Source organism: Serratia sp. Je.1.23.a, assembly GCF_051129805.1.
Classification (GTDB): domain Bacteria; phylum Pseudomonadota; class Gammaproteobacteria; order Enterobacterales; family Enterobacteriaceae; genus Serratia; species Serratia liquefaciens.
This window is the reverse complement of sequence record NZ_JBCPSR010000008.1, coordinates 109678-167228: the sequence shown is the minus strand read 5'-3', so window position 1 is coordinate 167228 and position 57551 is coordinate 109678. Positions and strand designations below refer to the sequence as shown.

Here is a 57551-nt window from a genome sequence, read left to right as displayed (position 1 = left end):
GCCTGGCGCTTGGACCTATTGATATCATTGAGGATCTGGGCGGCGGCGGGGCGCGGTGCATGCTGGCGGAAATTTTCCTGCAGCGTAAATTCGCACCGGCCTGACTGCGCTGGCCACTCAGTTCAATCCCAATTGATTCAGCAGCATCTTGTTCAATTCGATGCTTTTGTGGACGTTCAGCTTGCGCATCGCCGAGCGCTTATGGGCACTGATGGTCTTCTGGCTGCGCTGCAGCATACCGGCGATGGTACAGGCGGACATGCCGGAGCTCATCAGCTTCAGCACCTTCTTTTCGCAGCTGCTCAGGGCGGCAATACGGCACTGTCGGCATTTCCAGATGCCGCTGGCGTGCAGGGCGACCCAGGGCTGCTGGCAAAAGCGCTCCAGCGCCAGCTGCAGTTTTGCGCGAACGACGGCATCATCATCGCGCCGATTAATGCTAAACAGCGCCGGATGCTTGTGCTCGTAGTGAGCATCGCGGTCGTTGAGGATCAGCACTGTCATTTGCCGATGGCGCGGCGTCTGATAAGGGCTCTGGTAGCAGCGGGCACAGCCGCAGCTGTCTTCCATTGTGCGGAAGACGATTTCTATCGGCTCCATATTTAGCAAATCGGCCGAGGTGCCGCGGCTGCTTGCATTCAGGTTATGGAGGTAATCCTCTACCAGCAGGCGCAGTCCGAGCTGATAAAAGTTATCGCTGCCCAACAGGGTGAACCGGATATTAAGCATAGTTACTCCTCAAAGCGCGCATCGTGCGGAAACAGTCGCTTGGCCTGGCGTTGCAGCTCGGCGGCTCGCTGGGGCTGTTGCAGTAGCCGGCTGACCGCCATCAAATTGATGTAAATATTGGCGTCTGGCCGCACGCGGATTTCGTTTTCAGCCCATTGCTGGTAGCTCAGCAACGTAGCGATATCGCGGGTTTGCGGGTATTGCAGCAGCTGTCGCAACTGCATGTCATAGTCGTAACGGACCTGCCAGGGCGTCGGTGTGATGACCTGGTTCATAGGGCCGAATTGCCGCAGGCCGCTTTTTTCTACAGCGGTAATGATCAGCGCGCTGTGCAGGCCGTTAAGCAGATACGGCACCATCAATGCAGCGATGCCCGCAGTGGTCAGCCGCAGCGGGAGCTGCGAATGGGAGGGCAGCCGCAAACGGCGTCGGAGGTCGCTAACGCGCAGAATCACCAGCAGCAGCACCGCGTGGGCGGCGGAGAGATAAAGCGGGTATTCCACCATCATGTGCAGCAGGATCGGCAACGCCGCCAGCCAGGGCGCGGGCCGTAATGCAAGGGCGCGGGTGCGCTGCAGCAAATGCCAGAGTCCCCAGACGATCAGGGCGATACCGCTCAGGCTCAGCAGACCGCCTTCGACGCCCCACAGCAATATCTCGTTGTGCGGGTGGCTGATGGCAACGCTTTCCATACCGCTGCTGTGAGTGGTGTAAAAATGATGCAGAAAATCGTGCTGAAAATGGCCGTAACCCCAACCTAACCAGGGACGCTCGGCGATCATGTCTAGCGCCTCTTGCCAGTAGGTAAGTCGGTAAAAAATCGGTTCCGGCAGCATAAGCGCCCGCGTAGCGCCATTTAGCATCACCAGCAACAGCCCGGCGCTTACCCCGGCCATCAACAACAGCAGGGCGATGCCGGCGCGGCGGCGGTTAAGGCGGTACAGCATCCACAGTTGGAGCGGAGACAGCAGCAGGGCCGCCAGCAGTCCGACGCGGGAGGCGATAACGATCAACAACAGCGGTGCCAGCAGCAGCATGGCGGCGGCCAGCCATTGCAAACTGCGCGACAAAGGGCGACGGGCGCTCAGCAGATACAGCGCCAACGCCAGGCCGGTGGCCATAAAGCTGGCCATCAGGTTCCACTGCTGGAAGATGCCGTAAGGGCGGTTTTTCAAGGTGTTATAGCCCATCCAGTTGCCCGGCTGCAGCAAACTGTATTGCACCAGGCCCAGCAAGGCTTCGATAACCGTCGCTGCCAGCAGCAGCATCAATAGCCTGCGCCGCCACCGGCGATCGAGCGGGATTTGCAGCAGCGCAAAGTAGGCCAGAACGCCCAGCACCAATCCCATCAGGCGCGGCAAGGCTTCGCTTAACCAGGGCTGTTGAGCCCACAATAGCGGCAGGAGTAAAATCAGGCTGCCGGACGCCAGCAGGTTAAAGAAGCCGGAGGTGGCCAGCGGCGGACGGCTGAACAGCATCGCACCTATGATCAACAGGGCGATGAAGATCCCGCCGACCAGATTCCACGGCAGATAGAATCCGCTGCCGCCGCGATTGGGCCAGTAAATGTGCATGGCGATCAGGCAATAAAATGCCGCCAACCCGAATAACCAGGCTGCTTTAGATTTGGACATCATGACGTGTTCCTGCGGCGCCGACTTACTGATAAGCCAGTACGAAATTGGCTACCGAACTGAACTCACCCTCGGTAATGGTTTTATTCTGTATCGCGCTGGGATGGCCCTGCACATAGGCGGTGAAATTCAGAATATTGGCACCGTCTTGCAACGTCATCGCGCTGGTGGCCTGGTTCAAATCAATGTCCGCGCCCTTGCTGTCAAACAGGGCGATCGCGGCACCGTTGGCGCCGTTATTGATCGCCAGCTTGCCCGGCAGTTCGCTGTCCTCGTTCCCGCTGAAGGTGACATTGACGGTTTTAAACACCGCCGTTTTACAGTCGGTCAACTTGATGTTGAACGGCACCGGGTTGCTATGGCCGTAGCGGTACAGGGTTTTGACGATCACCGTGTCCATTTCCACCACCTGATCGGCCGATTGCGGTTCGATATTGCAGGGGCGACTCACCACGGTGCCGTGGAACTGCAGCGGTGAGCCGACCAGCTCGGTATCCGCCAGCGTCGGCAGTGCCGAAAAGAGTAGCGGCGTGCAACTGAGCATCGCTAAAGCGCGTAAACGCATCGTCTGTTTCTCCCTGAATTACTCGAAGGCCGCCACAATGGTGGCAGAGGCGTTGAATTCCCCTTCCGCGATTTCTTTACCGCCGTTGGCCAATGGTACGGCAACCAGGTTCCAGCTACCGCCGTTACCGATATTTGGCACCGGGTAAAACTCATTTGGGATCACCAACTGGCCGTTATGCTTGATCTCGATACCGAGGTCGGTTTTATCGGTTTTAAATGCGTTATTGGTGAAGGGCGCCGGGGTGCCGGAGACCGCCAGTTTGATGTTCAGCGTACCGTCTTCGAAGCTGCCGCCTTCGCATTGGAAGCGCACCGGGATACTTTGTGGGTAGCTGGCGCCGTTCAGATTGCTGCCGCCGATTTCACCGAACTCGACGTTGATCAGTTGGCCTTCGTTCACCACGCATTTATCCGGCACGTAGAGAATGGCGGACTGAATAAACACCTGCGCCATCGGATTGGGGCCGAAACCTGCGTCGGTTGACCCCAAACGGCCATACATCTCGATGATCTGCCGGTCATTGATCTGTACGCCGTTAATAATTTTTTTGCGTACCCGGAAGGTGACCCGACCTTTGGATCCACTTTCGTAGTTATTGATTTGTGCATATGGCGGATTGCAAGAGTGGTTGGTGTATTCATTTGAGACGTTATAAAACGGCACGGTGACATAGGCTTTTTTATTGCCGGCGATCCAAACCTCGGCTTTTAGGTCCAGATAGTCATTCAGTTTCAAATAGCCGTTGCCGTAGTCGGAGGCGGGCAATGCCGAATCCGACTTATAAAAGTGCGGGCTACGAGGGATCGGCGTATCGCAATAGGCCTTGCCGGTATATTGGCCACCTAACGAATAGGGAAACTCTTTGGTAAAACCGACCTTGTTGGTGATATTGCTTTCATTCAGGTCGATATAAAATGGCTTTGCCCCGCCGTCCGGCGTGACGTAGCCGTTGGCCCACACGGCTGGAGCCGTCAGCGCCAGTGCCAGCGGCAGGCAGGAGTTAAGGTAGGTTTTTTTCATCACGTTTGTGAACCTCACAGGTAAATCACCTGAATGTGCGCCACGCCGGAAAAACCGGCCGCCATCACCGCTCGCTGCGTGGATTCCACGCTGGCGCTGAACCACAGCGTATTGCTGCCGGGCTGCAGAATGTAAGGCCGGCTCTGCTGGTTGAGCGATAGCGCATGGCCCTGCTGATCCTTCAAACGCAGGCCGATGCCCTGTACGCCGCCGTTCAGTTTCAGCAGATCGGGGTTGTTGATATCGCTTTCGCCGAGAAACACCAGCGTGGCGGCCTGTTCACCCTGCAAATAGAGCTGCCCGGCATCGCCGTTACGTTGCCCTGCCGGGTTATCCGCCAAGGCTTTGGCCCCCAGCAGGCAGTTGCGGAACGAGAGGCGAAAACGTACCGGCGCACTCTGATCGCCGGCGTTTTGAAAATCGCGCGCGTTAACATCACCCAAATCAATCGACTGATCCTGGCTGTCCGGCGTCAGGCTGCACGGGGAGCTGAGCAGGCCGCCATGAAAGCTGACGGTGCCGGTGGTGCCTTGGATCACGCCCAGTGGCGTTGCCGCCGTCGCGCTGCCGCTAACCAGCAGCGCGGCGATCAGCAGGGGCCGCAGGCGGCCGCCGGTGAATTCAGCCATGCGGAATCTCCTTATTTTTTGGTCTCAGGCACGGCGTTGCACACGCTGCCGTTACAGGCGAAGCGCAGCTCCGGGTGACCGCCGTAGTCATTGATATAGGTGATGACAAAGCTGTTGAGGCCGTTGTCGCGCACCTTAATGGTTTCGCTCGATTTCGGTTTCAGCATCACCGGCTGGAAGTCGCCCAGCGCGCCGCCGCCCTGTTTCTGCGTTTGGCGAGTCATGCCGGTCAGGGTGATGTAAAACGGCGTAGGGTTTTCAACGGTGAAACCGCCGGTGCTTTTGCGAAATACCAGCTTCTCCTGCCACACTTCGCCTTTTGGCGCGACGATGGCCTTTGGCCGATAAAACAGTTTGATCTGGGTTTGCAGTGCCAACTGCATCACGTTGGTTTTACTGCTTTTCGGCGGAATTTCACGCAGGTTGAAATAGAACACCGACTCGCGATCTTGCGGCAGACGATCGGCCTCCGGCGTCTTGGTGATGCGCACCACGCTGCGTTCATTGGCTTCAACCCGCTGCAACGGCGGTAACACCACCAGCGGCGAAGTGATTTTCTGGTGCTGCTCGTTTTCCAGCCAGGACTGCGCCAGGAAAGGCAGTTCCTTGTTTTCGTTGACAATATTCAGGCTGATTGATTTCGCGTCGCTGAGGTAAACGGCGCGAGTACGATCCAGCGATATTGCTGCGTTGGCGGCCGGTACTGCAGCGGTCAAAGCCAGGCCCAGCGCGGCCATTTTTGCTAACGGAACGTTGTTCATAATCATCAATTCTCTGCGTTACGGATTACAGTTTGGCGCACGGCAGCAGTAGCTGGTCCAGCGGCTTGGCGGCGCCCGGTATAACAATGCGGCACTGGCGTTGGCCTTCCCAGGCGACGTCCAGCTGCTCTTGCGGCTGTACGCCGGTCAGGTAGACCGAGCCGCCGTCGTTCACGACCGCTACCTCACGGCCTTTTTCGCTCAGCACCGTGGCGCCGAACGGCGGTTCGCTGCCGTCGGCAAGCTTGATGGTGGCCAGCAGCTTGCTGCCTTTCACCACCTCAAAGTGGCGATAGCCGATGGCGCCCTCGGTCAGCGTGCCTTGCACCACCGCTCGGGTGGCCTCCACGTCGTCCGCCAGGGTATTGACGTCGATGCGGGTGTCGGTGTTGTAGTAGCTGGTGATATCGGAGATCACCGCCAGGCCGAAGCGGTTGCTGTAGGCGCGGCCGTTGTTGATCGGCACCCCGGCGATGCCGTCGGTGTCCAGCATCATCCGGCTGCCACCGTTACTGGAGTTCTGGTGGGCGGCTATGCCGTGTCGGGTAGCGGTAATGCCACTGCGGAAGGTTCCGCCGATCGACGAATAGCTGTCCTGTTGGTAAGAGGCGCTGGCGTTGAGTGAGCCGAACGAGGCGTTATGGCTGTAGTAGCCGCGGGCCAGCGATTTGCCGGACTGGTTAAAGCCGCCGCTGACCTGCCAGGTGTTGTTCGGGTCGGTATAGTCGTTGTAAGACGCCATCTGCGTTACGTCGCTGTTGCTGGTTTGCAGTGAGTAACCGAGCCGGCGGCGATCGCCGATCGGCACGCTGAAGTTCAGCATCACGCTGTCATCGGTGCGGCCGTGATAGGTGGTACGGTAGGCCGACAGCGATGCGGTCACGTTGCTGACATTGCCGACGTTGAACAGCTTGCTGGCGGATAACCCGTAGCGATCCTGCGCCCTGGCATCCCAATAGGTTTGGTGCGAATAGGTCAGGTAAGCGGTGATCGCCTTGGCGCTGTCTTCCGCCATAAAGGTTTTGCTGGCGGTAATGGTGTACAGCTCTTTTTGGCGGCCGTTGTAGCGTTCGTCATAGTCGTTGTAGCGCTCTTGCAGATACTGCGACATGTTCATGAACTTGCGCTGTGAGAAGCGGTAGCCGGCGAAGGTGATCTGGCTGTTCAGCTCATCGAAGCGCTTGGCGTAGTTGACCTTGAACGACATGCCGCTGGCGGTAGGCTCATTGGGCAAACGGGCGATGGACTGCGTCACGTCCACCGACATGGCGCCGAACACGTTAAGATCGCGACCCAGGCCGAGCGCCCAGGCGTTGTAATCGCCGCCGAGCAGGGCGCCGCCGTACAGCGACCAGGCGCTGGTCAGCCCCCAGGAGAAGTCGCTGGCGGAAAACAGTGGCCCTTGCGTGCGGTGATCGTATGCCGAAGGTTTACCCACCGCGACGTTGTAGCGGACATAGCCGGGGCGCGTCAGGTAAGGGATGGTGGCGGTGTCGACCTGGAAAGTGGAGATGGTGCCGTCTTGTTCTTCCACCTTCACGTCTAACCGGCCACGTACCGAACTGTTGAGATCCTGAATGGCAAACGGCCCGGCGGGCACGGTGGTTTCGTACAGCGTACGACCTTCTTGCGAGACGGTGATCTTGGCGTTGCTCTTGGCAATGCCGCGTACTTCCGGCGCATAACCCTGCAGGTTTGGCGGCAGCATGCGCTCGTCGCTGGCCAGATTCAGACCGGTAAAGCGGTAAGAATCAAAGACCCCCGAGTCGAGAAAGATTTCACCGAGCGTCAGCTTGGCAGCCTGCATCGGCAGCGCGCGGTAGGCGTAGATCTGGTTCCAGTCGAAGTTGTTATCGCGCTCGCCGGCCTGCTGATTGTAATTGGCCTGATAGTCGGCACGCAGGCGCCAGGCACCCAGGTTGGCCCCCACCGTCCCGTAGCTGCTGAGATTTTCGGCGGTGTTGTTATTGTGGCTCTGCTTGCCGACCTGGCCGCTGATGCTGTAGTCCAGCAGCAGTCCGGGAATGCCGTCGTCCCACTGCTCCGGCGGTGTCCAGTCCGGATCGGAATATTTCATCCAGGCTTGCGGGATGGTGATGGCCAAGACGCCGCCGCCGATGCGGTCGGAGATGGTCGCCCCTTTGATGCCGCTGATATCGGCACAGCTGTTGTCGTGCCACAGAGTGATTTTTTTGAGGACGTCTTCTTTCAGCGCCATTTTCTCGACCAGATCCGGCGGCAGACAGACGCGAGAGCGATCCTTTTTATCCGGCGACGGATAATATTGAATGCTGCGCTGCGGCAAGGTTTTCTGGTTGATTTTGATATCCAGCAAATAGGCGCCGGGCATGACGTAATCGGCGTCGGAAAAACGCGATAAATCCACTTTGCTGCGATCGCCAATATCCAATACGTCGGTATTGAATTCCGTGGCGGAAAAAGCCGAATGCACCCAGAGGAAAGATAGAATGACGGTAAGGGGTATTTTTTTCCGTGTCAGTAATGACGTCATAGAATAATCACTCATGGCAAATCCGCGCCCAATAGCAGGTCATCCTGTACGACCTGAATACGTAATACGTGATGTCATTCAGTGCCTGACGGCGGCACCCGCCTAACGAGGCGTTACTTACAGATAAGACAGGGTGAATTTCGCCAGTGAGCTGAATCCGCCGGCTCTGGCCCTGTCGGGATGAATACGTAACTGAGCGCCAAAGCGCAGCGTGTTGTCGCCGGCGACAATCTGGTAATCCGCGGTGGTACTGCCCAGCGGTATCTGAACGCCGTTGGCGGTCAGTAGCTCAATAGCCACGCCCTGGGCTTCGCCATAAACCCCCAAGAGATCGGGATCTCGGCTGTCGGCGATGCCGTTGAAAGTGACGGTGGCCGCGCGGTAGATAAAGTCGGGTTTCACGATGCTGGCCAATTCGCAGTTCACCAGCTTGATCTCAAAGTTGCGGCGGCTGCCGATCAGTACCGGCTGCGTATCCAATGCCGCATCGGTCATCGAGATCAGGCCGAAATCAACGGTCTGGTCTAGGCTTTCGCTGGCAATCCCGCAGGGGGTTTCGACGATCTCGCCACCCAGGTTGAGTGTGCCGTGGCCCTGATTTTTCGCCGTCGCCTCTGCGCTGCAAAGGCTGAGCGCGATAAGCAGTACGCCCGAAATCCGGTTTGTCATGCTGGCGTCTCCCTGTAGCCGTTGGTCCCGTTACCCAATGTCCGTGCAGGTAAAACGGGGACACCAAAGTGGCGTCCCCGAGGGGGGATTACAGGTAAGCCAGTGTGAAGTTTGCAACGCTGGTGAATTCGCCTGGGACCACGGCGCCAGAAGCGCTGCTGCCTTGCAGATAAGCGGCGAATTTCAGGGAGTTATTACCTTCGGTCAGACCCTGGCCATCGGTTGCGGTGCCCAGTTCAACGTCTTTGGAATGCAGGTTGTCATAGATTCTGATGCCAGCGCCGGTTGCGGTGCCGCTCAGTGCCAGCAGTTTGCTGTTATCTGGATCCGGCGTACCGGTGAAGGTCACCTGGACGTTCTTCATGGTCGCAATAGAGCAATCTTTCAGTTCGATGCTGAATGGCTCAGAGCTGGATTTGCCTTCTTTAGCCAGCAGACGGCTGCTGATTTGGCCCATAGGGACAGTTTGATCAACAGATTCCGGTGCTACGCTGCATGGCGCATCAATAATTTCACCGGTAAAAGTGACTTTACCGCTGCCCTGGTTAGATGCGGCGTGAGCAACAGATGCAGAAGCGAAAGCAATCACGGTTGCCAGCATTAATTTATTCAGTTTCATTTCTCAAGTTCCTGTAGAGAGTATTTAAATAAAAAGAACAGCACATCTAAATCCCCCACAACAGCGGCAACGTCATGTCGCCGACGCCGTAGTTGGAGCCAGATCCTTTTGCTCTGGGCAATACGCCACCCTCCGTTATTCATGAGTGAATAACGAAATATTTTGGAAGTCGTACAAGCGAAATCCATAAAAGAAAAATAGGTATATCACCATAGCGTCTTGCTGGGATTATTCTTGCAAATAATAGGTGCGGTTGGAAATAGCTTTTATTAAGTTAAGTCAAATACAGAATATAAAACCAAAAGGAAAAAGAAATATATATAATTGAAAATCAATAGATCGTATACAAATATTATCCAGAATAAATGACTATATAAATAGCAATATGCGAGATATTAGATCGCCAGAATTAGTGTTCGCACTACAATTAGCAATATTGTTTTGATAATATCGCCCTCAGACAGCAGATGATGAATTCTGCGCGTTAATCGCGGGTAAAAAGTTAACTCTTTGTTTTTATGGGTGAACGCGCCGGTAATACTGGCCTGGGATGTGACTTTCATTCATTGTGGCTACGATAATTTCTTTTTGAGTTTTAACAAAAACATAACAATACAGATGTGTATCGGATTATTACCAATACCCGACTGTTATTGTGCGTTTTTGTTATTTAACTCGTTAGGATTAATCAGAAGCAGTCAGATAAAGCAGGGCTTCGCGACATAATAATGACCTAAGTGATAATTAAGGGATGATAAACGGAATGATTACCATAATTAATGATTCAACTCGCCGTTCCACCGTCGCTACGGCGCTGATGATAATGTCCTGTTTACTGCTGTCCGGTTGCGTAGGAAAAAATGGCACCGGCACGGTTGCCATGAAAAAAGTTTCACAGAGTAATCCTAAGGAAAACACTGATGAGCAACGGATCGCGCTTTGTCAGCAACGGGTCAACTCACTTAAGAATATTAATCCGCAAAGCTATCAGAAACGGATTGCTTATTTTAACGGGCTGTTGTCCAACGCCTCGGGATATGCCGGCATTCGCAGTAATGTCGATGAAAGCACCCGTAAAGCCATAGATGCGCTTTATAAATATAAAACCGAGAAATTCTGCGCCGACGTTGAGCATGAGCTGATGTCCGATCTGTCGAGCCGGGTGGAGAGCCTGTAATCATGAGAAGGTATGCGGAAGGAGCCGCTGCTTTGCTGCTGTTGTTGGTATGGGGCGCTGCATCGGCGGCAGAGATTGCACCTGGCAAGGATGACGGCATTCCCGCATTGCTGAAATTTGCCGAGCAACAGCAGGCGGTGCCGGTGGTGGAAAGTGCACCTGCAGCGCCTCAGCCGGTGACTGCCAAGCCCAAACCCGCCGCTGTTACGCGCGGAGACAACGCCCGTCTGACTGTGCTGAATCAGGCCCTGCAACGGCAAGCCGAAACCATCCGCCAATTGGAACAGCAGCTGGCGGCTCAGGCTCAACCGGCGGCGCCAGCCCCCAAGGCAACACCCAAACCGGACCCGATTGATATCCGGCCGCTGGTGGCCGCGTTAAAAGGGATCCGTAAGGCCATCGCCACGCCGCCAGACTTGATCGCCATGGCGGCGGCTCTGGCACGACAGCAGCGGATCGTCACGCAGCAAGAGCAGCAGTTGCAGCAGCTCAACCGTCAGCTAGCCGCGCAGCGACAACCGCCGGAGCTGGCCAGCGATGCCGATAAGCAGGCTTACGCCGCCGGGGTTTCGCTGGGGCGTGACATTCTGCATTTACAGGAAGAGAACCGCCGCTTGGGAATTGAAGCCGATCGCCCGCGCTTGCTGGCGGGCATTGCCGATACGCTGGCGGGGCAGCAACGGTTGGATGATGCCGCCATCGACAGCGCGCTAAAGGCCGCAGACGCTGCCTTGCAGCAGGCCCAACAGCAGCGACAGCAGGCGATACGGGGGGAGGGTAAAACCTACCTCGCCGATTTCGCCAAGCAGCCTGGCGTGCAAAAAGATGCGCTCGGTTTTTATTACCGTGTGGACTATGCCGGCAGCGGGCAGATAAACGCCAATGACAACGTCGATATCGTGGTACGCGAGAGCCTGCCCGATGGGCAAGTGATCAAGGATATGGACTTGGCCGGCACCACTATCTCTTTGCCTTTGTCGCAATATCCACCGCTGTTTCGCGCCGCCATCGGCAAATTGAACAAGCATGGGTCCATGACGCTGGTGGTGCCGCCAGTTCTGGCATACGGCGACAAAGGAAGCCCGCCCGCAATCCCCCCGGGCGCCACGATGATTTACACCTTGCGCGTGGCCGACGTGCTGCCGCAGGACAGGAGCAGGCAAAAGTAACCCAAGGAGTACGCGATGGCCAAGGCGCCGATAACATATGAAATCAGGAAGTCACATATGCTAAACGTGTTACGAAAACTCTGTATGGAGCGCGCGTCGGGGGCAGGGGAACATCACCCTCCGGCACCGGAACACTGGCCTAAAACCAGGGAGCTGGCAGACAAATGCGGTGAAAATATTTACACCACGCGCACGCTGTTATTGGCATTGGAAAAAGAGGGTAAAGTTCGTTGTACTCATCGCAGCATCAATAATTCGTTACGCTGGTATATTTGTGCATCACCCAAAAAAATGTAATTCCTTTCCTGTTTCGTCATTTTGACTACCCTTCACAGCGGATCAACACAGGGCTGACGGAGCGAAAAGCGCCTCAGCCCGACTCCTTTGTTACGACTAATGACCAGCCATTGGCAGTGCAATTTTTGAGGCCGTATACTGAGGGCCTGGGTGCAAATATTTTCATGATGGATGCGTGCTTATAATGAAGGAAAGCAAAGAAATACTGTTATTGGATGATATTCATTATCAAATAGACGAGCAGGTTATTTTAGATTCCGTGTCTTTCGGTCTGAATCAGGGCGAATTTAAACTGATTACCGGCCCGTCTGGCTGCGGAAAAAGCACCCTGCTAAAAATCGTATCTTCCTTGATCGACCCGACCCGTGGAAAAATTATTTTTGCCGGTAAGGCCATTACCGATATACCGCCGGAAGAGTATCGTCAACAGGTGTCATACTGTTTTCAAACCCCTTCGCTGTTTGGCGACAGCGTGTATGACAATATCGCGTTGCCCTACCAGATTCGCAAACAAAAACCGGACAGGAAAAAGATGCAGGCCGACCTGGTGCGCTTTGGGCTAGCGGAAAATATGCTGGATAAAAGCGTTAACGAATTATCGGGCGGCGAGAAGCAGCGAATTTCGTTGATCCGTAACCTGCAGTTTATGCCCAAGGTTCTGTTATTGGATGAGATCACCAGTGCGCTGGATGAAGATAATAAACGCAACGTTAATGAAATTATTCATCAACTGGTCGCGCAGCATGGCGTCGCGGTGTTGTGGGTTACGCATGATAAAGATGAAATCAAACATGCGGATGATGTGATTACTTTGAGTGCGCATGGCGCTCGGGCGCAGGAGACGACCAATGAACCAGCATAACATCAGCAATGAATCTTTGGCTTTGTCGATGGTATTGGTGATTATTGCTATTTTAATCAGCCATAAAGAAAAGCTGGCGCTGGAAAAAGACATTATCTGGAGTATTTGCCGGGCGGTGGTGCAACTGATCATTGTCGGCTACGTGCTGAAATACATTTTTGATGTAAATAACGCCATTCTGACAGTGCTGATGGTGCTGTTTATCTGCTTTAACGCCGCCTACAACGCGCAAAAGCGCAGTAAATATATCGATCATGCATTTATGACGTCGTTTATTGCCATAACCACCGGCGCGGTATTAACGTTGGCGGTGCTGGTACTGACCGGTTCGATTGAGTTTACCCCAATGCAGGTGATCCCGATTTCCGGCATGGTGGCCGGCAATGCGATGGTGGCAGTTGGCCTGTGCTACAACAACCTGGGGCAGCGTTTCAAAAGCGATCAGCAGAAGATTCAGGAGATGCTGAGCCTGGGCGCCTCGCCGAAGTTTGCTTCGGCGGCGCTGATCCGCGACAGTATCCGTGCTTCGTTGATCCCTACGGTGGACTCTGCCAAAACCGTGGGGTTGGTCAGCCTGCCGGGTATGATGTCGGGTCTGATCTTCGCCGGTATCGATCCGGTCAAGGCGATTAAGTACCAGATTATGGTGACTTTCATGCTGTTGTCGACCGCCAGCCTGTCGACCATCATCGCCTGCTACCTGGCCTACCGGAAGTTCTACAACGAGCGCCATCAGCTGGTGGTCAGCACGTTGAAATAATCTGGAGAAAATAAGGGTAGGGGCGCCCGGTTAAATCAGGGGCGAGCATGCTCGCCCCTTTGCGGCCGCTACCCTTGCAGCAGAGCGATGCTCTGACGGATTTCACGTTCTATATCCGCTGCCGTCCAGCTGTCCAGTTGCGACGAAAACGGCTCGAAGGCGTAAATGCCGGTGTAGCCCAGGCGCTCCAGATCCTGCACCTGCTTTTTGCTCTCCAGCCGATCTTTGTCACTCAGCATGATGCGTTCTTCGTCGCTTAATGCGCTTTTAGCACGCAGATCTTCCACCCCGGAAAGGTGCACCAGCCCAATGCCGTCGATCTGAATTTGCGCATCAAATTCAGGCTGCGTTACGTCGCTTAAATAGTGGTGGAAGGTATCCAGCACGATTTTGTACGGCGCGCCAGAATCCCGGATCAGGGACTGCGTCAGCAGCGATGAGCGCAGTGAGCTGATACCGAACCCCAACGGCTCCACATAGCCCTGTACACCGTATTGCCTGAACAGCGGAGCCAGCAGCTTAAGGGCCGCCAGCGTGTCGGTTTTTTTCTGCTCTTCGCTGCGGTTATCGCCCGCGCTGCAATGCGGGCACAGCACCAGCGCCTTGCTGCGGATTGCCTGAGCTTGTGACAACAGCGCCTCGGCGTTTTTCAGCAACGCGGCTTGATCGTCTAGCAGGTTAAACATGCCGAGCGCGTTAATGGTGACGATTTCGATACCGTATTTTTCTGCCAACGCATTTAATTGATCGTTGCTCAGGTTATCGGTCACCTTGCCGCTCGGCATATCGTTGCGCAGCTCTACTTTGTTGAGCCCGCACTTTTTCACCAGGCTGAAAAACTGTTCCAAATCGAGATTTGGCGCGATCTTGCGGTTGATGCAAAAACGGTCTGGCGCAATGGTCATGATGCATTACTCCTGAATGAGTTGATAAAGCCTGATATTTGCCGAGCTACAGCGGCGTGCGTTGTATTTCGGGTTGAGGTTGGCGATAGCGTTTTGCCATGACCACGTCCTCCATTTTTTCCAGCGATACCCCTCGCGTTTCAGGGATATAGCGGCCGATAAACCAGTAACTGAACAGGCAGCAGACGGCGAACACCCACATCGGGAAGGCACCGTGGAAGCTGGAGAACAGATAAGGGTTATCGTTGATCATCGGGAAGGTCTGAGACACGACAAAGTTGGCCAGCCACATGCAGCCGACGGCAATGCTCATGCCCTGAGAGCGCATGCGATTGGGGAAGATTTCTGACACCAGGACCCAGGCGCCCACGCCCCACGAGAGCGCATAGAACACCATAAAGAACAGCATGCCAAACAGCGCGAAGTAGCCGGTGGCCTCGGTATAGAGCGCATAGGAGGTGATCAGCAGGCCAGCGATGACGCCCAGCGTACCCCAACGCATCAGCGGGATGCGGCCCATGCGATCCATCAACATGGCACCGATGACGGAACCGACCAACTGCATCACGCCGATCCAGATGGTTTGGAACAGCGCTTCCTGCGCGTTTACGGTGACGGTTTTCAACACCACCGGAGCGTAATACATCATTACGTTAACCCCGGTGACCTGCTGCAGCATGGCGATCATGCAGCCAACGAACAGAATGAAGCGTACCCGTTTATCGGCATAGCTGAGTTTTTTCTGGCTGGCTTGTTGATCCTGTTTTATCGAGTCTTTGATTTCCTGCAGCACTTTTTTCGCATGTTCGGCGTTGGACACTTTGGTCAGCATCGCCAGCGCCTGATCGTCCCGGCCGACCATCACGCTCCAGCGTGGCGACTCTGGAATGATAAATACCAAAATGCAAAACAGGATGCAGGGCAGCACGCCGGAGGCGAACATCCAGCGCCAGCCCATCTCCACCAGCCAGGCTTCACTGGCGATGCTGGCGATTTTGAAGTTAACGTAGAAGATCACGATTTGGCCGAACACGATGGCGAATTGCTGCATGCTGAGCGCACGGCCGCGCATGTCTTTGGGTGAGACTTCCGACATGTACATCGGCGAAACGGTCGCGGCGATACCCACCGCCAAACCGCCGATAATGCGGTAAATCACAAACCAGGTGAAAGTTGGCGCCAGTGAAGAACCCACTGCCGAAATGGTGAACAGCACTGCCGCCAGCATCAGGGCCTTCTTACGACCGTATCGCCCGGCCAGTGGCCCGGCGGCAAAGGCACCGACCACGCAGCCGATCACCACGTTGGAAACGGCCCAGCCGGTCTCGGCGGGGCTGAGATTAAAATAGGTTTTCAGGGATTCGATCGCGCCGGAGATCACGGCGGTGTCGTAGCCGAACAAAATGCCGCCAAGTGCCGCAATGCCGCATATTCGCAGTATGTACCCGGTATTATGCTTACGCTGAGATGACATGTGTTGCTCCGATTTTTTTTCCTGGCTTCCACCCGCGCTGTTGGTTGTAGGGAAGAGGAGGCGGAAGGGGTTGGACCCTGCCTGTCATTAAGGCGGTGATAGTCGAATTAACGCTTCGGTAAACAAGAACATTTATTTCATAATTAGTGAATAATGAAATATTGATTTTTAGATCCAGTTCAAAAAAAACCGCAAATGCCCCTCAAGCGTTACCGCGCGATCCTTTAGCGTCTGGCCGGGTCGTCTTTCCCCGTGGGCTGCCTGTTTCTGTATAAAAGTCAGGGCTAATTCCCTGCCGTTGGCGCGTGAACACAGGGACCGCTTTTTTTCCTTCATGTAATGGCCTTGCACGGTGATGTGGCAAAACTGCGACCTTCCGCACTAAAAACAAATTTTCTAAAATAATTTATTTGAAACTTTTTTTTCAATGAAATAGAGTTTGCTTCATCCGGTCAGGATTTAGCCTGCTTGCGGGCAGTCTCCGGCAAGCGGTGTGATGAAAACGCTACGGCCGCAGACGGTCAGGCGACAGCGGACTTAAAAGAGGGTGAGACATGAAAACCGTGGGTAACTTTATTGGCGGGCAGGTGTGCCTGAGCAGCAGCAATCAAACCGTCGACGTGCATAATCCGGCTTCCGGGCAGGTTGAACGCCGCGTGACGCAGAGCACTGCCGCCGAGGTGAAGCAGGCCATTGACGTGGCCCACCAGGCATTTGCCGACTGGTCGCGCACCACACCGCTGCGCCGTGCGCGCATCATGTTCAATTTTAAGGCGCTGCTGGAACAGCATCGCGACGAGCTGGCGGCGCTGATTGTCAGCGAGCATGGCAAGGTGTATTCCGATGCGCTGGGCGAACTGACCCGCGGCATCGAAGTGGTGGAATTTGCCTGCGGCATTCCACATCTGATCAAGGGCGAATATTCTGCGGACGTCGGCAGCGGCGTTGACAGCTTCTCGCTGATGCAGCCGTTGGGCGTGGTCGCGGGTATCACCCCCTTCAACTTCCCGGCGATGGTGCCGATGTGGATGTTCCCTATCGCGCTGGCCTGCGGCAATACCTTTGTGCTCAAGCCCCCGGCGCTGGTGCCTTCGGCCTCGGTTCGCATGGCCGAACTGCTGAAAGAAGCCGGGCTGCCGGACGGCGTATTCAACGTGGTGCATTGCGCAAACGAAGAGGCCGCGCAGCTGTGCACCGATCCCCACATTCAGGCGGTGAGCTTTGTCGGCTCCTCTGCGGTGGCGGAACATATCTATACTACCGCCAGTGCCCACGGCAAGCGGGTGCAGGCCTTCGGCGCGGCGAAAAACCAGGCCATCATCATGCCTGACGCCGATCTGGACGCGACGGTCAATGCCCTGATGGGCGGCGCATTCGGCTCGGCTGGCGAGCGTTGCATGGCGTTGCCGGTGGCGGTGGTCGTCGGCGACGACACGGCCGATAAACTGATTGCCAGACTGAAGCCGCTGATCGCTCAGCTGCGCGTTGGTCCAGGGCTTAAACAGGGTGGCGAAGAAAACGAGATGGGGCCGCTGGTATCCTCGGCGCACCAGAAGAAAGTCCTGGGTTATATCGATCTGGGCGTGGAAGAGGGCGCTACCCTGGTGGCCGATGGCCGCAACTATCAGGTGGCGGGTTACCCGGACGGCTACTACGTTGGCGGTACCCTGTTTGACCACGTTACGCCGGAAATGCGTATCTATCGTGAAGAGATCTTCGGGCCGGTGTTGGGCATTGTTCGCGTGCCGGACTACCAGACCGCCATTGATACGGTGAATGGGCATGAATTTGGTAACGGCAGCGCTATCTTTACCAGTAACGGTCACTATGCGCGCCAGTTCGTGCAGGAAGTGCAGGCCGGCATGGTGGGGGTCAACGTCCCGGTGCCTGTCCCGATGGCGTTCCACAGCTTTGGTGGCTGGAAGCGCTCGGTGTTCGGTGCATTAAACGTTCACGGTACCGACGGCGTGCGTTTCTACACCCGGATGAAAACCGCCACCGCCCGCTGGCCAACCGGGCAGCAAACGGTGTCTGAATACAGTATGCCGACGCTGGGTTAAGGCACTATACCCGTCGTCTTTCAAGCCGCAGCGTTGTTACCTGCTTACAAGACCCATCCGTGGGTCTTACCCCTTCGGGGCCGCAGCAAGCAGCGTTCAAATCTGTTCCCGACAGATTTGTCATTCACCTCAGTCACTTACTTAAGTAAGCTCCGGAGGATGAATGAGCTGGGCGCCTGGCTGCAACTTGAAATCCATAGGGTATGTGCATCTACCCTGCATACTTGAAGCCGCATCTGTGTTGGCTGCGTGTATTTGGCCCAGTCACCCTGTAGGGGGCGAATAAATTCGCCCCGATTAATGCAGCGCCCCTACGATGATGCAACGCCAATTATTTGGGGTCTATTCATACTTAATTGGGAGAATTACCATGTCTTCATTGCTCGCCAAATGTCAGCAGCCAAATGCCGAGGGGCGCATCCAGCACGTCACCCCGGAGAATGCCGACTGGCGCTTTGTCGGGTTTGACGTCTATCGTCTCGAAGCCGGTCAGTCGCTGCAGTTGGAAAGCGGCGACAAAGAACTGTGCCTGGTGCTGGTCGCCGGTATCGCTTCTGTCGCTACCCTGCGAGCGGAATACCCGAGCATCGGTAAACGGATGAGCCCGTTTGAGCGCACCCCGCCTTATGCGGTGTATGTGCCGCATCACGATCGAATTGAAGTGCGCGCGGAAAGTGCGTTGGAGTTGGCGGTTTGCAGCGCGCCGGGCCACGGGCACCTGCCATCGCGGCTGATCACTCCGGCAGACGTGGGCGTAGAGCGGCGCGGAAAAGGGCGCAACCAGCGTCTGGTACACAATATCTTGCCGGACAGCGCGCCGGCCGACAGCCTGTTGGTGGTGGAAGTGTACACGGATGAGGGCAATACCAGCTCTTACCCTAGCCACAAACACGATCAGGAAGATTCGCCGGATGAAACCTATCTGGAAGAGACTTACTATCACCGGATCCAGCCGGAACAGGGCTTTTGCATGCAACGGGTCTATACCGACGAAAGGTCGCTGGACGAGTGCATGGCGGTCTATAACCGCGACGTGGTCAAGGTGCCGCGCGGCTACCACCCGGTGGCAACGCTGGCCGGTTACGACAACTACTATCTCAACGTGATGGCCGGGCCGGTGCGCCTGTGGAAATTCACCTGGGAAAAAGACCACGCCTGGATTAATAGCGACGGATACCCAGCGGCGAAATAATTCGCATCAGGCCCGGCTAGCCGGGCCTTGTTGATCCTGCACGTATTACTCTTCTTTGGCGTTATTCAGCGCCAGCGAGACCGCCAGGGTTTGCGCCAGACACATAGAGGCGACCTGGGAGCGGAAACCGTCCACCTGCGCCTCGCGCACCACAAAGCACACGTCGCTGAAGGCGGCCAGCGGGCTGACCTGGCTGTCGGTAATGGCAATCTGCTGTGCGCCACGCTTGGCGCCCAACTCCACCAGTTCCAACGCTTCCTGCGCATACGGCGAATAGCTGATGGCGATCACAACGTCATTGGGTTTCACCATGCTGAGTTGCTCGGTAAACATGCCGCCCAAACCGTCGATCAGAAAGGCCCTGCGCTCCAGGTGACGCAAGGCATAGGTGAGGTACGAGGCGACGCTGAATGAGCGACGCAGACCGATCACGTAGATATTTTCGGCGTTGTTCAGCAACTCAACCGCGCGATCCAACTGCTCGGGGCTGGTTTGCATCGCCAGCTGTTGCAGGGCCTGAGCATTGACCATGGTGAAAACGTTAAGAATTTCCGCCGGCTTTTCCGGCGCAACGTTATCGTCGGTAGAGGTCTGGCGAAACAGGCGAGCGCGTTCGGTGTAGTTGACCGTTTCTTCCATCAGGTGCTGGCGAAAAACCTGTTTCATTTCGTTGAAACCGCTGAAGCCAAACGCGTTGGCAAAGCGGATCAGGGTCGACGGCGGGACGCTGGCCTGTGCGGCGATGGAGGCGACGGTATCGAAAGCAATGCTGTTACTGTTATCCAAAATGTAACGCGCCACCTGTTTCAAACGCTTGCTCAGCGTTTCATAACGGTGGCGGATCTCGTCCTGTAACAGCGAAAGTTGAGTTGGGTTGTTCATCCATTCGGCTCGCAGTGTGGGCTAAGGCGTATTGGCCTGACGCCTGAATTATTGACAGCTCATTCTAACAGATGGAGCGGAAGTTTCATTTCACCAAAAAGCGATTTATTCGATTGCAAGTTGCGTTACTTCACAGAAAACCGGCAAAAAAATCCCCTTAAAGCGGCGAAAATCGTTTAAGGGGAGGGTTTGTCGATTAAGACGAGTGAGAGGTTGGGCGGTATTGGCGCCAGAAGCCAATCAGCGTCAGGTATTTTTGTTTCACCTGCTCGATTAAGCCGGCGTCATCCAGTTCGCCCTGCAACCAGCGGCGTGAAGGCTGGCCGAAGATGGTGCGGCCGACGGCAAAACCTTTTACCCAACGGGCGTCTGCCGCCGCGGCGAAACCGGCCTTCAGCGTTTCTTCCGGTGAGTCCAGCCCCAGTATCAATACGCCACGGCAGAATGGATCGTTCGCCTCTATCAAAGCCCCCACCCGCTGCCAATTTTCTGCGCTCAGCGGCGGCAATTTCCACCAGTCGGGCTTGATGCCCAGCGTGTAAAAATATTGCAACATCTCCAGATAGTAGCTTTCGGCCTTGTCGGCGTTGCTTTCCGGCAGGATCACCTCCAGCAACAGTTCGTGGCCGGACTTGCAGCAACCGCGATACACGTCGCCAATCAGTTCATCCTGCTCGCGACGCAGCTCGGCGGCGTCATGCGGATGGTAAAACACCAGGCACTTCACCACGTGCTCCTGCGGCCAGTCGATCAGCTGCGAGCCAATATTGCCGTGCTCCAGTCGTAGCGGGCGTGAACTGGGCAGCTCGATCGGTCGGCCAATCCACCAGCCCTGGCCGGTGATGCTGTTCAGCGCCGCCTGCCCATAGGTGGTATCGGCCAGAATGCCGCTGTTGCCCTGCAACCCGGCAACCTCGGCGGCCTGTTGCGCCGCGGTCAGCAGCAGGGTTTTCAGTTTGGGAATGCGTTCCTCGCTGACATTGGCTTCTCGCGCCATGTCCGCCAGCTGTTTGCGGTGGTCGAAAGCGAACACGCACAGCTCCGGCCACTGCTGTTTGCGGGTAGTGACCCGGTGCAGATGGTTAAGCCGCGCATCGCGATCCGGACGTTTCACTTCCTGTTCGCGCTGCAGGTAGTCATCCAGTTCTTGCTTGGTTGGCATCGCCGGCGCACAGCCGTGACGCGAAACCACCAGTGCGCCGCAGGCATTGGCATAGCGGCAGGCCTGATCCCAACCTTCATCGTTCAGGTAACCGCGCAGCAGGCCGGACATAAAGGCATCGCCCGCACCCAGTACGTTCAGTACCTCAACCCTTACGCCGGAGTGCAGTTTGACCTGTTGCCAGCTTGTCGGGATCTCCGCTTCAAATACCGAACAGCCCTGGGCGCCGCGTTTGCAAACCAGCGTGGCCTGGGTCGCCTTGCGCACGTTTTTCAACGCGGTCAGGGTATCGGTGCTGCCGCCGGCAATATGAAACTCTTCTTCGGTGCCGACGATCAGATCAAAGTGATGCAGCACTTCTTGCAGTTCGCGGGTCACTTTTTCTGACTCGACGAAACGGGTTTCACCGTCGCCCAGCGATGTCAGGCCCCACAGCACCGGCCGATAATCGATATCCAACGCGGTGCGCAGACCGTGGCGTCGGGCGTATTCCAGCGCCTTCAACACTGCCGCGCGGGTGTTCGGATGCGACAGGTGGGTGCCGGTAATGGCCAATGCCCGTGACGATGCAATGTAGGCCTCGTCGATATCGTCCGGCGTCAACGCCATATCGGCGCAGTTTTCGCGATAGAAAATCAGCGGGAAGGTTTCCTGATCTTTTATGCCGAGGATCACCAGGCCGGTCAGGCGCTGGGGGTCGGTAATCAGGCTTTGGGTGTCGGCCCCGACGCGCTGCAGTTCTTCGCGCAGGAAACGGCCCATATGTTCGTCGCCGACGCGGGCCAGCATGCCGGACTTCAGACCCTGAATGGCCGTGCCGTAAGCCACATTGCCGGAAGAGCCGCCGAGATATTTTGAGAATGTGCTGGCATCTTCCAGGCGTGCGCCGATTTGCTGTGCATAGAAATCGACGGCGATACGCCCGAGACAAATGACATCAAGCTGTTTTTCTTGTGTAGCCATACCCGTTTCCTTCTGTATTAAGCGAAACCCCGACTGCGAAGCATTTTTGGAGTATGAGGAATAAAAATTTCAATTTCAAGATTGAATGAAATTTACACCCCAAAAATGTGATGCATTTAAAACCCCGTTGCTACAACGGTAAAGGGCATCGAAAACCCCGCCCGCCCTGAGGTGAAACGCCGAGGGGCGGCAAGGGTATCCTTGGTGTCACAGGCTGATGGTGCCAAGGGTTGCTGTGAGTTCAGGCGGTGTTGAGCGGACGCCTCAACGGATGAAAGGGTGGCTAAGTCAGTGAATTCTAAAGGCATGGATGAAACGGGGTTTTCATCATTATGGGATCTTTATCGCAAAATGAAATGTTTCTTCTGTAATGTGATTTTATGAAAAATATATTTGTTTATAATCCCAACACGTTTCAGGTTGTCGGCTTAAGCAGGGTACAGCGCTTGCTGACGGCGAGTATCACACAGCTTATCTGGTTCGGCATGCAGCTGGTGCCGGCGCGGGCGAGACTAATCTAAAAGGGTGAGTAAATGGGCAAGATCCGGTTAACCATGGCACAGGCACTCGTCAGGTTCCTCGACAACCAGTACCTGTTGGTCGACGGCGTGGAAACCAAATTCGTCAAAGGCATCTTTGCGATTTTCGGCCACGGCAACGTCCTCGGTCTGGGGCAGGCGCTGGAGCAGGACAGCGGTGAGCTGGTGGTGCATCAGGGGCGTAACGAGCAGGGTATGGCCCACGCAGCGACCGGCTTCGCCAAGCAGAAGCTGCGTCAGCAGATCTATGCCTGCACCTCTTCCGTCGGGCCCGGCGCCGCCAATATGATCACCGCCGCCGCGACCGCCACCGCCAACCGCATTCCTTTATTGCTGCTGCCGGGCGATGTTTACGCCTCGCGCCAGCCGGACCCGGTGCTGCAGCAGATTGAACAGTCCTACGATCTCAGCATCAGCACCAATGACGCCTTCCGTGCGGTGAGCAAATACTGGGACCGCATAGTGCGTCCTGAACAGCTGATGAGCGCCTGCATCAATGCGATGCGCGTGCTGACCGATCCGGCGGAAACCGGCGCGGTGACGCTGTGCCTGCCGCAGGACGTGCAGGGCGAAGCCTATGACTACCCGGACTATTTCTTCCAAAAGCGTGTGCATCGGCTCGATCGCCGCCCGGCGACCGCCGGCATGCTGGAGGATGCGTTGGCGCTGCTGACCGCTAAACGTCGCCCGCTGCTGGTGTGCGGTGGCGGGGTGAAATACTCGCAGGCCGGCCAGGCACTGCGTGACTTCGCCGAGCGTTTCCACATCCCGTTTGCCGAAACTCAGGCGGGCAAAGGCACGGTGCCTAGCAGCCATGAATTCAACCTGGGGGGCATCGGTGAAACCGGCTGTCTGGCGGCGAATACGCTGGCCCGTCAGGCCGATCTGGTGATTGGCGTGGGCACCCGTTATACCGACTTCACCACTTCGTCAAAATGGCTGTTCCAGGATCCGGACGTCGATTTCCTCAATATCAACGTCAGCGCTTTTGACGCCGGCAAGCTCGACGGCGTGCAGGTGTTGGCCGATGCCCGCGAAGCGCTGTCCGCACTGAGCGAACGGCTGGCACAGGCAGATTATCGCGCCGGCTGGGGTAATGCCATTGCCGACGCACGCAGCGCACAACAGCAGGAAACCGCCCGGGTTTATGCGGTGGAATACACCGGAGAAGGTTTTGTTCCTGAAATTGACGATCACCTCGATCGTGACCGCGTGTTTGCCGAATTTATCGAAAAGACCGACTCCTTGTTAACCCAAAGCCGGGTGCTGGGGGTGCTGAACCAGCATCTGCCGCAGGACAGCGTGATCGTCGCCGCCGCGGGCAGCCTACCGGGTGATTTGCAACGGGTGTGGCACAACCACGGCGAACAGGGTTATCACGTGGAATACGGCTACTCCTGTATGGGCTACGAGGTCAATGCCGCGCTGGGGGTCAAGCTGGCTGAGCCGAACCGCGAGGTGTATGCGATGGTCGGCGACGGCGCCTTTATGATGCTGCATTCCGAACTGGTCACGTCGATTCAGGAAGGCTGCAAAATCAACGTGGTGCTGCTCGACAACATGACCAACGGCTGCATCAACAACCTGCAGATGGAACACGGCATGGACAGCTACACCACCGAGTTCCGCTTCCGCAACCCGCAGGGCGGTAAGCTCGACGGCAATTTGGTGCCGGTCAACTTTGCCATGCTGGCTGCGGCCTACGGTTGCAAGACCTACAGCGTGACCACCGAGCAGCAGCTGATCGAAGCGCTGGCCGATGCCCGTCGGCAAACCGTGTCGACCCTGCTGGACATCAAGGTGCTGCCAAAAACCATGGTGCACAAATATCTCAGCTGGTGGCGCGTGGGCGGTGCCCAGGTTGCCGATAGCGAAAAAATCGTCGCCGTGGCCCGCAAGCTGCAGGAAAACATCGATAAGGCCCGCGACTACTGATCAGGATCCCGTTTGATTACCCAGACCTTGCGTCTGCCGCAACTATTTGAAGAGGATAACGAAAATGACATTGAACATTGGGGTTATTGGCACCGGCGCAATCGGTCGGGATCACATTCGCCGCTGCAGCAAAGTGTTGCAGGGCAGCCGTATCGTGGCGGTCAACGACATCAATCGCGACAGCGCCGCCAAGGTGGTGAGCGACCTGAAGCTGGACGCCAAGGTGTATGACAACGGCCACGATCTGGTCAATGCGGCGGACGTGCAGGCGGTGCTGGTCACTTCCTGGGGCCCGAGTCACGAAGAGTTCGTGTTGGCCGCGATTGCCGCCGGTAAGCCGGTATTCTGTGAAAAGCCGCTGGCGGTTACCGCTCAGGGCTGCAAAAACATCGTCGAGGCCGAAGCGAAACACGGTAAACGTCTGGTGCAGGTCGGCTTTATGCGCCCTTACGATCAGGGTTACCGTGCATTAAAACAGGTGCTGACCAGCGGGCAAATTGGCGAACCGCTGATGCTGCACTGCGCACACCGCAACCCGACCGTCGGCGAAGCTTACACCACGGATATGGCGATCACCGACACCCTGATCCACGAGATTGACGTGCTGCGCTGGCTGCTGGATGACGACTATGTCTCGGTGCAGGTCGTGTTCCCGCGTAAAAGCCCCAAGGCGTTCCCGCACCTGAAAGATCCGCAAATTGTGCTGTTCGAAACCGCCAAAGGCACGCGCATCGACGTCGAAATTTTCGTTAACTGCCAATACGGCTATGACATCCAGTGTGAGGTGGTGGGTGAAACCGGCATTGCCAAGCTGCCAGAGCCGTCTTCGGTGCAGATGCGCAGCGGCGCCCGACTGTCTACCGAAATTCTGACCGACTGGAAAGACCGCTTTATCGATGCTTATGACGTCGAGCTGCAAGGCTTTATCAATGACGTCTTGGCCGGCAAGCTGACCGGGCCTTCCGCCTGGGATGGTTATGCCGCTTCTGTCACTGCCGACGCCTGCGTGGCCGCGCAACTCAGCGGTGAAATTGTGCCGGTGACCTTGCCGCCGCGCCCGGCTTTTTACGGCAACTGATGGGTTGAGCGCCGCACTTACGTTTAAAGAGGAATGACCATGAAGATCGCTTTTGATGTGGATGTCATCAGGGACCTTGGCATCACCAAAATGGTTGAGCAGGTGGCGGACTGGGGCTATCAGTATATTGAGCAGTCGCCACACCCGCAGATCAATCCGTTCTACAAGCATCCGAAAGCCGGGCGCGAAGTGATGGCGGAATACAAAAATGCGCTGAAGGCCACCGGCGTGGAGATTTCCTCGTTTATCGTGGTGTATCGCTGGTCCGGTCCGGGCGAAGATCGCCGCCAGGCGGCGGTCAAAAACTGGCGCCGGATGATTGAAATCGCAGTGGAAATGGGTGTGCAGGTGATCAATACCGAGCTAGCGGGTAACCCCAATGAGCCGGAGATCTGTGAAGAACTGTGGTACCGCTCAATGGAGGAGCTGCTGCCGATTATCGAGCGCGAAGGCATCCGCATGGAAATCCAATCGCACCCGTGGGATTTCTGCGAGCTGAGCAACGAAACCGCCGATATCGTCAAGTCGTTACGCAGCGATCACGTGAAGTATCTCTACAGCGTGCCGCACACCTTCTACTACGACAAAGGCCAGGGTGACGTGGCCGGCATGCTGAAATATGCCGGTGACGATCTCTCGCACGTGTTGATAGCCGACACCATGAACCATACCAAGCACTGCCGCTATATCGTCAACCCGCCGGGTGTAGACGCCGCCGTGCACCAGCATATGGGTATCGGCGAAGGGGAAGTGGATTTCGATGCCCTGTTCCAGACGTTGCGCGATATGGAGTTTGCCAATCGTAATTTTAAGGTGGGCGGCGAATCCATTATCTGCACCTCGCTGTTTGGCTATCCGGAACGAATGAAAATTCAGGCGGTAGCGACCCGAGAGCGCATCGAAAAAGAGCTGTTGGGTAAATAAATTTCTCGGCTGCGTGGGTGTGAAATCACCGGCGTGCTGCTCCTATGATTGAGGCTGAAAATGAATAAAGACAACGTAAAACTGGCCATCGCCCCGATTGGCTGGACCAACGACGACATGCCCGACCTGGGCAAAGAGAACACTTTCCAGCAGTGCGTCAGCGAAATGGCGCTGGCCGGGTTTACCGGCAGCGAAGTGGGCAGCAAGTATCCGCGCGATCCGGCGGTGCTCAAGCCGATGCTGGATATCCGCGGCATTCAAATCTGCAACGCCTGGTTCAGCACCTTCTTCGCCGATGGTCAGAAAGAAAAAACCATTGATGAATTTATTAACCATATGAATTTCCTGCATGCGATGGGCGCCAAGGTGATTGGCTGCTCCGAGCAGAGCAAAAGCATTCAGGGCACCACCAAAGGGGTGTTCGAAGAAAAGCCGTATTTCAACGATGAAGAGTGGCAGCGAGTGGCCGATGGCTACAATGAGCTGGCCAAGATAGCTGCCGGCAAGGGCATGCAGGTCTGTCTGCACCACCATATGGGTACCGGCATCCAGACTACCGCCGAGATCGACCGCTACATGAGCATGGTGAACGACGACGTCTACCTGCTGTTTGATACTGGCCATGCTTACTATTCAGAAGGCAGCCAGCAGGCGATGATGGCGATACTGGAAAAATACCTGCCGCGTATTAACCATGTGCATCTGAAAGACGTACGTGACGACGTGGTGGCCGAGGTAAAGGCTAACAAACTCAGCTTCCTCGACGGCGTGAAGAAAGGCACCTTTACCGTGCCGGGTGATGGGGTGATCGACTTCCGTCCGGTGTTTAAACTGCTGGATGAGCGCGGTTACAAAGGGTGGATGGTGGTGGAGGCCGAGCAGGATCCGGCGCTGGCCAACCCGTTTGAGTATGCGGTGAAGGCGCGCCGTTATATTAAAGAGACCGCCGGCATTTAATTCGCAGGCGATCGGCAAGGGGCGCTCGAGTCATCGATGCGCCCTTTTTTATTGGCAACGTCAGGCGAGGGTTTTCCAGGTGGTTACCTGTCCGCCGGGCCATGGGGTCGCCGCATAGACACCACGGGCGATGGCCCGTGCCAGGGTGTCCGCAGCCAGTGCACCTATCTGCAGCACCGCCAGCTCTCGGCTGCCTTGCACCTCACGCTGCCCGGTGGATAAGGCAAACACCACATCGCCGTCGAACGGGCTGTGTAGCGGGCGGATAGCGCGTGCCATGCCGTCCTGCGCCATCATCGCCACGCGTTTCAGCTCCACCCGGGTTAACGCCAGATCGGTGGCGATGCAAGCCAGGGTGGTGTTCTTCCTGCCGCCCGTCGGTTCTTCTGGCATCCAGTCTTCACCCTGGCCATGCAACTGCGCCAGCGCTGCGGCACCGCCGTTGCCAAACTCGCCGTCGATTTCATAAGGCGTCGCCCAGAAGGCACGGGTCCCGGGGGCGACGACCGACCCTAGGCTATTGACTGCCACCAGTGCGCCGACGGTAGCGCCATTGGTCGCCACGATCGACGCCGAACCCAGCCCGCCTTTCAGCTTGCCCATGCCGGTCATGGCACCATAGCCAGCGCCAACGGTGCCGAGCGGAAAGTCGTGGCCGGCCTTGCCGGCGGCCTCTATCCCCAATTGGCGATAGGGCGGGGCGAGCTGCCAGTTTTTATCGCCGGCGTTGCTTAGATCATACAGGCAGGCGGTGGGTACGATGGGAGAGACCGGTACGCCTGGTGCCGGACGCAGGGCGTAACCACGCCCCTGTTGCCCCAGCCAGGCTGCGACGCCATCTGCCGCCGCCAGCCCATACACCGAACCGCCGCTCAGCACCAGTGCATCAAGGGTTTGTACCAGATTGTCTTCCCCCAGCGCATCGGTTTCGCGGGTTGCCGGGCCGCCACCGCGCACATCGACGGCGGCGATCGCCGGGCTATCCGGCAGGATCACCGTGGTGCCGGTACGCACCCGGCTGTCCTGAGCGACCCCGACCTTCAGGCCGGGCACGTCGGTAATCAGGTTACGGGCGCCGGTTCGAACGGCGGGAGAACTTGGCATTGCGGCCCCCAGGAAGGTGGTGGGAGAGAGGATGCCGATAGCACCCGTTACGCAGGCCAGCGTTTGCACGAAGGTGCGACGGCTGACGGTGAAGGGGCGGTTTGCCGCCCCTGGTTCACTTTTTATCTCACTCATGAGGCTGATTTTTTCTGCTGTTCACTGCGAAAGCGAGCCATATGGTAAGAATCTACCAGTACGCCGTCGCGCATGGCGTAAGCGCGGCTGGTCCCTTCGATTTCAAAACCGAACTTGCGGTATAGCGCGATGGCCGCCTGATTATCGGTAAATACCGTCAGCTCGATGCGTTCGATGTCTGCCCAATTGTCGCACAGGTCAATCATCGCTTTCATCAGGCTGCTGCCGACACCTTTGCCGTGGTGGTGATCATCGACGCCGATGCCAAAGGTCGCCACGTGGCGGCGGCGCACACGCTGATTCAGCATCACGCTCAACTGACCGACAATCTGTCCGTCGATGCAGGCCACCAGGCTATGCGTGCCCGGTTCGAGGTTGGCGAGGCGCTTGTGCCATAGTTCGACCGACGGTAGCGGAAGATGTAGCGTGTCACGGTAAGCCTTCGGCTGAGAATAGAGTTGATGCAGGGCCTGTGCATCTGCCGTTTCCACGTGACGAACTACGATTTCACTCATTACGCTGCTCCTTTGGCTTACCGGTTGAATAACCTCTGAATTTATCGGTTTATTGTGTCGAGTCAATATTATTCCGGATTGGTTAAAAAAACGCTTTACAGGTGCGAATGATAATGATTATTATTGCGATGCGTTCCGGGGAGAGTATCAACCTTTGATACCCTCGCTGCGAAGGCACGACATTGCTCACATTGCTTCCAAGTATTACTTAGCCAGCTCGGGTGCTGGCTTTTTTTTTGCCTGTTTTCAGCTCACCCGCCTTCAACAAATTCCCTGCCAATGGCTTCGCAACTCCATCTAAATTTTTGAACAGAGGGATGAGTTTTTTACGCTTTCATATTCTGCTGCCAGGACTAGACTGTAAAAAACATTGAGGAGAGTTGAATATGATTTATCTACGTAAGGCAGAAGATCGCGGTCATGCCAATCATGGTTGGCTGGATAGCTGGCACACCTTCTCCTTTGCCAACTATTACGATGCCGATTTTATGGGCTTCTCGGCGCTGCGGGTGATCAACGAAGACGTGATCGACGCAGGGCAGGGTTTTGGCACCCACCCGCATAAAGACATGGAAATCCTGACCTACGTGCTGAGCGGCACGGTAGAGCATCAGGACAGCATGGGCAATAAAGAGCAGATCCAGGCCGGTGAGTTTCAGATCATGAGTGCCGGCACCGGGGTGCGTCACTCCGAGTACAACGGCAATAACGATCGTCCGTTGCACCTGTACCAGATTTGGATCATTCCCGATCGGGTCGGGCTGGAGCCGCGCTATGAGCAACGCATGTTTGATGCGCCACAGGGCCGCCAACTGGTGTTGTCGCCGGATGCGCGCGACGGTTCACTGAAAGTGTTCCAGGACATGACGCTGTCCCGCTGGGCATTGAAGCAAGACGAACAGGCAGAATGCCCGATTGAAGCCGGTCGTCGCGTGTGGATCCAGGTGGTGCGTGGCAAGGTAGTGGTCAATGGCCAGCAGGCCGGCACCAGCGATGCGTTCGCGGTGTGGGATGAAACTGCGCTGTCGATTCATGCCGATGAAGACAGTGAAATCCTGCTGTTCGATCTGCCGCCGGTCTGATAAAGCGGTAAATACTGAGGGCTCACACAGTGAGCCCTTTTTGCGTTGTGACGTCCGATAACCAACAATATCGGCAGCGGTTTTTTTTTGCTAAAATGAGCGCCCATTCACGGTTAGCCAGTTCATTGATAATGAAGAAAAAACGGCCGGTACTTCAAGATGTCGCAGACAAGGTTGGCGTTACCAAGATGACGGTGAGCCGTTATCTGCGTAATCCCGAGCAGGTTTCTGCCATCTTGCAGCAAAAAATTGCCGTCGCGCTGGATGAGCTGGGCTACATTCCCAACCGTGCGCCGGATATCCTTTCCAACTCCACCAGTCGCGCCATTGGCGTATTGCTGCCGTCGTTGACCAACCAGGTGTTCGCCGAAGTGCTGCGCGGCATCGAGAGCGTCACCGATGCGCACAATTATCAGACCATGCTGGCGCACTACGGCTATTTGCCGGAGCGTGAAGAACAGCGCCTGACCTCGCTGCTGTCTTACAACATTGATGGGCTGATCCTGTCTGAACGGCACCATACGCCGCGCACCATGAAGATGATTGAGGTGGCAGGGATCCCGGTTGTCGAACTGATGGACTGCGTTTCACCGTGCATTGACCTGGCCGTGGGGTTCAACAACTTTGAGGCGGCACGCCAGATGACCCAGCAAATCATCGCGCACGGTCATCGCCACGTGGTGTATTTCGGGGCGCGTCAGGATGAACGTACCATTATCAAACAACAGGGCTATGAACAGGCGATGCGCGAATCCGGTCTCGAGCCGTACAGCGTCATGACTGCGCGTTCGTCGTCCTATTCCGCCGGTGGCGAACTGCTGCGTCAGGCGCAGCGCGATTATCCGCAGATCGACAGTATTTTCTGCACCAACGATGACCTGGCGATTGGTGCGACCTTTGAGTGCCAGCGCCAAGGGCTGTCGATCCCTAAAGATATGGCGATTGCCGGTTTCCACGGCCACGATATCGGTCAGGTGATGGTGCCAAAACTGGCGAGCGTCCTGACGCCGCGTGAACGTATGGGGCAGATCGGGGCTGAACGGCTGTTGGCGCGTTTGCGGGGCGAAACGGTCAGCCCGCGCATGGTGGACGTCGGTTTTACCGTGATCCCCGGCGGCAGCATCTGATCGCTTTTAACTCTTTGTTTCATCAATTTTAATTTGAAAATCGCGCCGCCCGGCGCGTTTTGCTAGTCATCTGTAAGCCCACCGCGCGTTACCCCCATAAGTTTGATCTCTATCCCAGAACGCGAATTTTAGCCCGTTACCCGGTTCCGACACTGCCGTTGTTACCGGTATCATGATACCGGTAACAACGAGGTCAATGACCTTGTGGCGGCGCGATAGGGTCGCTACAGGGAGAAATAGAACCCTTGACTCAGCACCACCTACAGCTCGTCTTCTAACACCGGGAAGAGCCTAAAAATACAACAAACGCGCGCTTTACGGCCTATCGTAAAGAGAGTCTGCGATAAAAAGGTTGGAGAAAAATTATGCCATTAGTGATTGTTGCAGGCGGCGTCGCGCTGCTGTTGCTGCTGATGATCCGCTTTAAGCTGAACGGCTTTATCTCTCTGGTTCTGGTTGCTCTGGCGGTGGGTATCGCTCAGGGTATGCCAGTCGATAAAGTGATCGGCTCCATCAAGGCCGGCGTGGGCGGCACCTTGGGCAGTCTGGCGCTGATCATGGGCTTCGGCGCCATGCTCGGCAAGCTGCTGGCGGACTGCGGCGGCGCCCAGCGCATCGCCACTACGCTTATCGAGAAGTTCGGTCAAAAATACATTCAATGGGCGGTGGTACTGACCGGTTTTACCGTCGGTTTTGCGCTGTTCTATGAAGTTGGCTTCGTGCTGCTGCTGCCGCTGGTCTTCAGTATCGCCGCGTCTGCACGCGTGCCGCTGCTGTATGTCGGCGTGCCGATGGCGGCTGCGCTGTCGGTGACCCACGGTTTCCTGCCGCCGCACCCTGGCCCAACGGCGATCGCCACCATCTTCCATGCCGATATGGGTAAAACTCTGCTGTACGGCACGCTGCTGGCCATTCCGACGGTGATCCTGGCCGGTCCTGTCTATGCCCGTTTCCTGAAAGGCATCGACAAGCCGGTTCCTGAAGGCCTGTATAACCCAAAAATCTTCACTGAAGAAGAAATGCCAAGCTTTGGCATCAGTGTTGCCACCTCGTTGGTGCCGGTGATCCTGATGGCGTTGCGTGCGGTAGCGGAAATGGTGCTGCCGAAGGGCCATAGCCTGCTGCGCTTTGCCGAGTTCTTCGGCGATCCGGTGATGGCGACGTTGATTGCGGTACTGATCGCTATCTTCACCTTTGGCTTGAACCGCGGCCGTACTATGGATGAAGTGATGGGTACCATCACCGACTCCATCAAAATTATCGCCATGATGCTGTTGATCATCGGCGGTGGCGGTGCGTTCAAGCAGGTACTGGTCGACAGCGGCGTGGAGAAATACATTGCCGCCCTGATGGAAGGCAGCAACGTCTCACCTATTCTGATGGCCTGGTCGATTGCGGCTGCGCTGCGTCTGGCGCTGGGTTCCGCTACCGTGGCGGCGATCACCGCCGGCGGCATCGTGGCCCCGTTGATCGCCACTACCGGCGTCAGCCCGGAGCTGATGGTGATCGCGGTCGGTTCAGGCAGCGTGATTTTCTCTCACGTCAACGATCCGGGGTTCTGGCTGTTCAAGGAGTATTTCAACCTGAGCATCATGGAAACCATCAAGTCCTGGTCGGTGCTGGAAACCATCATTTCCGTCTGCGGCCTGGTAGGGTGTTTGCTGCTGGCGACGGTGGTCTAATATTCCTGTCGTTTTTCAGGTTGGCGCAGCGTTGACTGCCACTTGAAATGCAAAGGGAATAGCGAGGTTATCCGGCACCCCGTGGGGGTGTCGGACATTCTTTTGAGTTTGGGGCGCATTTGATGGCGCAGGCGGCGTATCCCGTTGCCAGAACGTACATCTGACTCCGTAAGGGCATGACATTATGAGTAATCCACAGCACCACGTATTTATTTTGATGGGCGTTTCAGGCAGCGGAAAGTCTGCCGTCGCCAGCGCCGTTGCCCATGAAGCTCATGCCGCGATGCTGGACGGAGACTACCTGCACCCGCGCGCCAACATCAACAAAATGGCCGCCGGGCATGCGCTGGACGATAACGATCGCGCCCCGTGGTTGGCCGCATTGAATGACGCTATCTTTGCCATGGAACGCACCAATGACGTCTCTCTGCTGGTGTGCTCAGCGCTGAAAAAAAGCTATCGCGACCGCCTGCGTGAAGGCAACCGCAACCTGCATTTCATCTATCTGAAGGGTGACAAGGCGGTGATTGAAGAGCGCCTGAAGCAGCGCAAAGGGCATTTCTTCAAGCCGCAGATGCTGGTTTCTCAATTTGCCACCCTGGAAGAGCCGGGTGCGCAGGAGCCGGATGTGCAGGCGATTGATATCGATCAGCCGCTTGATGGCGTAGTCGCCGATACTCTTGCCTATATTCGGCATGTTGCAGCCCAGTAATCCGGGCTGCCACCCTAAGCCGGCGCCGCACAGGCGCCCGTTTATTCACTACAGCTTCATGTAAGCCCGCACGCCGTCCAGGAACATCTGGGTCGACAGCATCACCAGAATCAGCCCCATCAGCCTTTCCAGCGCGCTCACGCCTTTACTGCCCAGCAGGCGCAGGAATAAGTCCGACATCAGCAAAATAGCGGCAGAAATCCCCCAGGCAATCAGCAGCGCCACAACCAGATGTGAAATCTGGTTCGGATACTGGTGCGAGAGCAGCATCAGCGCCGCCAGAATCGAAGGCCCGGCGACCAGTGGGATGGCGAGCGGGACCAGGAAGGGTTCTTCCCCGGCGGAAAGCCCGCTGCTGTTGCCCTCCTGCGTAGGGAAAATCATTTTGATGGCGATTAGAAACAAAATAATCCCGCCGGAAATGGACACGGTTTCGGTTCGCAGGTTGAGGAACGCCAGAATTTTCTCGCCGGCGAACAGGAATATCAGCATTAACAACAGGGCGATCAGCAATTCGCGGATCACCACCACCCGGCGTCGGCGCGGTTCCAGATGTTTGAGTACCGACATGAAAATCGGCAAGTTGCCTAGCGGATCCATGATTAAAAACAGCAACACCGTGACGGAAATCATCTCTGTCATCATTACCTCTGCATCTGAAAAACGTGTCGGCCATCCCGACCCACGCACTAACCCATCCCCGATGGCTTGAAAGACAACGGGGTATATAAGAAGGATTGCTGAGAATCGTTCAGCTATCGAATAAATTCACTTTGCGCCTGCGCTGACATTTTGTAAGGTGGAGAGATAGTGCACACAACTTATAGCAGTCATCCTCCAAGGCAGGACAGTCATATGAAAAACGTTGGTTTCATCGGTTGGCGCGGAATGGTCGGCTCCGTACTCATGCAACGCATGACGGAAGAGCGCGATTTCGACGCCATTCGCCCGGTCTTTTTCTCCACTTCGCAGCACGGTTCTGCGGCGCCGGCATTCGGCGGCCAGCAGGGCACGCTGCAAGATGCTTACGATGTTGATGCGCTGAGCGCGCTCGACATCATTATTACCTGCCAGGGCGGCGATTATACCAACGAAATTTACCCGAAGCTGCGTGAAACCGGTTGGCAAGGCTACTGGATTGATGCCGCTTCTTCACTGCGCATGCAGGATGACGCGATTATCATTCTGGACCCGGTCAACCGCGACGTGATTCAGCAGGGCCTGGACAAAGGCATCAAGACCTTTGTCGGCGGCAACTGCACCGTCAGCCTGATGCTGATGTCGCTGGGCGGCCTGTTCGCCAACAACCTCGTCGAGTGGGCATCCGTTGCGACCTATCAGGCCGCTTCCGGCGGCGGCGCGCGCCACATGCGTGAGCTGCTGACTCAAATGGGCATGCTGCATGCAGACGTGGCGAAAGAGCTGCAGGATCCGGCATCGGCCATTTTGGACATCGAACGTAAAGTCACTGCGGCCACCCGCAGCGGCAAACTGCCAACCGATAACTTTGGCGTACCGCTGGCCGGCAGCCTGATCCCATGGATCGACAAGCAGCTCGATAACGGCCAGAGCCGCGAAGAGTGGAAAGGCCAGGCGGAAACCAACAAAATCCTCAACAGCAGCAGCGTGATCCCGGTTGATGGCCTGTGCGTGCGCGTTGGCGCGTTGCGTTGCCATAGCCAGGCATTCACCCTGAAACTGAAAAAAGACGTTTCGCTGCCGGAAATCGAGCAGATGCTGGCGACCCACAATGATTGGGTGCGGGTGATCCCGAACGACCGTGAACTGACCATGCGTGAACTGACGCCGGCTGCGGTTACCGGGACGCTGAATACGCCAGTCGGCCGTCTGCGTAAGCTGAATATGGGGCCGGAATACCTGTCTGCGTTCACCGTGGGTGACCAGTTGCTGTGGGGGGCGGCTGAACCGCTGCGCCGCATGCTGCGTATCCTGCTGTAACCTGAACTGTACTTCCCGAGGGCTGAGCTCTTTCAGCCCTCAAAAGCCTTATTTTCTTCCTTTTTCTCCGTTTCGGCGCGCTATGGACTAAGTCGCTGCAAAGGGGAGAAAGCACACAAGCCATCGGCACTCCACCATGCGGGCAGCAGCGCAAAGACGCTGTCAGGCTGGCAGTTTTCTTAATGAAGCTTTTTCCTGGTAATGCGGCAATGTTTTTAACTGACATTAGCTATGCTTAAAGGGCTGGCGGATAAATTTTCGCCAGCACCAAAAATAAGCATAAAGAGCGGTATTCGGGTCGGTAGGGTGAAAATTGATCAATAACCGACTGTAATCACGCTTTAGAAACCGAATGAATTGCATGATAACCAAAACGGCTATGGATTAAGCGTTACGCCCTGTGGATCTCAAGGTACAGCCAACGCCGCTGTAACCTGAAAGGCGATGGGCTGCGTGGCCTCTTATAAATCATGCTCTTAATCTTAGGAAGAAGACTATGCCTGTACTTCCCGATCGTGACGTGATTGATCAGCTTTTCTCCGGCAACTCTGCCGATCCTTTTTCCCTGCTTGGCATGCATGCGGTCGATAACGGCCTGCAGGTGCGTGCGCTGTTGCCTGACGCCAGCGAAGTCTGGCTGCGGGATCAGCAAACCGGCCGCCGATTGGTGCAGCTGAACTGTGATGATGAGCGGGGTTTTTTCAGCGCCACGGTGCCGCGGCGTAAAACGCCGTTCCGCTATCAGTTTGATGTGCGCTGGCACGATCACCAACAGATCGTCGACGATCCCTACCGCTTCGGCACCCTGCTGCAGGATATAGACAGTTGGCTGTTGGCTGAAGGGACCCATTTGCGTCCTTATGAACGTTTGGGTGCTCATCTCGCCGCGCTCGATGACGTCGAAGGCGTCAGTTTTGCCGTCTGGGCACCCAACGCCCAGCGAGTCTCGGTGGTGGGGGAATTCAACTTTTGGGACGGACGCCGCCATCCGATGCGCCTGCGTCGTGAAAATGGCATTTGGGAGCTGTTTCTGCCGGGCGTGAAGGCCGGGCAGTTGTACAAATATGAAATCATCGACTGCTACGGCAACACCCAGCTCAAGGCCGATCCTTACGCATTTGAAGCGCAGATGCGACCGGACACCGCGTCGTTGGTCACTCCGTTGCCTGAAGTGGTAGAAAACACCCCGCAACGTCAACGGGCCAATGATTTTGACCGCCCGATTTCTATCTACGAAGTGCATCTTGGCTCGTGGCGCCGCCACACCGACGATAATTTCTGGCTCAGCTACGGTGAACTGGCCGTGCAGCTGATTGATTACGTCAAGGACATGGGATTCACCCATATCGAGCTGCTGCCGATTAACGAGCACCCGTTTGACGGCAGTTGGGGTTATCAGCCTTTAGGTCTGTACGCGCCGACCCGACGTTTCGGCACTCCGGCTGACTTTAAGGCGTTTGTGGCTGCGGCGCATCGGGCCGGCATTAACGTGATCCTCGACTGGGTGCCGGGGCATTTTCCCAGCGACGCCTATGGCCTGGCGAACTTCGACGGCACCGCGCTGTATGAATACGCCGATCCGCGCGAAGGCTTTCATCAGGACTGGAATACCCTGATCTATAACTATGGCCGCAACGAGGTGCGTAATTATCTGGCAGGTAATGCCCTTTACTGGCTGGAGCGTTATGGCATAGATGCGCTGCGCGTCGATGCGGTAGCCTCGATGATCTACCGTGATTACAGCCGCGCTGACGGCGAATGGGTGCCGAATTACTACGGCGGTAACGAGAACCTGGAGGCCATCGCCTTCCTGCGTTATACCAACCACACCGTCGGCAAGGAGCGCCCCGGCGCGGTGACGCTGGCGGAAGAATCCACCGATTACCCAGGGGTGACGCTGCCGCCGGAATCCAATGGCCTGGGGTTCCATTACAAATGGAACCTGGGGTGGATGCACGACACGCTTAACTACATGAAATGCGACCCGGTGCACCGTAAATATCATCACAATCAGATGACTTTCGGCATGTTGTACGCCTACACCGAGAACTTTGTGCTGCCGATTTCCCATGACGAAGTGGTGCATGGCAAGAAATCGGTGCTCGACCGCATGCCCGGCGATGCCTGGCAGAAGTTTGCCAACCTGCGCGCCTACTACGGCTTTATGTGGGCGCATCCGGGCAAGAAGCTGCTGTTTATGGGCTGCGAATTTGCCCAGGGGCGCGAATGGAACTTCGACAGCAGCCTCGACTGGCACCTGCTGGAAGGGTTGGACGGCTGGCACCACGGCGTGCAACGGCTGGTGCGCGATCTCAACCATTGCTATCAACAGCAGGCGCCGTTGTATGAGCGCGACTATCGCCCTGACGGCTTTGAGTGGCTGGTGGTGGACGACCACGACAACTCGGTGTTCGCCTTTGCCCGTTACGATTCGCAGGGTAATGAGCTGATTGCCGTCAGCAACTTCACTCCGGTACCGCGCCATCATTATCGCATCGGCATTTCGCGTGCCGGCGAATACCGGGAAATCCTCAATACCGACTCGCATCATTATCACGGCAGCAATACCGGCAATCAGGGCCGCGTGGTGTCTGAACCGATAGGCAACCACGGCCGCGAGTATTCGATCAGCGTGACCGTACCGCCATTGGCGACCATCTACCTGCTGCGGGAGGCGCAATGACTGAGCTGACGCCCGGTATCGCCGCGCCTCTCGGGGCGCGCTATGACGGTAACGGCATCAACTTTAGCCTGTATTCCGCCCGAGCCACGAGGGTGGAGCTGTGCCTGTTTGACGAGCAGCAGCAGGAGGTTCGGCTGCCACTGACGGCGCGCAGCGGTGATATCTGGCACGGCTACCTGCCGGGCGGTAAACCGGGGCAGCGTTACGGTTTCCGCGTATATGGTCCGTTTGATCCTGCGCAGGGGTTGCGTTTTAACCCCAACAAACTGCTGTTGGATCCCGCCGCGCGCGCGGTAGAGGGACCGGTTGCAGATGATCCTTACCTGCATGGCGGCTATGACCGGTCGGATCAGCATGACAGCGCCGAACTGATGCCCAAGTGCGTGGTGATTGACGAAGCTTACGATTGGCAGGATGACCGCCCGCCGGCCACGCCCTGGGGCAAAACGGTGATCTACGAAGCGCATGTGCGCGGTCTGACCTTGCAGCATCCGGAAATCCCACCGGTGTTGCGCGGTAGCTTCGCCGCGCTCGGTCACCCGGTGATGATTGCCTATTTCAAGCGGCTCGGCATCACTGCGCTGGAGTTGTTGCCGGTGCAGCAGCACAGTTCTGAACCGCGTCTGCAGCGGCTCGGACTGATTAATTACTGGGGCTACAACGTACTTGCGCCCTTTGCACCGGATAACCGTTATTCCAGCCTGCGCACTGATACGACGCCGCTGCGCGAGTTTCGCGATGCGGTGAAAGCGCTGCATAAGGCCGGTATTGAGGTGATCCTCGACGTGGTGTTCAACCACAGCGCCGAGCTGGATACCGATGGGCCGACGTTGTCGCTGCGCGGTATCGATAACCCGGGCTATTACTGGCTCACCCCCGACGGCGACTACGTGAACGATACCGGCTGCGGTAACACGCTGCGATTGGATCAGCCACAGGGCGTGGCCTGGGTGATGGACTGTCTGCGTTTTTGGGTGGGCGAATGCCACGTTGATGGCTTCCGCTTCGATCTGGGCAGCGTACTTGGCCGTACGCCTGCGTTCGACCGCGATGCGCCGTTGTTCCAGGCGATACTGGCGGACGACCTGCTTTCTCGCTGCAAGCTGATCGCCGAGCCGTGGGATATCGGGCCTGGCGGTTACCAGGTGGGCCAATTCCCGGGGCGCTTCGCCGAGTGGAACGACCATTACCGGGACGATATCCGTCGTTTCTGGCTGCAGGACGGCATATCGTTGGGGCAGTTCGCCCAACGTTTCGCCGCTTCCAGTGATCTGTTTAACCAACGCGGGCGTGCGCCGTACGCCAGCATCAACATGCTGACCGCTCATGACGGGTTCACCCTGCAGGACTTGGTCAGTTTTAACCGCAAGCACAACCAACTGAACGGTGAAGGTAACCGTGACGGCAGTGATCGTAACTTTAGCAATAACCACGGTGTTGAAGGCCCGATTGCCGACGATGCCATTTTGCAACGCCGCAGGGCCAGCCGACGAGCGCTGCTCGCCACGTTGTTGCTGTCCCAGGGGACGCCGATGCTGCTGGCCGGCGACGAGCATGGACACAGCCAGCAGGGCAACAACAATGCCTATTGTCAGGACAACGCTATCACCTGGCTCGACTGGGCCACGGCAGATGACGCTCTCACCGATTACACCGCAGCACTGATCCGTTTACGCCAACAAATCCCTGCCTTGCAGCAAGACCGCTGGTGGCAGGAGGGTGACGGCAGCGTGCAGTGGCTGAACGCGCAGGGGCAACCCCTCGACGCGCAAGAGTGGGAGCAGGGTGAACTGCGTTTGCAGATCTGTCTGTCGCAACGCTGGCTGGTGGTCGTGAACGCCACGCAGCAGGCGGTGGAGATGACGTTGCCCGTCGGCGATTGGCAGCTTGTCGCTCCCTTTACTCAGGAAGATTCGCGGGCGGTTTTACCCGCCTGGCACCAGGCTGCGCACTCGATTTGCGTGCTGGTAAAGAAAAAATAAAAGGAGTCAGCTATGGTTAGGTTTGAAAATAAAGACCCCCTGATGTTGGCACGCCAACTGCCGATTAAGTCCGTCGCCCTGATCCTGGCCGGTGGCCGCGGTTCGCGTTTGAAAGATTTAACCTCAACCCGGGCCAAGCCGGCCGTCCACTTTGGCGGTAAATTCCGCATTATCGATTTTGCCCTGTCGAACTGTCTGAATTCGGGCATTCGCCGCATCGGCGTGATCACCCAATACCAGTCCCATACCCTGGTGCAGCATATCCAGCGCGGTTGGTCGTTCCTCAACGAAGAGATGAACGAGTTTGTCGATCTGTTGCCGGCCCAGCAACGCCTCAGTACCGAGCACTGGTACAAGGGCACGGCGGATGCGGTGTACCAGAACCTGGATATCATTCGCCGTTACGACGCTGAATATGTGGTGATCCTGGCGGGCGATCACATCTACAAGATGGATTACTCGCGCATGCTGATCGACCACGTGGAGAAGGGCGCGCAATGCACCGTTGCCTGCTTGCCGGTCCCCCGTGAGGAAGCCAGCGAGTTCGGCGTGATGGAAGTGGACGAAAACGATCTGATCCTCGAATTCCTGGAAAAACCCAGCAATCCGCCGCCGATGCCGGGCAACCCGGATATGTCGCTGGCCAGCATGGGGATCTACATCTTTAACGCTGACTACCTGTTCCAACTGCTGGAAGAGGACATGTCGACGCCGGGCTCCACCCACGATTTCGGCAAGGATCTGATCCCGAAAATCACCGCCCAGAAAGCGGCTTGGGCGCACCCGTTCACGCTGTCCTGCGTGACCTCCAACCCCGATCTGCCGCCGTACTGGCGTGATGTGGGTACGCTCGAGGCCTACTGGCGCGCCAACCTCGATCTGGCTTCGGTGACACCAGAGCTGGATATGTATGACCGTGCCTGGCCGATCCGCACTCATATGGAACCGCTGCCGCCAGCCAAATTCGTACAGGATCGTTCCGGTAGCCACGGTATGACCATGAACTCGCTGGTGTCCGGCGGTTGCATCGTCTCCGGTTCGGTGGTGGTGCATTCGGTGCTATTCCCGCGGGTGCGGGTGAACTCGTTCTGCACCATCGACTCTACCGTATTGCTGCCGGACGTTAACGTCGGCCGTTCCTGCCGTCTGCGGCGCTGCATTATCGACCGTGCCTGCCATATTCCCGAGGGCATGGTGATTGGCGAAAATGCCGACGAGGACAGCAAACGCTTTTATCGCTCGGAAGGTGGCATTGTGCTGGTTACGCGCGAAATGTTGTCAAAGTTGTGAGTTAAGGTAGTCGGCAGAACGATAGCCTGCCGCCATATAAACGGACTGATGGCTTGCACAACGCGGGGTTAACAACAGCGGCAAGCCTGCTTTTCCAGAGTAATTTTGCCGATTCTCAGGAGTGATAATGCAGGTTTTACACGTATGTTCTGAAATGTTCCCCCTGTTGAAAACCGGCGGGCTCGCAGACGTGGTTGGCGCATTACCGGCGGCTCAGATCGCCGAGGGCGGCGATGTTCGGGTGTTATTGCCCGCTTTTCCTGACGTGCGTAATGGCATACCGGACTCGGTTCTGGTGGCAGAAATCGATTCTTTCGCCGGCCGGGTCGGCTTGCGTTACGGCACCTACCACGGCGTGGGCATTTACCTGATTGATGCCCCCTGGCTGTACGAGCGACCGGGTAGCCCGTATCACGACCAATCAATGAATGCCTATTCCGACAACCACCGACGCTTTGCCCTGCTGGGCTGGATGGCCTGTGAGCTGGCCAAGGGGCTGGATCGGTACTGGCGCCCGCAGATAGTGCATGCCCATGACTGGCATGCGGGGTTGGCCTGTGCCTATCTGGCCGCCAATGGCCATCCGGCACGTTCCATCTTCACCGTGCATAACCTGGCCTATCAGGGGCTGTTCTCCGCCCATCACGTGGCAGAGCTGTGGTTACCGCCTTCGTTCTACAACGTCTATGGCCTGGAGTTTTACGGCCAGATGTCATTCCTGAAGGCGGGGTTGTACTACGCCGACCATATCACTGCCGTCAGCCCGACCTACGCGCGCGAAATCACCCGGCCGGAGTTTGGCTATGGCATGGAGGGGCTGCTGCAGGAACGCCAGCATCAGGGGCGCTTGAGCGGCATTCTTAACGGCGTAGATGACAAAATTTGGGACCCATCCCACGATCCGCGGCTGACCGCCCGTTACGACGCTGACGATCTGAAGAACAAGGTCAAGAACAAGCTACACCTGCAAAAAGCCATGGGCCTGAAGGTGGATGAGTCGCTGCCGGTGTTTGCGGTAGTGAGCCGCCTGACCAGTCAGAAAGGGCTGGATCTGGTGCTGGAAGCCCTGCCTGCGCTGCTGGAGCAGGGCGGCCAACTGGCGCTGCTGGGGGCCGGCGATGCGGTGCTGCAACAGGCGTTTCTCGCCGCTGCCGCCGACTATCCGGAGCAGGTTGGCGTACAGATTGGTTACCACGAAGCTTTCTCGCACCGCATTATCGGCGGGGCCGATGTGATCATGGTGCCGAGCCGCTTTGAACCCTGCGGGCTGACTCAACTCTATGGCTTGAAATACGGCACGCTGCCGCTGGTGCGCCGCACCGGGGGGCTGGCGGACACGGTGGTGGACTGTGCGTTGGAGAATCTGGCCGACGGCAGCGCCAGCGGATTTGTGTTTGATGATTGTGACGCCACCGCACTGGGCAACGCCATTCGGCGCGCCATGGTGCTGTGGAGCAGGCCGAAGCATTGGCGTCACGTCCAGCGCCACGCCATGAGCGTGGATTTTGGCTGGCAGGTCGCGGCAAAGGAATATTTGTCGCTTTATTCCCGTCATATTTGACGCTGCCTCTGTGTTGGCTGCACTCACTTACCCGAATCACTTACCAGTGTAAGCTCATCGGGATAAGTTTTTTTGCCGCCTTGATGCAGCGCCAATTATTTTGGGTATATCAACACCTATTGTAATGCCCTATGAATTTCACGTTGCAGCTAGGCGGCCAGCTTACTCATCCCCAGGCGCTTACTTTAGTAAGTAACTGGGTGAGCAAGTGCAGGTAACAACGCTGCGGCTTGAAAGGCGACGGGCAGCCACAAACTTGGGATCGAAAAGCTATGACTTCACCGATTAGTTACACCTCACCCACGGTCAGTGTTGAAGCGCTGAAACACTCCATCGCCTATAAGTTAATGTTTATCGTCGGCAAGGATCCGGCTATCGCCAACCAGCATGACTGGCTGAATGCCGTGCTGTTTGCGGTGCGTGACCGTATGGTGGAGCGCTGGTTACGTTCTAACCGTGCGCAACTTTCGCAGGATGTGCGCCAGGTTTATTACCTGTCGATGGAGTTTCTGATTGGCCGGACGCTGTCCAACGCCTTGTTGTCGATGGGGATTTATCAGGATATCGACGACGCGTTGAATGAGATGGGGCTGAGCCTGGGCGAACTGCTGGAGGAGGAGAACGATCCGGGTCTGGGCAACGGCGGGCTGGGGCGATTGGCCGCCTGCTTCCTGGATTCGCTGGCGACGCTGGCGCTGCCGGGTCGGGGCTACGGCATTCGTTACGAATACGGCATGTTCAAACAGAATATCGTAAACGGCCAACAGATGGAGTCACCGGACTATTGGTTGGAATACGGCAATCCGTGGGAGTTCCCACGTCATAACACCCGCTATAAGGTGCGCTTTGGCGGACGGATCCAGCAGGAAGGCGCCAAGGCGCGCTGGGTGGAAACCGAAGAGGTAGTCGCCACTGCTTACGATCAGGTGATCCCCGGTTTTGATACCGACGCCACCAATACGCTGCGGCTGTGGAGCGCGCAGGCCAGTAATGAAATCAACCTGGGTAAATTCAATCAGGGCGATTACTTTGCGGCGGTTGAGGATAAAAACCATTCTGAAAACGTATCACGCGTGCTCTATCCCGATGACTCGACGTATTCAGGGCGTGAGCTTCGCCTGCGGCAGGAGTATTTCCTGGTGTCGGCCACGGTGCAGGATATCCTCAACCGCCATTGGACGATGCATAAAAGCTTCGACAACCTGGCAGACAAGATTGCCATTCACCTCAATGATACCCACCCGGTGTTGTCTATCCCTGAGCTGATGCACCGGCTAATCGACGAACATAAGTTCAGCTGGCTGGATGCCTGGGCGGTGGTCGAGCAGGTGTTTTCTTACACCAACCACACGTTGATGAGCGAAGCGCTGGAAACCTGGCCGCTGGACATGATTGGTCGGATCCTGCCGCGTCACCTGCAGCTGATTTTCGAGATTAACGATCACTTCCTCAAACAGGTGCAGGAAGTGGCGCCGGGCGACAATGAGCTGCTGGCGCGGGTGTCTATCATAGATGAAACCAATGGTCGCCGGGTGCGTATGGCCTGGCTGGCGGTCGTGGCGAGCCACAAGGTTAACGGTGTTTCAGCGCTGCACTCCGAACTGATGGTGCAATCGCTGTTTGCCGATTTCGCCCGTATTTTCCCTGATCGCTTCTGCAATAAAACCAACGGCGTCACCCCACGCCGCTGGCTGGGGCTGGCTAACCGACCGCTGTCTGACGTGCTGGACGACAGCATCGGTCAGACCTGGCGTACCGATCTCAGCCAACTGAGCGAGATCAAGGCCAATATCGATTACCCCAGCTTCCTGAAGGCGGTGCAAAGCGCCAAACGGCAGAACAAGGAGCGACTGGCTACCTACATCGCCAAAACGTTGAATGTGGTGGTCAACCCGGACGCGCTGTTCGACGTACAGATTAAGCGTATCCACGAATACAAACGGCAGCTGCTTAACGTACTGCACGTGATCACGCTGTATAACCGCCTGCTGCAGGATCCGGAAACCGAACGGGTGCCGCGCGTGGTGATCTTTGCCGGCAAGGCGGCTTCGGCTTATTACGCCGCCAAACAAATCATCCGCTTGATCAACGACGTCGCCAAGGTGATCAACAACGATCCGCGAGTGCATACGCAGCTGAAAGTGGTGTTCATTCCAAACTACAGCGTCAGCCTGGCGCAAATGATCATTCCGGCGGCGGACCTGTCCGAACAGATCTCGCTGGCAGGCACCGAGGCGTCCGGCACCAGTAACATGAAATTTGCGCTGAATGGCGCGCTGACTATCGGCACGCTGGATGGGGCTAACGTTGAAATGCTGGAACACGTGGGGGCGGAGAACATCTTCATCTTCGGCAACACCGCCGAGCAGGTGGAGGAGCTACGCCGCAACGGTTACAACCCGCATCTGTACTATGAGCAGGATCCGGAGCTGCATCAGGCGCTGACCCAGATTGCCACCGGCGTTTACAGCCCTGAAGAACCCAAGCGCTACAGCAACCTGTTTGATTCACTGGTAAATCTGGGCGATCACTATCAACTGCTGGCAGATTACCGCAGCTATGTGGATACGCAGGACAAGGTGGATGAGGTGTATCGCAATCAGGACGACTGGACGCGTCGGGCGGTGCTGAATATCGCCAATATGGGCTACTTCTCTTCCGACCGCACCATCCAGGAGTATGCGGACGAAATCTGGCACATCAAACCCATTAAGCTGTAATGTAAAAAAGGGCCGGATATCCGGCCCTTTTAACGTTTAGCGGTTTACGATGCCAGAGACAGCGTTTTCGCTTTCGCGTGTTCTGCCAGCCAGGCCTTGACTCGTGCCTGCTGCGTTTCGTCCAGCCACATGCCCAACTTGGTGCGGCGCCAGATAGCGTCATCCAGCTCGACCACCCATTCTTTTTCGATCAGGTAGCGCAGCTCGGCTTCATGCAGGCCGTGACCGAAATCTTCGCCCAGATCGTTGAGGCTGTTGGCACCGGCCAGGATCAGCTCACTGTGGCTGCCGTAGGTGCGTGCAAAGCGACGCGCCAGTGATTCAGGCAGCCAGCTGTGCTCGCGGCGCAGTTTTGCGGCGTAGCTGTCGCGATCGCCACCGATGTCGCCGCCTGGCAGCGAACCGTTTTTGGTCCACGCCGGGCCGCAGCCAGGGTAGTAGTGCGACAGTTTTTCCATCGCATGCTCAGCCAGCTTGCGATAGGTGGTCAGTTTACCGCCGAACACTGACAGCAGCGGCGCTTTACCCTGTTCGTCATGCACGTCCAGCGTGTAGTCGCGGGTGACCGCCTGCGGCGAGTCCGATTCGTCGTCGCACAGTGGGCGCACGCCGGAGTAAGTCCAGACGATATCGTCACGGCCCAGCTGTTTCTTGAAGTGGTCGTTATACACTTTCAGCAGGTAGTTGATTTCGTTATCGTCAATTTTCACGTCTTTCGGATCGCCGTGGTATTCCACGTCGGTGGTGCCGATGATGGAGAACTCGTCATTCCATGGGATCACGAAGACGATACGGTGGTCTTCGTTTTGCAGAATATAGGACTGCGGCTGATCGTGTACGCGCGGCACCACGATGTGGCTGCCTTTGATCAGGCGGATACCGTAAGGTGATTTCAGCTTCAGGCCGTCGTCGAAGAAGTTTTTCACCCATGGGCCAGTGGCGTTCACCAGGCCTTTGGCGCGCCAGGTAAAGGTTTTGCCGCTGTCGACGTCGACCGCTTCTACCATCCACAGGCCATTCTCACGCCATGCGCGGGTGACCTTGGTACGGGTACGCACTTCGCCACCGCGTTTTTCCACTTCCTGGGCGTTCAACACCACCAGGCGAGCATCGTCGACCCAGCAGTCGGAATATTCGAAACCGCGCTTCAATTCTGGTTTCAGCACCGATTCTGGTCCAAAGCGCAAACCCTTGCTGCCTGGCAGGCTGGTGCGTTTGCCCAGGTGATCGTACAGGAACAGACCGATACGGATCATCCAGGCCGGACGCAGGTGCGGCTGGTGCGGCAGACGGAAACGCATTGGGAAGGCAATGTGCGGTGCCAATTTCAGCAGTACTTCACGCTCTGCCAGCGCTTCGCTGACCAAACGGAATTCGTAGTGTTCCAGGTAGCGCAGGCCACCGTGGATCAGTTTGGAACTGGCGGAAGACGTAGCACAGGCCAAGTCTTGCGCTTCCAGCAGCAGTACGGACAGGCCGCGCCCGGCAGCATCCGCCGCGATGCCGGCACCGTTGATGCCGCCACCGATAACGATCAAGTCTTTGGTTTCCACGTCAACTTCCTCCAGATGTTCGAAATAGCTCTTTCATGTTCGTTTTCGCTCATGATTGTAATCAAAAACCAACAAACAAGCCAAGACTTAACCAAACAAAAACATTTAGGCGTGATAGAGGTAACAGTTTGGTGATAGTAGGTATACAAAAAGAAGGGGTATTTTGATCAGGAATGACCGGGGCCAGCAGGCTGAACCCCGGAGAAAACGGCAGGAATAACGGAGGTAAAAGCGGTACCGCAGGGTTAAACGTGACGGAGAGGGCTTAGCACAGTTCGAGCTGTACGTCGTACTGCTCGATGATTTTCATCACGCTTGGCGGTGGCAGTTGGTCGGTAAACAGATAGTCGATCAGGTTCATGTTACCGAGGTTGACCATCGCGTTACGGCCGAATTTGGAGTGGTCGGTCACCAGCATCACGCAGCGTGAGTTTTCGATAATTGCGCGTTTGGTGCGCACTTCGTGATAGTCGAATTCGAGCAGCGAGCCGTCCATATCGATGCCGCTGATACCGAGAATGCCGTAATCGAGACGGAACTGAGAGATAAAGTCCAGCGTGGCCTCGCCCATGATGCCGCCATCGCGGGTGCGCACTTCGCCACCGGCCAGGATCAAACGGAAATCTTCTTTGGCGGTCAGCAGGGTGGCGACGTTCAGGTTATTGGTCACCACGCGCAGGTTCTTGTGGTTCATCAGTGCATGGGCGACCGCTTCCGGCGTGGTGCCGATGTCGATAAACAGCGTGGCACCGTCCGGGATTTGGCTGGCGACGCGTTGGGCAATACGCGCTTTCTGTTCCGACCACATCACTTTACGATCGTTATACGCGGCGTTCACCGAGCTGGAGGGCAGCGCGGCGCCACCGTGATGACGTTGGATTTTGTTCTGATCGGCCAGGTCATTCAAATCACGGCGAATCGTTTGCGGGCTGACGTCAAAATGTTCGACCAGTTCTTCCGTGCTGACATACCCCTGCAGGCGCACCAGCTCGATAATTGCGTCATGACGCTGTGTTTGCTTCACGATAATCCCCTAAAACGCCCGGCTTGTACCTGGCTGTTATTGTTCGTTGTGCGCGCGATGACGCGTGTCCCAAAATGCCATCAATAACCCTAACACTAAACCGGCTACGTGTGCCGCGTTAGCGATCGACATTCCTAAAATATCGAAATATCCGGCCACCAGCCACAGAACCGAAAACACCATCAGGCCGCGTGGCAGCATCAGACCGCGTTCCGGTGCACGTTCGCCGCTAAGCCAACAGTAACCCATCAGCGCATAGACTACGCCGGACAGGCCACCGAACAAGGCACCGCTGAACAGCGACTGCGCCCAACCGCTGAAAAAGGCCGAGACCACCGCCAGCACAAACAGCTTGCCGGCGCCGAGGCGTTTTTCCATCGGGCCGCCGAGATACCACCACCACATCAGGTTAAAGGTGATGTGCAGCAGCGAGAAATGCAGGAAAGCATGGCTGACCCAGCGCCACAGTTGCGTGTACTGCTCGCTGTTCTGCGGCCAGGACAGCCAGTACATTACTGCGTCGTCGCCCAATATCTGCATCAGGATATAGACCACAATGCACAGCGCCATCACGCTCAGCGTTAGCGGGCCGGCCTTGCTGCGCAAGGTGTGCAGATAAGAATAACCCTGGTAGTGCAGCTCGGCGTCGGTCTTGCCGGCCTGCCAACTGGCGGCCCGGTAGCGGCTGTTGAGTGGATCGATCAGAAACTGCTGCAGCTCATGTTGTACCTGTTCCAGATGGCTGTCGTCAGCCAGCCAGATCTCTGCCGCTTCGCCGCTGTTGTGCACCCGTAGCTCGATGCCCTGTGTCGCCATATAGTCAACAAAGGCCTGCGCCAGGCGGGGGTTGGATACGGCGATTACTCTAACCATGGCTTTTCCGTCTAAGTGAATGATTTTAGCCGCCGGTTTACCCCGATGGCGTTGACGGCCGATTATACCGTCGAAATCCTGAGCGCAGGCAGCAGATCTGCGAAAAACCCGCAAAAACACTCACTAAAAGCGCGAAAAAGGAACCCGCCGCAGACGGCGGGAGGAGGATTATGCGGAGGTTTCAACGTCCTGAGGATATTGGCGTGCCCATGCCTCGAAGCCGCCGTCAATGCTGTACACCGCGTCAAACCCCTGATGCAGCAGGTATTGCGCCGCGCTGCGGCTGCTGTTGCCGTGGTAGCACATCACCATCACCGGACGATCAAAGTCGTTTTGCTGCATAAAGGTCTGCAGGCTGGCGTTGGTCAGGTGAAAGGCGCCTGGCGTGTGCCCGGCTTCAAAACTCTGGGGATCGCGGATGTCGACCAGCGCGGCGCTGTCGTCTTTCCAACGGCTGTGCGCCTGCTCAACGTTGATCGCTTCAAACTGTTCCATAACTGCCAACTGCCTCGTAATAAGAATATGCCGCCATTGTAGTCAATTTCGCGGCAATTAAGACCAGATGAAAATTGTGGTTTATTACACCAGTTGTACTTCAACACCTTGCAGGCGAAGCTGTTCTACGATAGCTGGAGATGCGTCACGGCCGGTTATCACCATGTCGATTTGCTCGGTGCGGCTGAACAGCATGCCTGCGCGCTGACCAATCTTGCTGCTATCGACCAGCACCACCAGTTTACCGACATAGTTCAGCATCTTTTGTTCGGCCATGGCGGTCAGCATATCGGTTTTGTACAAGCCGTCGGCGGTCAGACCGATACCGCTGGTGAACATCCAGTGGCCAGCATACAGAGAAGCGTCGCCGTCCTGCGGTGCCAGGGTGATGGACTGAATTTTATTGTACTGGCCACCCATGATCACTACGCTGTCGTGCTCTTGTTCGATCAAGTAGTTGGCCAACGGCAGGTAGTTGGTGATCACCTGCACGTCTTTACCGCACATCTCACGCCCCAGCAGGAAAGCAGTCGAGCCACAGTTAATCACTACGCTTTCGCCCGGCTGGCACAGTTGCGCTGCCGCTTTGGCAATACGCATTTTTTCGTCCAGATGCTGGGCCTGGTGGATATTGAGTGGCGTCCATGCTGCGCGAGGGGTACTGGTGGCTTCTGCGCCATTGCGAACCTTACGCAGTTTACCGATTTCATTCAGTTTGTTGATATCGCGGCGCGCGGTAGCGGGGGATATTTCAAATGCCGTAATCACGTCCGCTACGGAGATCTGCCCCTTATGCTGTAAGAGATCGAGAATGGCATTATGGCGTTGGGACTCAGTCATGCAGGCTCCATCAGGGAGTGGGGACACTTTTTTTGATTATATGCGCACCTTCTGACGATTTGAATCATTGCTGTTCAAAAGTGCGCATAGGTATGACATCAAAATGCCCCATAGCCTGGTTACAGGAAGGATTTGAAAGGCAAATCGGGTTCAAGGGTGAAGCAGTCGTCAAAACCGCGTGGGTAGTGGTACTCCAGATTATCTTTATCCAGTGGCCAGGTAAATTTGCCGCCAACCTGCCAGATAAAAGGCTTGAAGCCGTATTGGAGCCGATCCTTTTTCATTTCCCAAAGCATGCGGATTTCCTGCGGGTCGGCCTGGAAATTAGACCATATGTCGTGATGGAACGGGATCACCAGTTTGGCGTTCAATGATTCCGCCATGCGCAGAATGTCGGCGCTGGTCATTTTGTCGGTGACGCCACGTGGGTTCTCGCCGTAGGAACCCAGCGCCACGTCGATCTGATGATCATTACCGTGTTTGGCGTAGTAGTTGGAATAGTGCGAGTCACCGCTGTGGTACAAGTTGCCGCCCGGTGTTTTGAACAGATAATTTACCGCTCGCTCGTTCATGCCGTCCGGCAGCACGCCTGCGGCTTTTTGTTCCACTGGCAGCGTGATCAAGGCTGTGCGATCAAAAGCATCCAGCGCGTGGATTTCCACATCCTTGATTTTGATTACGTCCCCCGGTTTTACCGTGATGCAGCGTTCGCGTGGTACCCCCCAACCGATCCAGATGTCCACGCAGCTTTGCGGCCCGATAAAAGGCACCGAAGCCGCGCAGTTCTGCATCACGGCGGCGGCGACGTTCACGTCGATGTGATCGTTGTGATCGTGGGTGGCCAGGACGGCATCAATGTCCTTGATCGCAAAAGGATCGAGCACAAAGGGGGTGGTGCGCAGGTTGGGTTGTAATTTTTTCACCCCGGCCATGCGTTGCATCTGGTGGCCGTTTTTCATCAATGGGTTGCTATGGCTTTGTTTGCCGGTACCGCACCAGAAATCAACGCACAGGTTTGCGCTTCCCTCCGACTTCAGCCAGATGCCGGTGCATCCCAGCCACCACATGGCGAAAGTGCCTGGCGCGACCTGCTCGTCTTCAATTTCTTCATTCAGCCAGGTTCCCCATTCAGGGAAGGTGTTCAGTATCCAGGATTCGCGCGTAATCGTTGCGACTTTGCTCATGGTTAACCCCTCATCATTTGCGGTTCAGTGATTTAAATAATCACATATAATCATTTTAAGATTTAATGTGATCGATTTTGACTGAATCTAGCACCGTTTTTTTATGCTGGCAATGCAGTAAAGCGTTTGGCTTGTCACCAGGTTATCTGCAGGCCATGGATTAAAAATGCGTAAAAGGTAATTTAATTCAATGGTTAATAAGCGTGGTGAATCTTAGGGCGTTGAATCAACATAGAATTGTTTTATATCTTGCGAGGTTGTTCACAAATAATCATTTATAATCTTTTTGTGATTCTTGGTGATTGGTATGGTGAGGCTGTTCCTGCGTGACTGCGACGCCTGGTTTGGTGCTGGTGGCGTCCGCCAATGCGCAACAAGCATGCAAACGCTACCAGGAGAGCCAGATGGACACCCTTTACACCATTTTCACCGTTTTTTTTAATCAGGTGATGACTAACGCCCCGTTGCTGTTGGGGTTAGTCACGCTGCTTGGCTATGTGCTGCTGCGTAAAAGCGCGGCAGTGATCATCAAAGGCACCATCAAGACGATTATCGGCTTTATGTTGCTGCAAGCCGGTTCCGGCATTTTGACCAGCACCTTCAAACCGGTGGTGGCGAAGCTGTCGGAGGTGTACGGCATCAACGGGGCTATTTCTGATACCTACGCCTCAATGATGGCCGCCATTGAGCGTATGGGGGACGCCTATAGCTGGGTCGGATATGCGGTGCTGCTGGCGCTGGCACTCAATACCCTCTATGTCCTGCTGCGGCGCATTACCGGTATCCGCACCATCATGCTCACCGGTCATATCATGTTTCAACAGGTTGGGTTGTTGGCCGTATTTTTCTACATCATGGGCTACGGGATGTGGACCACCGTATTGTGCAGTGCGCTGTTGGCCTCGCTGTATTGGGGGATAACCTCCAACATGATGTTTAAGCCGACGCAGGCAGTAACCGAAAACAGTGGCTTTTCTATTGGCCATCAGCAGCAGTTCGCCTCATGGGTGGCCTATAAAATCGCCCCTTATCTGGGCAAAAAAGAAGACAGCGTGGAAGCATTGAAACTGCCGGGCTGGTTGAATATTTTCCACGACAATATCGTCTCCACCGCCATCGTCATGACGCTGTTTTTCGGCATCATTCTCTGCTCATTTGGCCTGGACACGCTGCAGGTCATGGCCGGGAAAACGCACTGGACGATTTACATTCTGCAAACCGGGCTGATGTTTGCGGTGGCGATTTTCATCATTGTTCAGGGCGTGCGCATGTTTGTGGCCGAGCTGACGGAAGCCTTCAATGGCATTTCTCAGCGGCTGATCCCCGGCGCGGTGCTGGCGATTGACTGCGCCGCCATTTATAGCTTTGCACCGAATGCCGTGGTCTGGGGCTTTATGTGGGGCACCATTGGCCAGTTGATTGCGGTGGCGGTACTGCTGGCGCTCGGCTCCTCCATCATGATCATTCCCGGTTTTATTCCGATGTTTTTCTCTAACGCCACTATCGGCGTGTTTGCCAATCATTTCGGCGGCTGGCGTGCCGCCATGAAAATCTGCCTGGTGATGGGCATGATTGAGATCTTCGGCTGCGTCTGGGCCGTCAAGCTGACCGGCCTGAGCGCCTGGATGGGCATGGCGGACTGGTCGATTCTGGCACCGCCATTGATGCAGGGCCTGAGCCTGGGCCTGTGGTTTATGGGGGGGGTGATTGTGATTGCACTGCTTTACATGTTCTTCGCCGGGCGCGCCCTGCGCGCGGAAGAAGATGCGGAAAAACAGCTGGCTGAAACGGCCTCACAGTAACGGGAGAGCACCATGACAGTACGAATTTTGGCGGTATGCGGCTGCGGACAAGGCAGCTCGATGATCATGAAAATGAAAGTCGGTCAATTCCTTACCCAGCAGGGCGTTAATCATACGGTGAACAGCTGTGCGGTCGGGGAGTACAAATCCGAACTGGGCGGCGCTGACATCATTGTCGCGTCGACCCATGTGGCGGATGAGATTGTCGTCAGTGGCAACAAGTATGTGGTTGGCGTGCGCAATATGCTTTCTGCGACCGACTTTGGCCCCAAGTTGATGGAAGTGATTGGCGCACATTTCCCCAAAGACCTGAGCCAGTGAGGGAACGGCCATGAAACTGAGTGACTCACTGGCACAGAACAAATCAGTCCTGCTGCAGGCGGAAGCCACCGATTGGCAGCAGGCGGTGAAATTGGGCGTCGATCTGTTGGTCGCCGCCGAGGTGGTGGAACCCCGCTATTTCAACGCCATCCTGGCCGGCGTTGAACGACACGGCCCCTATTTTGTATTGGCTCCGGGGCTGGCGATGCCGCACGGTCGTCCGGAAGAAGGGGTACTGAAAACCGGTTTTGCTTTGGTCACGTTGAAAACGCCAGTGTGCTTTGGCGATGAGGATAACGACCCGATCGATATCTTGATCACCCTGGCTGCGGTGGACAGCCGTACGCATCAGGAAGTTGGCATTCTGCAGGTGGTAAACCTGTTTGAAGACGAAGCCAATTTTGATCGCTTGCGTGCCTGCCGCACGGTGGCTGAGGTGCTGGATTTAATCAATCAAACGTCCGCGGCTGCGGCAACGCATTAATCAGGAGAGCATGATGACCCGACATTTACCTATGCTGCAGGTGGCGCTGGATAACCAGTCAATGGACGATGCCTATCGTACGACACGGCTGATCGCCGACGAAGTCGACATCATCGAAGTGGGTACCATTTTGTGCGTGGCTGAAGGGGTGCGTGCCGTGCGCGACCTGAAAGCCTTGTACCCGGATCGCATCGTATTGGCGGACGCTAAAATTGCCGATGCGGGTCAGATCCTGGCGCGCATGTGCTTTGAGGCGCATGCAGACTGGATCACCGTGATTTGTTGCGCCGATATCAATACCACCAAAGGTGCGCTGGCGGTGGCGAAAGAGTTCGATGGCGACGTGCAGATCGAACTGACCGGCTTTTGGACCTGGGAACAAGCGTTGGCGTGGCGTCAGGCGGGCGTGCAGCAGGTGGTTTATCACCGCAGCCGCGATGCACAGGCTGCCGGTGTGGCCTGGAGCGATGAAGATATCGCCGCTATTCGGCGCCTTGCCGATATGGGCTTCAAGGTGACCGTCACCGGTGGGCTGGCGTTGAGCGATCTGCCGCTGTTCCAGGGCATTCCCATTCATGTGTTCATCGCCGGGCGCAGCATTCGCGATGCTGCGGATCCGGTGGTAGCGGCACGTGAGTTCAAGCGCGCTATTGCTCAACTGTGGGGGTAAATTATGGCTATGTTGCAAAAGGCCGTCCCTTTGGGCATCTACGAAAAGGCACTGCCGGCGGGAGAGGACTGGCTGACGCGTCTGCAACTGGCGGGTGAACTGGGATTTGATTTCGTAGAGATGTCGATAGATGAGAGCGACAGCCGTCAGGCACGGCTGGACTGGAGCAGCGAGCAGCGCCTGGCGCTGGTACAAGCCGTTGCGACCAGCGGCGTACGCGTGCCTTCACTGTGCCTGAGCGCCCACCGTCGATTTCCTTTAGGCAGCGAGGATGATGGGGTGCGCAACCAGGGGCTGCTGATTATGCAAAAAGCCATCCGGCTGGCGCAGGATCTCGGTATCCGGGTGATTCAATTGGCGGGTTATGACGTTTACTACCAGCAGGCCAATGACAACACGCGCGAGAGGTTCCGCGACGGTTTGAAACAGGCGGTGGAGATGGCCAGCCGTGCCCAGGTGACGCTGGCGATGGAAATTATGGATTACCCGTTGATGAACTCGATCAGCAAGGCGCTGGGCTACGCCCATTACCTGAACAACCCGTGGTTTCAGCTGTATCCGGATATTGGCAACCTGTCGGCCTGGGACAACGACGTGCAGATGGAACTGGTGGCCGGTCGCGGACATATCGTGGCGGTACATGTAAAAGATACCCGTCCGGGCGAGTTTAAAAACGTAGCTTTTGGCGAAGGGGTGGTCGATTTTGAACGTTGTTTTCGTACCTTATTGCACAGTGGTTACCGCGGGCCCTATCTGATTGAGATGTGGAGCGAAAGTGCGACCGACCCGTTACAGGAGGTGAGGGCGGCGAAAGCCTGGGTGACTGAACGTATGGCAAGGGCAGGGTTGGCTATAGGAGCTTAGTATGCTGGAACAACTGAAACAGCGGGTCTATGCCGCGAATATGGCCCTGCCTGCGCATGGGCTGGTGACTTATACCTGGGGCAACGTCAGCGGCATTGATCGTGAACGGGGGTGGGTGGTCATCAAACCCAGCGGCGTGCCTTATGAAAGCATGCAGCCGGAGGATATGGTGGTGGTAAATATGCAGGGAGAGGTGGTGGAAGGGCATTTACGGCCTTCCTCCGATACGCCCACGCATTTGGCATTGTATCGGGAATATGCGCAAATTGGCGGTATCGCGCATACCCACTCTACCCATGCCACCGCCTGGGCACAGGCCGGTAAATCCATACCGGTGCTTGGCACTACTCATGCCGATTATTTTGCCGGGGATATTGCCTGCACTCGTGCCCTGACGGCGGAAGAAGTTGCCGGCGAATACGAGTTGAACACCGGGCAGGTGATAATCGAAACGCTGGGTTGCCATCAGCCGTTGTACACACCGGGTATTATCGTGTTTCAGCACGGGCCTTTCAGTTGGGGAAGCACGCCGGATGAGGCGGTACATAATGCGGTGGTGCTGGAAGAGGTGGCGAAGATGGCCTGGATCAGCTGCGGCATCAACCCTCAGCTGCGGCGTATTGATGGCCATCTGATGGAAAAGCACTTTAATCGTAAACACGGCGCTGCTGCTTATTACGGGCAGGGGTAAACCAGAAGGAGTTATCCCCGTTGGCGATTACCCTGGGTTGTTATGGCGGGTTCAATCAACGATCTCAGGAAAAGGGCGCCCTTTTCCTGACTCATTAAACTCCCGTTTCGACAGTCATCTTTTCGTAGCGATCGTTGAGGAGCTCTATCTCCGCCGTCACCTTGAACCCTAGCTTGCGATAGAGTGCTTTCAGATGAGGTTTTTTCGTATCTGCCAGAAGGCCGACTTTATTGAGCCCTTGTCGCCCGGCTTCCTCAACAACACGGCTTATCAGAGATTTTGCTATCCCTCGTCCTCTGCACTCCGGCAGGACGGCCAGGGAATCTATATATATTTCATCGGGGTCTGATTCATTTTCCATTTCAGCTCGATGCTCTGTTATGGCTGTGAACCCTGACTCGTCTTCTCCTTTGAAATACAGGATACAGCCAAGTATTTTTTCCTGGTCCCGAGCCACGAAGACGTTTTTATAGCCAAAATAGACATCATGGCGGCCGAAGTTCACTTCGTACTGAAACAGGGCTTCGTTGATATCGTCTTTGCCAGACAGGGCCAGTACCGCATCTTTATCCGCCAGTGCGATAAGCCTTACCACCTCTCCCGCATCAGATTTTTTAGCGTTGCCAATAATGACATCTTCCATAATCGATGAGTCCTTTCTGTATTCGTCAGGCGCCGTACCCCATCATCTTCAGCAGTTGCTGCGCCTGCTGTACCGCTT

The 57551-nt window shown here is 56.3% G+C and carries 52 protein-coding genes (2 of these 52 only partly in view); 28 read left to right on the top strand and 24 right to left on the bottom strand.

All coding sequences use genetic code 11. The features are described 5' to 3' along the window. Positions 1–104, top strand: the end of a protein-coding gene (gene ctlX, locus AAZT04_RS22900; RefSeq protein ID WP_048760450.1) for a citrulline utilization hydrolase CtlX. The gene continues 823 nt to the left of window position 1, outside the view; the window shows 104 of its 927 coding nt (coding positions 824–927); the start codon falls outside the window, past its left edge; its stop codon occupies positions 102–104. A gap of 13 nt (positions 105–117) precedes the next feature. On the opposite strand, the gene AAZT04_RS22895 is transcribed toward ctlX, so the two are convergent. The 9 genes from AAZT04_RS22895 to AAZT04_RS22855 all read right to left on the bottom strand — a co-directional run bounded on the left by AAZT04_RS22895 (position 118) and on the right by AAZT04_RS22855 (position 9141). Beyond that, positions 118–729 carry a helix-turn-helix transcriptional regulator gene (locus AAZT04_RS22895; protein WP_401527842.1) on the bottom strand — a complete coding sequence of 204 codons (612 nt, stop codon included), beginning with the start codon at positions 727–729 and terminating at the stop codon, positions 118–120. Between the two features lie 2 nt (positions 730–731). Next, positions 732–2366 carry a Wzy polymerase domain-containing protein gene (locus AAZT04_RS22890; protein ID WP_434681899.1) on the bottom strand — a complete coding sequence of 545 codons (1635 nt, stop codon included), beginning with the start codon at positions 2364–2366 and terminating at the stop codon, positions 732–734. 22 nt (positions 2367–2388) lie between these two features. Beyond that, positions 2389–2928, bottom strand: a complete 540-nt coding sequence (locus AAZT04_RS22885; protein ID WP_434681897.1) for a fimbrial protein — start codon at positions 2926–2928, stop codon at positions 2389–2391. A gap of 18 nt (positions 2929–2946) precedes the next feature. Next, positions 2947–3951: a fimbrial protein gene (locus AAZT04_RS22880; protein ID WP_434681946.1), complete on the bottom strand. Its 1005-nt coding sequence runs from the start codon at positions 3949–3951 to the stop codon at positions 2947–2949. Positions 3952–3965: 14 nt separating this feature from the next. Then, a complete protein-coding gene (locus AAZT04_RS22875) occupies positions 3966–4580 on the bottom strand; it encodes a fimbrial protein (RefSeq protein WP_116691625.1) in 615 nt (204 codons plus the stop codon). Between the two features lie 11 nt (positions 4581–4591). Next, positions 4592–5347 (bottom strand): fimbrial biogenesis chaperone, encoded by a 756-nt coding sequence (locus tag AAZT04_RS22870; protein WP_020837416.1) that lies wholly within the window; start codon positions 5345–5347, stop codon positions 4592–4594. A gap of 19 nt (positions 5348–5366) precedes the next feature. Beyond that, the gene (locus AAZT04_RS22865; RefSeq protein ID WP_434681894.1) at positions 5367–7868 is read right to left on the bottom strand and encodes a fimbria/pilus outer membrane usher protein; all 2502 of its coding nucleotides are present in this window, start codon (positions 7866–7868) and stop codon (positions 5367–5369) included. Between the two features lie 102 nt (positions 7869–7970). Beyond that, the gene (locus AAZT04_RS22860) at positions 7971–8522 is read right to left on the bottom strand and encodes a fimbrial protein (RefSeq protein ID WP_048760457.1); all 552 of its coding nucleotides are present in this window, start codon (positions 8520–8522) and stop codon (positions 7971–7973) included. Positions 8523–8610: 88 nt separating this feature from the next. Then, positions 8611–9141 carry a fimbrial protein gene (locus tag AAZT04_RS22855; protein ID WP_020837413.1) on the bottom strand — a complete coding sequence of 177 codons (531 nt, stop codon included), beginning with the start codon at positions 9139–9141 and terminating at the stop codon, positions 8611–8613. Positions 9142–9904: 763 nt separating this feature from the next. Here AAZT04_RS22855 and AAZT04_RS22850 point away from each other — a divergent pair. From AAZT04_RS22850 to fetB, 5 genes are all read left to right on the top strand, one after another. Then, positions 9905–10318, top strand: coding sequence for a hypothetical protein (locus AAZT04_RS22850; protein ID WP_122080414.1), 414 nt, complete (start codon positions 9905–9907; stop codon positions 10316–10318). A gap of 2 nt (positions 10319–10320) precedes the next feature. After that, positions 10321–11487, top strand: a complete 1167-nt coding sequence (locus AAZT04_RS22845) for an FKBP-type peptidyl-prolyl cis-trans isomerase N-terminal domain-containing protein (protein WP_434681891.1) — start codon at positions 10321–10323, stop codon at positions 11485–11487. Between the two features lie 15 nt (positions 11488–11502). After that, positions 11503–11784, top strand: a complete 282-nt coding sequence (locus AAZT04_RS22840; RefSeq protein WP_041415077.1) for a FaeA/PapI family transcriptional regulator — start codon at positions 11503–11505, stop codon at positions 11782–11784. Positions 11785–11968: 184 nt separating this feature from the next. After that, positions 11969–12646 carry an iron efflux ABC transporter ATP-binding subunit FetA gene (gene fetA / locus AAZT04_RS22835; protein WP_020837409.1) on the top strand — a complete coding sequence of 226 codons (678 nt, stop codon included), beginning with the start codon at positions 11969–11971 and terminating at the stop codon, positions 12644–12646. Next, positions 12633–13406, top strand: coding sequence for an iron efflux ABC transporter permease subunit FetB (gene fetB, locus AAZT04_RS22830; RefSeq protein WP_020837408.1), 774 nt, complete (start codon positions 12633–12635; stop codon positions 13404–13406). Before fetA ends, fetB begins: the two co-directional genes overlap by 14 nt. A 68-nt stretch (positions 13407–13474) precedes the next feature. On the opposite strand, the gene AAZT04_RS22825 is transcribed toward fetB, so the two are convergent. Beyond that, on the bottom strand, positions 13475–14311 hold the full coding sequence (locus tag AAZT04_RS22825) for a TIM barrel protein (protein WP_020837406.1): 837 nt from the start codon (positions 14309–14311) through the stop codon (positions 13475–13477). A 46-nt stretch (positions 14312–14357) separates the two neighbouring features. Then, entirely contained in the window at positions 14358–15785 is a 1428-nt protein-coding gene (locus AAZT04_RS22820) for a sugar porter family MFS transporter (protein WP_046372444.1), read from the bottom strand. A gap of 554 nt (positions 15786–16339) precedes the next feature. On the opposite strand from AAZT04_RS22820, the gene AAZT04_RS22815 reads away from it, so the two are divergent. Together AAZT04_RS22815 and iolB are read left to right on the top strand one after the other, a co-directional pair. Next, positions 16340–17845 carry a CoA-acylating methylmalonate-semialdehyde dehydrogenase gene (locus AAZT04_RS22815; RefSeq protein ID WP_048760466.1) on the top strand — a complete coding sequence of 502 codons (1506 nt, stop codon included), beginning with the start codon at positions 16340–16342 and terminating at the stop codon, positions 17843–17845. A gap of 370 nt (positions 17846–18215) precedes the next feature. Continuing rightward, positions 18216–19037 carry a 5-deoxy-glucuronate isomerase gene (iolB, locus tag AAZT04_RS22810; protein WP_434681887.1) on the top strand — a complete coding sequence of 274 codons (822 nt, stop codon included), beginning with the start codon at positions 18216–18218 and terminating at the stop codon, positions 19035–19037. 45 nt (positions 19038–19082) lie between these two features. Here the strand turns inward: iolB and AAZT04_RS22805 are convergent, their stop codons facing one another. Together AAZT04_RS22805 and AAZT04_RS22800 are read right to left on the bottom strand one after the other, a co-directional pair. Further along, the gene (locus AAZT04_RS22805; protein ID WP_020837400.1) at positions 19083–19919 is read right to left on the bottom strand and encodes a MurR/RpiR family transcriptional regulator; all 837 of its coding nucleotides are present in this window, start codon (positions 19917–19919) and stop codon (positions 19083–19085) included. 196 nt (positions 19920–20115) lie between these two features. After that, positions 20116–22044, bottom strand: a complete 1929-nt coding sequence (locus tag AAZT04_RS22800) for a bifunctional 5-dehydro-2-deoxygluconokinase/5-dehydro-2-deoxyphosphogluconate aldolase (RefSeq protein ID WP_020837399.1) — start codon at positions 22042–22044, stop codon at positions 20116–20118. A 533-nt stretch (positions 22045–22577) separates the two neighbouring features. Between AAZT04_RS22800 and iolD the strand changes: the two genes are divergently transcribed. The 4 genes from iolD to iolE all read left to right on the top strand — a co-directional run bounded on the left by iolD (position 22578) and on the right by iolE (position 27477). Beyond that, entirely contained in the window at positions 22578–24518 is a 1941-nt protein-coding gene (gene iolD, locus AAZT04_RS22795; RefSeq protein ID WP_122080409.1) for a 3D-(3,5/4)-trihydroxycyclohexane-1,2-dione acylhydrolase (decyclizing), read from the top strand. Between the two features lie 64 nt (positions 24519–24582). After that, on the top strand, positions 24583–25596 hold the full coding sequence (locus tag AAZT04_RS22790) for a Gfo/Idh/MocA family protein (RefSeq protein ID WP_046372447.1): 1014 nt from the start codon (positions 24583–24585) through the stop codon (positions 25594–25596). Positions 25597–25635: 39 nt separating this feature from the next. Then, positions 25636–26520 (top strand): sugar phosphate isomerase/epimerase family protein, encoded by an 885-nt coding sequence (locus tag AAZT04_RS22785; RefSeq protein ID WP_261104481.1) that lies wholly within the window; start codon positions 25636–25638, stop codon positions 26518–26520. Positions 26521–26580: 60 nt separating this feature from the next. Then, a complete protein-coding gene (gene iolE, locus AAZT04_RS22780; RefSeq protein WP_048760472.1) occupies positions 26581–27477 on the top strand; it encodes a myo-inosose-2 dehydratase in 897 nt (298 codons plus the stop codon). Positions 27478–27537: 60 nt separating this feature from the next. Here iolE and AAZT04_RS22775 read toward each other — a convergent pair whose 3' ends face one another. Together AAZT04_RS22775 and AAZT04_RS22770 are read right to left on the bottom strand one after the other, a co-directional pair. Next, complete coding sequence (locus tag AAZT04_RS22775; protein WP_048760475.1) at positions 27538–28716, bottom strand: P1 family peptidase; 1179 nt, start codon at positions 28714–28716, stop codon at positions 27538–27540. Next, a complete protein-coding gene (locus tag AAZT04_RS22770; protein ID WP_046372450.1) occupies positions 28713–29231 on the bottom strand; it encodes a GNAT family N-acetyltransferase in 519 nt (172 codons plus the stop codon). The genes AAZT04_RS22775 and AAZT04_RS22770 overlap by 4 nt, the downstream gene beginning before the upstream one ends. Before the next feature lie 386 nt (positions 29232–29617). Here AAZT04_RS22770 and AAZT04_RS22765 point away from each other — a divergent pair, with 386 nt between their 5' ends. From AAZT04_RS22765 to gntK, 4 genes are all read left to right on the top strand, one after another. Continuing rightward, entirely contained in the window at positions 29618–30313 is a 696-nt protein-coding gene (locus AAZT04_RS22765; protein ID WP_020837391.1) for a pirin family protein, read from the top strand. A gap of 131 nt (positions 30314–30444) precedes the next feature. Continuing rightward, positions 30445–31440, top strand: coding sequence for a gluconate operon transcriptional repressor GntR (gntR, locus tag AAZT04_RS22760; RefSeq protein ID WP_020837390.1), 996 nt, complete (start codon positions 30445–30447; stop codon positions 31438–31440). Positions 31441–31805: 365 nt separating this feature from the next. Further along, complete coding sequence (gntT, locus tag AAZT04_RS22755) at positions 31806–33122, top strand: gluconate transporter (RefSeq protein WP_046372451.1); 1317 nt, start codon at positions 31806–31808, stop codon at positions 33120–33122. A gap of 184 nt (positions 33123–33306) precedes the next feature. Then, complete coding sequence (gene gntK / locus AAZT04_RS22750) at positions 33307–33834, top strand: gluconokinase (protein ID WP_020837388.1); 528 nt, start codon at positions 33307–33309, stop codon at positions 33832–33834. Positions 33835–33882: 48 nt separating this feature from the next. On the opposite strand, the gene AAZT04_RS22745 is transcribed toward gntK, so the two are convergent. Beyond that, a complete protein-coding gene (locus tag AAZT04_RS22745) occupies positions 33883–34476 on the bottom strand; it encodes a YhgN family NAAT transporter (RefSeq protein WP_041415736.1) in 594 nt (197 codons plus the stop codon). A gap of 213 nt (positions 34477–34689) precedes the next feature. Here AAZT04_RS22745 and asd point away from each other — a divergent pair, with 213 nt between their 5' ends. The 6 genes from asd (at position 34690) to glgP (ending at position 46029) form a co-directional block, all read left to right on the top strand. After that, entirely contained in the window at positions 34690–35793 is a 1104-nt protein-coding gene (asd, locus tag AAZT04_RS22740; RefSeq protein WP_020837386.1) for an aspartate-semialdehyde dehydrogenase, read from the top strand. A 496-nt stretch (positions 35794–36289) separates the two neighbouring features. Continuing rightward, entirely contained in the window at positions 36290–38476 is a 2187-nt protein-coding gene (glgB, locus tag AAZT04_RS22735; RefSeq protein WP_337048014.1) for a 1,4-alpha-glucan branching protein GlgB, read from the top strand. Further along, a complete protein-coding gene (gene glgX, locus AAZT04_RS22730) occupies positions 38473–40458 on the top strand; it encodes a glycogen debranching protein GlgX (RefSeq protein ID WP_434681880.1) in 1986 nt (661 codons plus the stop codon). The genes glgB and glgX overlap by 4 nt, the downstream gene beginning before the upstream one ends. A 12-nt stretch (positions 40459–40470) precedes the next feature. Beyond that, positions 40471–41748, top strand: coding sequence for a glucose-1-phosphate adenylyltransferase (glgC, locus tag AAZT04_RS22725; RefSeq protein ID WP_020837383.1), 1278 nt, complete (start codon positions 40471–40473; stop codon positions 41746–41748). Positions 41749–41875: 127 nt separating this feature from the next. Next, entirely contained in the window at positions 41876–43309 is a 1434-nt protein-coding gene (gene glgA / locus AAZT04_RS22720) for a glycogen synthase GlgA (RefSeq protein ID WP_020837382.1), read from the top strand. Positions 43310–43581: 272 nt separating this feature from the next. Beyond that, complete coding sequence (gene glgP, locus AAZT04_RS22715; RefSeq protein ID WP_046372455.1) at positions 43582–46029, top strand: glycogen phosphorylase; 2448 nt, start codon at positions 43582–43584, stop codon at positions 46027–46029. 44 nt (positions 46030–46073) lie between these two features. Here the strand turns inward: glgP and glpD are convergent, their stop codons facing one another. The 6 genes from glpD to ulaG all read right to left on the bottom strand — a co-directional run bounded on the left by glpD (position 46074) and on the right by ulaG (position 51998). Beyond that, on the bottom strand, positions 46074–47582 hold the full coding sequence (gene glpD / locus AAZT04_RS22710) for a glycerol-3-phosphate dehydrogenase (protein ID WP_258090694.1): 1509 nt from the start codon (positions 47580–47582) through the stop codon (positions 46074–46076). Positions 47583–47847: 265 nt separating this feature from the next. Next, positions 47848–48606: a DeoR/GlpR family transcriptional regulator gene (locus AAZT04_RS22705; protein ID WP_020837378.1), complete on the bottom strand. Its 759-nt coding sequence runs from the start codon at positions 48604–48606 to the stop codon at positions 47848–47850. Between the two features lie 36 nt (positions 48607–48642). Beyond that, positions 48643–49479, bottom strand: a complete 837-nt coding sequence (gene glpG / locus AAZT04_RS22700; RefSeq protein ID WP_020837376.1) for a rhomboid family intramembrane serine protease GlpG — start codon at positions 49477–49479, stop codon at positions 48643–48645. Between the two features lie 168 nt (positions 49480–49647). Then, positions 49648–49974 carry a thiosulfate sulfurtransferase GlpE gene (gene glpE, locus AAZT04_RS22695; protein ID WP_020837374.1) on the bottom strand — a complete coding sequence of 109 codons (327 nt, stop codon included), beginning with the start codon at positions 49972–49974 and terminating at the stop codon, positions 49648–49650. Positions 49975–50058: 84 nt separating this feature from the next. Then, positions 50059–50814: an HTH-type transcriptional regulator UlaR gene (gene ulaR, locus AAZT04_RS22690; RefSeq protein ID WP_404780623.1), complete on the bottom strand. Its 756-nt coding sequence runs from the start codon at positions 50812–50814 to the stop codon at positions 50059–50061. Positions 50815–50933: 119 nt separating this feature from the next. After that, positions 50934–51998, bottom strand: a complete 1065-nt coding sequence (ulaG, locus tag AAZT04_RS22685) for an L-ascorbate 6-phosphate lactonase (RefSeq protein WP_116691637.1) — start codon at positions 51996–51998, stop codon at positions 50934–50936. Between the two features lie 404 nt (positions 51999–52402). Between ulaG and ulaA the strand changes: the two genes are divergently transcribed. The 6 genes from ulaA to AAZT04_RS22655 are packed head-to-tail and all read left to right on the top strand — an operon-like array spanning position 52403 to position 56830. Continuing rightward, the gene (gene ulaA / locus AAZT04_RS22680) at positions 52403–53800 is read left to right on the top strand and encodes a PTS ascorbate transporter subunit IIC (protein WP_434681944.1); all 1398 of its coding nucleotides are present in this window, start codon (positions 52403–52405) and stop codon (positions 53798–53800) included. A gap of 12 nt (positions 53801–53812) precedes the next feature. After that, a complete protein-coding gene (gene ulaB / locus AAZT04_RS22675) occupies positions 53813–54121 on the top strand; it encodes a PTS ascorbate transporter subunit IIB (RefSeq protein WP_046372462.1) in 309 nt (102 codons plus the stop codon). Between the two features lie 10 nt (positions 54122–54131). Continuing rightward, entirely contained in the window at positions 54132–54605 is a 474-nt protein-coding gene (gene ulaC, locus AAZT04_RS22670) for a PTS ascorbate transporter subunit IIA (protein ID WP_046372463.1), read from the top strand. Between the two features lie 13 nt (positions 54606–54618). Beyond that, positions 54619–55275, top strand: a complete 657-nt coding sequence (locus AAZT04_RS22665) for a 3-keto-L-gulonate-6-phosphate decarboxylase UlaD (protein WP_256814483.1) — start codon at positions 54619–54621, stop codon at positions 55273–55275. Between the two features lie 9 nt (positions 55276–55284). Continuing rightward, positions 55285–56139, top strand: a complete 855-nt coding sequence (locus AAZT04_RS22660; protein ID WP_337048039.1) for an L-ribulose-5-phosphate 3-epimerase — start codon at positions 55285–55287, stop codon at positions 56137–56139. 4 nt (positions 56140–56143) lie between these two features. Beyond that, entirely contained in the window at positions 56144–56830 is a 687-nt protein-coding gene (locus AAZT04_RS22655; protein ID WP_337048038.1) for an L-ribulose-5-phosphate 4-epimerase, read from the top strand. A gap of 94 nt (positions 56831–56924) precedes the next feature. Here AAZT04_RS22655 and AAZT04_RS22650 read toward each other — a convergent pair whose 3' ends face one another. Together AAZT04_RS22650 and malT are read right to left on the bottom strand one after the other, a co-directional pair. Further along, a complete protein-coding gene (locus tag AAZT04_RS22650; protein ID WP_046372465.1) occupies positions 56925–57473 on the bottom strand; it encodes a GNAT family N-acetyltransferase in 549 nt (182 codons plus the stop codon). A gap of 25 nt (positions 57474–57498) precedes the next feature. Beyond that, positions 57499–57551: the final stretch of an HTH-type transcriptional regulator MalT gene (gene malT, locus AAZT04_RS22645; protein ID WP_048760492.1), read on the bottom strand. 2662 nt of this gene lie beyond the right edge of the window; 53 of the gene's 2715 nt are visible here — the last part of the coding sequence; the start codon falls outside the window, past its right edge; the stop codon is at positions 57499–57501.

Coding starts and splice junctions, on each gene's coding strand:
- AAZT04_RS22850 (WP_122080414.1), top strand. CDS start 9,905: ATGATTACCATAATTAATGATTCAACTCGCCGTTCCACCGTCGCTACG.
- AAZT04_RS22825 (WP_020837406.1), bottom strand. CDS start 14,311: ATGACCATTGCGCCAGACCGTTTTTGCATCAACCGCAAGATCGCGCCA.
- AAZT04_RS22745 (WP_041415736.1), bottom strand. CDS start 34,476: ATGACAGAGATGATTTCCGTCACGGTGTTGCTGTTTTTAATCATGGAT.
- AAZT04_RS22650 (WP_046372465.1), bottom strand. CDS start 57,473: ATGGAAGATGTCATTATTGGCAACGCTAAAAAATCTGATGCGGGAGAG.
- AAZT04_RS22775 (WP_048760475.1), bottom strand. CDS start 28,716: ATGAGTGAGATAAAAAGTGAACCAGGGGCGGCAAACCGCCCCTTCACC.
- gntK (WP_020837388.1), top strand. CDS start 33,307: ATGAGTAATCCACAGCACCACGTATTTATTTTGATGGGCGTTTCAGGC.
- ulaC (WP_046372463.1), top strand. CDS start 54,132: ATGAAACTGAGTGACTCACTGGCACAGAACAAATCAGTCCTGCTGCAG.
- ulaR (WP_404780623.1), bottom strand. CDS start 50,814: ATGACTGAGTCCCAACGCCATAATGCCATTCTCGATCTCTTACAGCAT.
- AAZT04_RS22845 (WP_434681891.1), top strand. CDS start 10,321: ATGAGAAGGTATGCGGAAGGAGCCGCTGCTTTGCTGCTGTTGTTGGTA.
- glgX (WP_434681880.1), top strand. CDS start 38,473: ATGACTGAGCTGACGCCCGGTATCGCCGCGCCTCTCGGGGCGCGCTAT.
- glpG (WP_020837376.1), bottom strand. CDS start 49,479: ATGGTTAGAGTAATCGCCGTATCCAACCCCCGCCTGGCGCAGGCCTTT.
- AAZT04_RS22665 (WP_256814483.1), top strand. CDS start 54,619: ATGACCCGACATTTACCTATGCTGCAGGTGGCGCTGGATAACCAGTCA.
- AAZT04_RS22840 (WP_041415077.1), top strand. CDS start 11,503: ATGGCCAAGGCGCCGATAACATATGAAATCAGGAAGTCACATATGCTA.
- ulaB (WP_046372462.1), top strand. CDS start 53,813: ATGACAGTACGAATTTTGGCGGTATGCGGCTGCGGACAAGGCAGCTCG.
- fetA (WP_020837409.1), top strand. CDS start 11,969: ATGAAGGAAAGCAAAGAAATACTGTTATTGGATGATATTCATTATCAA.
- gntT (WP_046372451.1), top strand. CDS start 31,806: ATGCCATTAGTGATTGTTGCAGGCGGCGTCGCGCTGCTGTTGCTGCTG.
- glgC (WP_020837383.1), top strand. CDS start 40,471: ATGGTTAGGTTTGAAAATAAAGACCCCCTGATGTTGGCACGCCAACTG.
- AAZT04_RS22660 (WP_337048039.1), top strand. CDS start 55,285: ATGTTGCAAAAGGCCGTCCCTTTGGGCATCTACGAAAAGGCACTGCCG.
- asd (WP_020837386.1), top strand. CDS start 34,690: ATGAAAAACGTTGGTTTCATCGGTTGGCGCGGAATGGTCGGCTCCGTA.
- ulaG (WP_116691637.1), bottom strand. CDS start 51,998: ATGAGCAAAGTCGCAACGATTACGCGCGAATCCTGGATACTGAACACC.
- ulaA (WP_434681944.1), top strand. CDS start 52,403: ATGGACACCCTTTACACCATTTTCACCGTTTTTTTTAATCAGGTGATG.
- AAZT04_RS22815 (WP_048760466.1), top strand. CDS start 16,340: ATGAAAACCGTGGGTAACTTTATTGGCGGGCAGGTGTGCCTGAGCAGC.
- glgB (WP_337048014.1), top strand. CDS start 36,290: ATGCCTGTACTTCCCGATCGTGACGTGATTGATCAGCTTTTCTCCGGC.
- AAZT04_RS22785 (WP_261104481.1), top strand. CDS start 25,636: ATGAAGATCGCTTTTGATGTGGATGTCATCAGGGACCTTGGCATCACC.
- AAZT04_RS22770 (WP_046372450.1), bottom strand. CDS start 29,231: ATGAGTGAAATCGTAGTTCGTCACGTGGAAACGGCAGATGCACAGGCC.
- gntR (WP_020837390.1), top strand. CDS start 30,445: ATGAAGAAAAAACGGCCGGTACTTCAAGATGTCGCAGACAAGGTTGGC.
- AAZT04_RS22870 (WP_020837416.1), bottom strand. CDS start 5,347: ATGATTATGAACAACGTTCCGTTAGCAAAAATGGCCGCGCTGGGCCTG.
- fetB (WP_020837408.1), top strand. CDS start 12,633: ATGAACCAGCATAACATCAGCAATGAATCTTTGGCTTTGTCGATGGTA.
- AAZT04_RS22805 (WP_020837400.1), bottom strand. CDS start 19,919: ATGAACAACCCAACTCAACTTTCGCTGTTACAGGACGAGATCCGCCAC.
- AAZT04_RS22895 (WP_401527842.1), bottom strand. CDS start 729: ATGCTTAATATCCGGTTCACCCTGTTGGGCAGCGATAACTTTTATCAG.
- AAZT04_RS22875 (WP_116691625.1), bottom strand. CDS start 4,580: ATGGCTGAATTCACCGGCGGCCGCCTGCGGCCCCTGCTGATCGCCGCG.
- iolB (WP_434681887.1), top strand. CDS start 18,216: ATGTCTTCATTGCTCGCCAAATGTCAGCAGCCAAATGCCGAGGGGCGC.
- iolE (WP_048760472.1), top strand. CDS start 26,581: ATGAATAAAGACAACGTAAAACTGGCCATCGCCCCGATTGGCTGGACC.
- AAZT04_RS22855 (WP_020837413.1), bottom strand. CDS start 9,141: ATGAAACTGAATAAATTAATGCTGGCAACCGTGATTGCTTTCGCTTCT.
- AAZT04_RS22790 (WP_046372447.1), top strand. CDS start 24,583: ATGACATTGAACATTGGGGTTATTGGCACCGGCGCAATCGGTCGGGAT.
- AAZT04_RS22865 (WP_434681894.1), bottom strand. CDS start 7,868: ATGAGTGATTATTCTATGACGTCATTACTGACACGGAAAAAAATACCC.
- glpE (WP_020837374.1), bottom strand. CDS start 49,974: ATGGAACAGTTTGAAGCGATCAACGTTGAGCAGGCGCACAGCCGTTGG.
- glgP (WP_046372455.1), top strand. CDS start 43,582: ATGACTTCACCGATTAGTTACACCTCACCCACGGTCAGTGTTGAAGCG.
- iolD (WP_122080409.1), top strand. CDS start 22,578: ATGGGCAAGATCCGGTTAACCATGGCACAGGCACTCGTCAGGTTCCTC.
- AAZT04_RS22890 (WP_434681899.1), bottom strand. CDS start 2,366: ATGATGTCCAAATCTAAAGCAGCCTGGTTATTCGGGTTGGCGGCATTT.
- glgA (WP_020837382.1), top strand. CDS start 41,876: ATGCAGGTTTTACACGTATGTTCTGAAATGTTCCCCCTGTTGAAAACC.
- AAZT04_RS22820 (WP_046372444.1), bottom strand. CDS start 15,785: ATGTCATCTCAGCGTAAGCATAATACCGGGTACATACTGCGAATATGC.
- AAZT04_RS22880 (WP_434681946.1), bottom strand. CDS start 3,951: ATGAAAAAAACCTACCTTAACTCCTGCCTGCCGCTGGCACTGGCGCTG.
- AAZT04_RS22765 (WP_020837391.1), top strand. CDS start 29,618: ATGATTTATCTACGTAAGGCAGAAGATCGCGGTCATGCCAATCATGGT.
- AAZT04_RS22885 (WP_434681897.1), bottom strand. CDS start 2,928: ATGCGTTTACGCGCTTTAGCGATGCTCAGTTGCACGCCGCTACTCTTT.
- AAZT04_RS22800 (WP_020837399.1), bottom strand. CDS start 22,044: ATGGCTACACAAGAAAAACAGCTTGATGTCATTTGTCTCGGGCGTATC.
- AAZT04_RS22860 (WP_048760457.1), bottom strand. CDS start 8,522: ATGACAAACCGGATTTCGGGCGTACTGCTTATCGCGCTCAGCCTTTGC.